This is a genomic window from Mycobacterium sp. 94-17, assembly GCF_035617725.1.
Classification (GTDB): Bacteria; Actinomycetota; Actinomycetes; order Mycobacteriales; family Mycobacteriaceae; genus Mycobacterium.
Map to the genome: position 1 here is coordinate 57672 of NZ_JAPIYN010000020.1, position 52616 is coordinate 110287.

The 52616-nt window shown below is 67.2% G+C and carries 58 protein-coding genes and 2 pseudogenes (1 of these 60 only partly in view); 31 read left to right on the forward strand and 29 right to left on the reverse strand.

All coding sequences use genetic code 11. The annotated features are described in order from the left end of the window. A protein-coding gene (locus tag OQ789_RS20485; protein ID WP_324687966.1) for a VOC family protein crosses the window boundary here: on the forward strand, window positions 1-746 show its 3' portion. 259 nt of this gene lie to the left of the window's left edge; 746 of the gene's 1005 nt are visible here — the last part of the coding sequence; its start codon lies beyond the left edge, outside the window; the stop codon is at window positions 744-746. A 22-nt stretch (window positions 747-768) separates the two neighbouring features. Beyond that, complete coding sequence (locus OQ789_RS20490; RefSeq protein ID WP_324688032.1) at window positions 769-1800, forward strand: amidohydrolase family protein; 1032 nt, start codon at window positions 769-771, stop codon at window positions 1798-1800. Between the two features lie 7 nt (window positions 1801-1807). Here OQ789_RS20490 and OQ789_RS20495 read toward each other — a convergent pair whose 3' ends face one another. Then, window positions 1808-2713, reverse strand: coding sequence for a haloalkane dehalogenase (locus OQ789_RS20495; RefSeq protein ID WP_324687967.1), 906 nt, complete (start codon window positions 2711-2713; stop codon window positions 1808-1810). Between the two features lie 111 nt (window positions 2714-2824). Between OQ789_RS20495 and OQ789_RS20500 the strand changes: the two genes are divergently transcribed. Then, window positions 2825-3550: a DUF2652 domain-containing protein gene (locus OQ789_RS20500; RefSeq protein ID WP_324687968.1), complete on the forward strand. Its 726-nt coding sequence runs from the start codon at window positions 2825-2827 to the stop codon at window positions 3548-3550. 33 nt (window positions 3551-3583) lie between these two features. On the opposite strand, the gene OQ789_RS20505 is transcribed toward OQ789_RS20500, so the two are convergent. Together OQ789_RS20505 and OQ789_RS20510 are read right to left on the reverse strand one after the other, a co-directional pair. Next, on the reverse strand, window positions 3584-4795 hold the full coding sequence (locus tag OQ789_RS20505) for a MalY/PatB family protein (protein WP_324687969.1): 1212 nt from the start codon (window positions 4793-4795) through the stop codon (window positions 3584-3586). Between the two features lie 23 nt (window positions 4796-4818). After that, complete coding sequence (locus tag OQ789_RS20510) at window positions 4819-5916, reverse strand: dihydrodipicolinate reductase (RefSeq protein WP_324687971.1); 1098 nt, start codon at window positions 5914-5916, stop codon at window positions 4819-4821. Between the two features lie 248 nt (window positions 5917-6164). Here OQ789_RS20510 and OQ789_RS20515 point away from each other — a divergent pair, with 248 nt between their 5' ends. Both OQ789_RS20515 and OQ789_RS20520 read left to right on the forward strand, forming a co-directional pair. Beyond that, window positions 6165-6473, forward strand: a complete 309-nt coding sequence (locus OQ789_RS20515; protein ID WP_420716161.1) for an LLM class flavin-dependent oxidoreductase — start codon at window positions 6165-6167, stop codon at window positions 6471-6473. 93 nt (window positions 6474-6566) lie between these two features. After that, the gene (locus tag OQ789_RS20520) at window positions 6567-7541 is read left to right on the forward strand and encodes an LLM class flavin-dependent oxidoreductase (RefSeq protein WP_324687972.1); all 975 of its coding nucleotides are present in this window, start codon (window positions 6567-6569) and stop codon (window positions 7539-7541) included. Between the two features lie 100 nt (window positions 7542-7641). Here the strand turns inward: OQ789_RS20520 and OQ789_RS20525 are convergent, their stop codons facing one another. Next, window positions 7642-8427 (reverse strand): spirocyclase AveC family protein, encoded by a 786-nt coding sequence (locus OQ789_RS20525; RefSeq protein WP_420716162.1) that lies wholly within the window; start codon window positions 8425-8427, stop codon window positions 7642-7644. Between the two features lie 207 nt (window positions 8428-8634). Between OQ789_RS20525 and OQ789_RS20530 the strand changes: the two genes are divergently transcribed. After that, complete coding sequence (locus tag OQ789_RS20530; RefSeq protein WP_324687973.1) at window positions 8635-9279, forward strand: helix-turn-helix domain-containing protein; 645 nt, start codon at window positions 8635-8637, stop codon at window positions 9277-9279. Between the two features lie 15 nt (window positions 9280-9294). After that, a complete protein-coding gene (locus OQ789_RS20535; protein WP_324687974.1) occupies window positions 9295-10497 on the forward strand; it encodes a cytochrome P450 in 1203 nt (400 codons plus the stop codon). A 125-nt stretch (window positions 10498-10622) separates the two neighbouring features. On the opposite strand, the gene OQ789_RS20540 is transcribed toward OQ789_RS20535, so the two are convergent. From OQ789_RS20540 to OQ789_RS20560, 5 genes are read right to left on the reverse strand one after another with little or no spacing between them, the layout of a single operon-like run. Continuing rightward, window positions 10623-11612 carry an alpha/beta hydrolase gene (locus tag OQ789_RS20540; protein ID WP_324687975.1) on the reverse strand — a complete coding sequence of 330 codons (990 nt, stop codon included), beginning with the start codon at window positions 11610-11612 and terminating at the stop codon, window positions 10623-10625. Window positions 11613-11647: 35 nt separating this feature from the next. Continuing rightward, on the reverse strand, window positions 11648-12154 hold the full coding sequence (locus OQ789_RS20545; protein WP_324687976.1) for a lipoprotein LpqH: 507 nt from the start codon (window positions 12152-12154) through the stop codon (window positions 11648-11650). 11 nt (window positions 12155-12165) lie between these two features. Continuing rightward, window positions 12166-12894 (reverse strand): hypothetical protein, encoded by a 729-nt coding sequence (locus OQ789_RS20550; protein ID WP_324688034.1) that lies wholly within the window; start codon window positions 12892-12894, stop codon window positions 12166-12168. Then, a complete protein-coding gene (locus tag OQ789_RS20555; protein WP_324687977.1) occupies window positions 12894-13772 on the reverse strand; it encodes a TIGR03619 family F420-dependent LLM class oxidoreductase in 879 nt (292 codons plus the stop codon). The genes OQ789_RS20550 and OQ789_RS20555 overlap by 1 nt, the downstream gene beginning before the upstream one ends. Then, window positions 13769-14551 (reverse strand): SDR family NAD(P)-dependent oxidoreductase, encoded by a 783-nt coding sequence (locus OQ789_RS20560; RefSeq protein ID WP_324687978.1) that lies wholly within the window; start codon window positions 14549-14551, stop codon window positions 13769-13771. The genes OQ789_RS20555 and OQ789_RS20560 overlap by 4 nt, the downstream gene beginning before the upstream one ends. Window positions 14552-14677: 126 nt before the next feature. Here OQ789_RS20560 and OQ789_RS20565 point away from each other — a divergent pair, with 126 nt between their 5' ends. Further along, window positions 14678-15574, forward strand: coding sequence for a hypothetical protein (locus OQ789_RS20565; protein WP_324687980.1), 897 nt, complete (start codon window positions 14678-14680; stop codon window positions 15572-15574). Window positions 15575-15577: 3 nt separating this feature from the next. Here the strand turns inward: OQ789_RS20565 and OQ789_RS20570 are convergent, their stop codons facing one another. Next, complete coding sequence (locus OQ789_RS20570) at window positions 15578-16432, reverse strand: sulfurtransferase (protein WP_324687981.1); 855 nt, start codon at window positions 16430-16432, stop codon at window positions 15578-15580. Between the two features lie 82 nt (window positions 16433-16514). Here OQ789_RS20570 and OQ789_RS20575 point away from each other — a divergent pair, with 82 nt between their 5' ends. After that, entirely contained in the window at window positions 16515-17606 is a 1092-nt protein-coding gene (locus OQ789_RS20575; RefSeq protein WP_324687982.1) for a hypothetical protein, read from the forward strand. 3 nt (window positions 17607-17609) lie between these two features. On the opposite strand, the gene OQ789_RS20580 is transcribed toward OQ789_RS20575, so the two are convergent. The 6 genes and pseudogenes from OQ789_RS20580 to OQ789_RS20605 all read right to left on the reverse strand — a co-directional run. Next, complete coding sequence (locus OQ789_RS20580; protein WP_324687983.1) at window positions 17610-18752, reverse strand: glycosyltransferase; 1143 nt, start codon at window positions 18750-18752, stop codon at window positions 17610-17612. Window positions 18753-18841: 89 nt separating this feature from the next. Next, on the reverse strand, window positions 18842-20365 hold the full coding sequence (locus tag OQ789_RS20585; RefSeq protein WP_324687984.1) for an FAD-dependent monooxygenase: 1524 nt from the start codon (window positions 20363-20365) through the stop codon (window positions 18842-18844). Beyond that, window positions 20358-20990 (reverse strand): TetR/AcrR family transcriptional regulator, encoded by a 633-nt coding sequence (locus tag OQ789_RS20590; RefSeq protein ID WP_324687986.1) that lies wholly within the window; start codon window positions 20988-20990, stop codon window positions 20358-20360. The genes OQ789_RS20585 and OQ789_RS20590 overlap by 8 nt, the downstream gene beginning before the upstream one ends. A 110-nt stretch (window positions 20991-21100) precedes the next feature. Continuing rightward, window positions 21101-22267, reverse strand: a complete 1167-nt coding sequence (locus tag OQ789_RS20595; RefSeq protein WP_324687987.1) for an AAA family ATPase — start codon at window positions 22265-22267, stop codon at window positions 21101-21103. 33 nt (window positions 22268-22300) lie between these two features. Beyond that, window positions 22301-23908: a Na+/H+ antiporter gene (locus OQ789_RS20600; protein WP_324687988.1), complete on the reverse strand. Its 1608-nt coding sequence runs from the start codon at window positions 23906-23908 to the stop codon at window positions 22301-22303. Between the two features lie 45 nt (window positions 23909-23953). Further along, window positions 23954-24203: pseudogene (locus OQ789_RS20605) on the reverse strand (alpha/beta hydrolase); the annotation flags it as partial. On the opposite strand from OQ789_RS20605, the gene OQ789_RS20610 reads away from it, so the two are divergent. Beyond that, a complete protein-coding gene (locus tag OQ789_RS20610) occupies window positions 24179-24343 on the forward strand; it encodes a hypothetical protein (RefSeq protein WP_324687989.1) in 165 nt (54 codons plus the stop codon). The pseudogene OQ789_RS20605 and the gene OQ789_RS20610 overlap by 25 nt on opposite strands. 89 nt (window positions 24344-24432) lie before the next feature. Continuing rightward, the gene (locus OQ789_RS20615) at window positions 24433-24867 is read left to right on the forward strand and encodes a protease inhibitor I42 family protein (protein WP_324687990.1); all 435 of its coding nucleotides are present in this window, start codon (window positions 24433-24435) and stop codon (window positions 24865-24867) included. An 8-nt stretch (window positions 24868-24875) separates the two neighbouring features. Here the strand turns inward: OQ789_RS20615 and OQ789_RS20620 are convergent, their stop codons facing one another. Continuing rightward, a complete protein-coding gene (locus OQ789_RS20620; protein ID WP_324687992.1) occupies window positions 24876-26168 on the reverse strand; it encodes an alpha/beta hydrolase in 1293 nt (430 codons plus the stop codon). A 265-nt stretch (window positions 26169-26433) separates the two neighbouring features. On the opposite strand from OQ789_RS20620, the gene OQ789_RS20625 reads away from it, so the two are divergent. Beyond that, window positions 26434-26790, forward strand: a complete 357-nt coding sequence (locus OQ789_RS20625; protein WP_324687993.1) for a type II toxin-antitoxin system HicB family antitoxin — start codon at window positions 26434-26436, stop codon at window positions 26788-26790. Between the two features lie 6 nt (window positions 26791-26796). Here the strand turns inward: OQ789_RS20625 and fdxA are convergent, their stop codons facing one another. Continuing rightward, complete coding sequence (gene fdxA, locus OQ789_RS20630) at window positions 26797-27123, reverse strand: ferredoxin (protein ID WP_324687994.1); 327 nt, start codon at window positions 27121-27123, stop codon at window positions 26797-26799. Window positions 27124-27335: 212 nt separating this feature from the next. On the opposite strand from fdxA, the gene OQ789_RS20635 reads away from it, so the two are divergent. Further along, window positions 27336-28283, forward strand: coding sequence for a LysR family transcriptional regulator (locus OQ789_RS20635; protein WP_324687995.1), 948 nt, complete (start codon window positions 27336-27338; stop codon window positions 28281-28283). Here the strand turns inward: OQ789_RS20635 and OQ789_RS20640 are convergent. The 3 genes from OQ789_RS20640 to OQ789_RS20650 all read right to left on the reverse strand — a co-directional run bounded on the left by OQ789_RS20640 (window position 28280) and on the right by OQ789_RS20650 (window position 31632). Then, the gene (locus OQ789_RS20640; protein ID WP_324687996.1) at window positions 28280-28996 is read right to left on the reverse strand and encodes a sirohydrochlorin chelatase; all 717 of its coding nucleotides are present in this window, start codon (window positions 28994-28996) and stop codon (window positions 28280-28282) included. The two genes, OQ789_RS20635 and OQ789_RS20640, sit on opposite strands and share 4 nt — an antisense overlap. A 7-nt stretch (window positions 28997-29003) precedes the next feature. Beyond that, the gene (locus OQ789_RS20645) at window positions 29004-30671 is read right to left on the reverse strand and encodes a nitrite/sulfite reductase (RefSeq protein ID WP_324687998.1); all 1668 of its coding nucleotides are present in this window, start codon (window positions 30669-30671) and stop codon (window positions 29004-29006) included. Window positions 30672-30939: 268 nt separating this feature from the next. Further along, window positions 30940-31632 (reverse strand): alpha/beta hydrolase, encoded by a 693-nt coding sequence (locus tag OQ789_RS20650; protein ID WP_324687999.1) that lies wholly within the window; start codon window positions 31630-31632, stop codon window positions 30940-30942. Between the two features lie 113 nt (window positions 31633-31745). On the opposite strand from OQ789_RS20650, the gene OQ789_RS20655 reads away from it, so the two are divergent. Beyond that, window positions 31746-32384, forward strand: coding sequence for a TIGR03085 family metal-binding protein (locus OQ789_RS20655; protein ID WP_324688001.1), 639 nt, complete (start codon window positions 31746-31748; stop codon window positions 32382-32384). A 175-nt stretch (window positions 32385-32559) separates the two neighbouring features. On the opposite strand, the gene OQ789_RS20660 is transcribed toward OQ789_RS20655, so the two are convergent. Continuing rightward, complete coding sequence (locus OQ789_RS20660; RefSeq protein ID WP_324688002.1) at window positions 32560-33144, reverse strand: TetR family transcriptional regulator; 585 nt, start codon at window positions 33142-33144, stop codon at window positions 32560-32562. A gap of 88 nt (window positions 33145-33232) precedes the next feature. On the opposite strand from OQ789_RS20660, the gene OQ789_RS20665 reads away from it, so the two are divergent. Then, window positions 33233-33634: a nitroreductase family deazaflavin-dependent oxidoreductase gene (locus OQ789_RS20665; protein ID WP_324688003.1), complete on the forward strand. Its 402-nt coding sequence runs from the start codon at window positions 33233-33235 to the stop codon at window positions 33632-33634. A gap of 9 nt (window positions 33635-33643) precedes the next feature. On the opposite strand, the gene OQ789_RS20670 is transcribed toward OQ789_RS20665, so the two are convergent. Further along, complete coding sequence (locus OQ789_RS20670) at window positions 33644-35026, reverse strand: FAD-binding oxidoreductase (protein ID WP_324688004.1); 1383 nt, start codon at window positions 35024-35026, stop codon at window positions 33644-33646. A gap of 242 nt (window positions 35027-35268) precedes the next feature. Here OQ789_RS20670 and OQ789_RS20675 point away from each other — a divergent pair, with 242 nt between their 5' ends. Beyond that, a complete protein-coding gene (locus OQ789_RS20675; RefSeq protein ID WP_324688005.1) occupies window positions 35269-36723 on the forward strand; it encodes a serine/threonine-protein kinase in 1455 nt (484 codons plus the stop codon). Between the two features lie 226 nt (window positions 36724-36949). Here the strand turns inward: OQ789_RS20675 and OQ789_RS20680 are convergent, their stop codons facing one another. Together OQ789_RS20680 and OQ789_RS20685 are read right to left on the reverse strand one after the other, a co-directional pair. Continuing rightward, on the reverse strand, window positions 36950-37483 hold the full coding sequence (locus tag OQ789_RS20680; protein WP_324688006.1) for an IS1096 element passenger TnpR family protein: 534 nt from the start codon (window positions 37481-37483) through the stop codon (window positions 36950-36952). A gap of 45 nt (window positions 37484-37528) precedes the next feature. After that, a complete protein-coding gene (locus OQ789_RS20685) occupies window positions 37529-37957 on the reverse strand; it encodes a DUF1707 domain-containing protein (RefSeq protein WP_324688007.1) in 429 nt (142 codons plus the stop codon). A gap of 63 nt (window positions 37958-38020) precedes the next feature. On the opposite strand from OQ789_RS20685, the gene OQ789_RS20690 reads away from it, so the two are divergent. After that, a complete protein-coding gene (locus OQ789_RS20690; RefSeq protein WP_324688009.1) occupies window positions 38021-38626 on the forward strand; it encodes a TetR/AcrR family transcriptional regulator in 606 nt (201 codons plus the stop codon). A gap of 54 nt (window positions 38627-38680) precedes the next feature. Further along, window positions 38681-40015 (forward strand): adenylate/guanylate cyclase domain-containing protein, encoded by a 1335-nt coding sequence (locus tag OQ789_RS20695; RefSeq protein ID WP_324688010.1) that lies wholly within the window; start codon window positions 38681-38683, stop codon window positions 40013-40015. A 7-nt stretch (window positions 40016-40022) separates the two neighbouring features. Here OQ789_RS20695 and OQ789_RS20700 read toward each other — a convergent pair whose 3' ends face one another. Further along, window positions 40023-41291, reverse strand: a complete 1269-nt coding sequence (locus tag OQ789_RS20700) for a cytochrome P450 (protein ID WP_324688011.1) — start codon at window positions 41289-41291, stop codon at window positions 40023-40025. A 160-nt stretch (window positions 41292-41451) separates the two neighbouring features. On the opposite strand from OQ789_RS20700, the gene OQ789_RS20705 reads away from it, so the two are divergent. From OQ789_RS20705 to OQ789_RS20730, 6 genes are all read left to right on the forward strand, one after another. Then, complete coding sequence (locus OQ789_RS20705; RefSeq protein WP_324688012.1) at window positions 41452-41904, forward strand: VOC family protein; 453 nt, start codon at window positions 41452-41454, stop codon at window positions 41902-41904. 74 nt (window positions 41905-41978) lie between these two features. Then, window positions 41979-42236, forward strand: a complete 258-nt coding sequence (locus tag OQ789_RS20710; RefSeq protein ID WP_324688013.1) for a hypothetical protein — start codon at window positions 41979-41981, stop codon at window positions 42234-42236. Between the two features lie 131 nt (window positions 42237-42367). Next, window positions 42368-42628: a type II toxin-antitoxin system Phd/YefM family antitoxin gene (locus OQ789_RS20715; RefSeq protein WP_324688014.1), complete on the forward strand. Its 261-nt coding sequence runs from the start codon at window positions 42368-42370 to the stop codon at window positions 42626-42628. Continuing rightward, window positions 42625-43032 (forward strand): type II toxin-antitoxin system VapC family toxin, encoded by a 408-nt coding sequence (locus tag OQ789_RS20720; RefSeq protein WP_324688016.1) that lies wholly within the window; start codon window positions 42625-42627, stop codon window positions 43030-43032. The genes OQ789_RS20715 and OQ789_RS20720 overlap by 4 nt, the downstream gene beginning before the upstream one ends. A gap of 435 nt (window positions 43033-43467) precedes the next feature. Then, window positions 43468-44160 (forward strand): hypothetical protein, encoded by a 693-nt coding sequence (locus tag OQ789_RS20725; RefSeq protein WP_324688017.1) that lies wholly within the window; start codon window positions 43468-43470, stop codon window positions 44158-44160. A 390-nt stretch (window positions 44161-44550) separates the two neighbouring features. After that, on the forward strand, window positions 44551-45219 hold the full coding sequence (locus tag OQ789_RS20730; protein WP_324688018.1) for a hypothetical protein: 669 nt from the start codon (window positions 44551-44553) through the stop codon (window positions 45217-45219). 249 nt (window positions 45220-45468) lie between these two features. Here the strand turns inward: OQ789_RS20730 and OQ789_RS20735 are convergent, their stop codons facing one another. Next, entirely contained in the window at window positions 45469-46119 is a 651-nt protein-coding gene (locus OQ789_RS20735) for a cutinase family protein (protein ID WP_324688035.1), read from the reverse strand. A gap of 237 nt (window positions 46120-46356) precedes the next feature. Between OQ789_RS20735 and OQ789_RS20740 the strand changes: the two genes are divergently transcribed. The 5 genes from OQ789_RS20740 to OQ789_RS20760 all read left to right on the forward strand — a co-directional run bounded on the left by OQ789_RS20740 (window position 46357) and on the right by OQ789_RS20760 (window position 50036). Then, entirely contained in the window at window positions 46357-47196 is an 840-nt protein-coding gene (locus OQ789_RS20740; RefSeq protein ID WP_324688019.1) for a GAF and ANTAR domain-containing protein, read from the forward strand. Between the two features lie 200 nt (window positions 47197-47396). Next, window positions 47397-48071: a C39 family peptidase gene (locus OQ789_RS20745; RefSeq protein WP_324688021.1), complete on the forward strand. Its 675-nt coding sequence runs from the start codon at window positions 47397-47399 to the stop codon at window positions 48069-48071. A 229-nt stretch (window positions 48072-48300) separates the two neighbouring features. Further along, window positions 48301-48813: a carboxymuconolactone decarboxylase family protein gene (locus tag OQ789_RS20750; RefSeq protein ID WP_324688023.1), complete on the forward strand. Its 513-nt coding sequence runs from the start codon at window positions 48301-48303 to the stop codon at window positions 48811-48813. Then, the gene (locus tag OQ789_RS20755; protein ID WP_324688025.1) at window positions 48810-49355 is read left to right on the forward strand and encodes a carboxymuconolactone decarboxylase family protein; all 546 of its coding nucleotides are present in this window, start codon (window positions 48810-48812) and stop codon (window positions 49353-49355) included. Before OQ789_RS20750 ends, OQ789_RS20755 begins: the two co-directional genes overlap by 4 nt. 144 nt (window positions 49356-49499) lie before the next feature. Continuing rightward, window positions 49500-50036 (forward strand): TetR/AcrR family transcriptional regulator, encoded by a 537-nt coding sequence (locus OQ789_RS20760; RefSeq protein ID WP_324688037.1) that lies wholly within the window; start codon window positions 49500-49502, stop codon window positions 50034-50036. Here OQ789_RS20760 and OQ789_RS20765 read toward each other — a convergent pair. Further along, complete coding sequence (locus OQ789_RS20765) at window positions 50016-51185, reverse strand: acyl-CoA dehydrogenase (RefSeq protein WP_324688026.1); 1170 nt, start codon at window positions 51183-51185, stop codon at window positions 50016-50018. The genes OQ789_RS20760 and OQ789_RS20765 overlap by 21 nt on opposite strands. A gap of 80 nt (window positions 51186-51265) precedes the next feature. Here OQ789_RS20765 and OQ789_RS20770 point away from each other — a divergent pair, with 80 nt between their 5' ends. After that, window positions 51266-51619, forward strand: coding sequence for a hypothetical protein (locus tag OQ789_RS20770; RefSeq protein WP_324688027.1), 354 nt, complete (start codon window positions 51266-51268; stop codon window positions 51617-51619). A gap of 16 nt (window positions 51620-51635) precedes the next feature. Next, window positions 51636-52415, forward strand: a complete 780-nt coding sequence (locus tag OQ789_RS20775; protein ID WP_324688028.1) for an Rv3717 family N-acetylmuramoyl-L-alanine amidase — start codon at window positions 51636-51638, stop codon at window positions 52413-52415. A gap of 77 nt (window positions 52416-52492) precedes the next feature. Here OQ789_RS20775 and OQ789_RS20780 read toward each other — a convergent pair. Further along, a pseudogene (locus tag OQ789_RS20780) lies at window positions 52493-52616 on the reverse strand (cutinase family protein); the annotation flags it as partial.

Sequence of the window (52616 nt, forward strand, 5' to 3'; positions counted from 1 at the left end):
AACACGGCGTGCCCGCCGTCGAGGGCACCGATGACGAGGCAGCGCTGCGCGGCGTCGAGCGACTGGTCCGGTTCCCCGGCCCCAACGGCCTCACCCAGGAGGTCTTCACCCGCGCGAGGCGCAGTATTTCGCCGTTGCACCTGGCGATGTGCAGCGGATTCGTCACTGGCGCAGCCGGTATGGGCCACGTCGCCGTCACCACCACACGCCCACATCAGGTGCGTGGCTACTTCAATACCGTGTTCGACGCCCGGCTGACCGACTTCATCGACGAGACGATCAGCGGCCTCAAGTTCAAGATCCGATTCTTGCGGGTCAACGAGCGTCATCACTCCGTGGCGATCGCCGCAGTCAACCGGATGCCGCTCAACCCGATCCGCACCCGCGTGCAGCACCTCAACATTCAGGTCGCCGAACTCGACGACATGACCAACGCCTACCTGCGGGTCAAGGCGCTCGGCTTCCGGATGGCGCTGGGCGTGGGACAGCACACCAATGACAAGGAATTGTCGTTCTACGCGATCACACCGTCGGGGTTCGAATGGGAAGTCGGATGGAATCCGATCGTGGTCGACGAAAAGACTTGGGAGCCAACTACTTATCAGGGAATCAGTATCTGGGGCCACACTCCAGAGGGGCAAACGATCATCGACAAACTCACCCAATTCAAGATCGGCGCCGCGTCGCTGCTGCATGACGAGGACGTCGTCCCCGCGCTCGCCGGCGTGGGCATCGCGGACAATTGACCCCTCGTTGCAAGGAGCAATGATGTTACGAATCGATACGCACCACCACGCCGTCCCGGCCGGCTACCGAACGCTGCTGCGCAAGGCGGGAATCGACGAGGCCGGTGGACGTGCCGTACCGGAATGGAGTGCGGAGGGGTCGCTGGAGGTCATGGCAGAGGTGGGTATCGGAACGGCCATCCTGTCAGTGTCGGCGCCCGGCACCACGTTCCTGCCGAACCCGGGCGATGCCACCGCGCTGGCCCGCGATCTCAACGACGAACTGGCCAGTATGGTTGCGGCTCAACCCGATCGGTTCGGCTTCTTTGCGACCGTACCCATGCCGCATGTCGGCGAGTCCGTCGACGAGGTCGTCAGGTCGCTGGACGAATTACACGCGGACGGGGTCGTGCTGTTGGCCAACCACGCGGGGACATACATCGGCCAGGACGGTCAGGACGACCTGTTCGCCGCCCTCGACGCGCGTTCGGCCGTGGTGTTCATCCATCCCGCCGAGCTACCCGGCCCCGCCGTGGACGGCGTCGTGCCGTTCGCGGCCGACTTCCTGCTCGACACCACTCGGGCGGCGTATCTGCTTGTCCGCAACGAGATTCGACGCAAGTACCCAAACATCCGGTTCATCCTCAGCCACGCGGGCGGATTCGTGCCCTACGCCTCGCACCGATTGGCGATGGCCATCGTCGGCGACACCGGCCGCAGCCCACTCGACATTCTGGACGACTTCGCGGGCTTCTACTTCGACACCGCGTTGTCCGCGAGCGCCGCGGCCCTGCCCAGCCTGCTCGCGTTCGCCAAGCCCGGACACGTCACCTTCGGCTCCGACTCCCCATTTGCTCCCCTCGCGGTCGCGAGGCTGTTCGCCGCCGGCCTAGAAACCTACCCCGGACTCGACGACGGCGCCCGGGCGGCGATCGATCGCACCAACGCGCTCTCGCTCTTCCCGCGGCTGGGGACAGCGCCCCCTTCCCTCTCAGGTTCGACAATCGATCAGATGCGTCACTCGGCGGGCAGGGCGGTCATGCGCGGCGTCGTACGACTGGTCAACACCCGCTGACGTGTGCTCAGAGCAACGCCTTCTGCCACGACTGGATGCGCTCGGCCAGTTCGGGCCCGCGGTCCTCTTGAATGAAGTGGCTGGCGTTGATGCGGGCGTGCGGCTGGCCCGCCGCGCCGGGAATGTGCTTGATCAGGGCGGTGTCCGCCGATCCGAGGATGGGATCGCGGGCGCCGAAGATGGTCAGGAACGGCTTTTCCCACCGGCCCAGGGCATCCCACGCCCTCCTGTTGGCCGGGACCGCCGGGTCGTCGGGTGAGGTGGGCACCAACCGGGGGAACGCGCGGGCGCCGGCTTGATACGTCTTGTCGGGGAACGGCGCGTCGTAGCCGGCCCGCACCCTCGACGGCACCCGGCGAACCGTGCCGGCGCTGACGATGCGGCCGGCGGGCAGCAGGGGGGAGTAGCGCGCGAAGGCACGCCAGGCGTAGAAGGCGGGCGGGGTGCGCCCCGTCCCGGTGGGCAAGAAACCGTTGCCCACCACCAGGCGCCCGACGCGATCGGGTTGCTCGGCGGCGACGCGCAGCCCGATCAGCGATCCCCAGTCCTGCACGAACAGCGTGACGTCGGTGAGGTTGAGATGTTCGAACCAGGAGATCACCCATTCCACGTGGCGCTGGTAGGTGTAGTCCTCGATCCGGCTGGGCTTGTCCGATCGGCCGAAGCCGATCAGGTCGGGCGCGAGCACCCGGTTCCCGGCGTCGGTCAGGGGCGCGATCATCGTCCGGTACAGATAACTCCAGGTGGGCTCGCCGTGCAGCAGCACGATCGGAGGCCCTTCTATGTCACCCTCGTCGAGGTAGTGCATGCGCAGCGGCCGCGTGTCGCTTGCGGTGACGTCGAGGTAGTGCCCTACGAACGGGTAGTCCTCCAGGTTTTCGAATCGGGAGTCCGGGGTTCGCAGCACATGCATATCAGCTCCTCCGGTGAACCGGCACCTCTGCTAGCCTCTCGCGCCGGCGCTCATTCGTCTAGTAGCAGATTCATTGAGCTAGGCCCCCGGGGCCATTAAAGTGGTGTATTCATGGCAATTCGGCGCGCGGTTCTACTCATAGCCGACATCGGCGGGTACACGCATTACATGCAGTGGAACCGGACGCACCTTGCCCACGCCCAGCTGACGGTCGCCGGCCTGTTGGAGTCGGTGATCAACGCGGGCAAGGGGTTGAAGCTGGCCAAACTCGAGGGTGATGCCGCGTTTTTCTGGGCGCCGGACGGCCACGCCAAAGTGGTGGTGTGCGAGCGCCTGTCACGGATGCGGGCGTCGTTCCTGGAGCGACGGGAGCGGATGAAAGCCGACATCGCCTGCGAGTGTGCGAGTTGCGAGCAGCTGGACAAGCTGTCGCTCAAGTTCGTCGTGCACGTGGGCGAGGTGGCGGATCAGAAGGTGAAGCGCCATGTCGAACTGGCCGGCTTCGACGTCATCTTGGTGCACCGGATGCTGAAAAACATGGTGCCGGTTGCCGAGTACGCGCTGATGACCGATCCCGTCGTGGATTGCCTCGACGAGCCGATGCGCCGGCTGTGCTTGCCGTTGACGCACGACTTCGACGGGATCGGGGAAACGTCGACGCACTACATCGACCTTGCGGCGATGCAGGTTCCGGTCGCGCCGCCGCGGCGCAGCTTGTTGCGCCGGCTGGGCGCGACGGCCAAGTTCGAGTTGGACACGGTGCCGTTCGTCGTCGGCATGAGAGAGCCCGCCCAAGGGTTCCGCAACCTGGGCCGCGGCGCCGAGATATCCGCGTAGCGAAACCGCCCGCCCCGTGAGCCGGTCTGCTAGCTAGCGGGCGTCGACCAGGGCCCGGCCCATACGCGACACCGCCTCGGTGAGGATGGTCCGCGACGTGGCGAAATTCAGGCGCACGTGCCCGTGCCCGCCCGTTCCGAACACATGGCCGGAGCTGAGCGCCACCCGCGCGTGATCGAGAAACCAGCGGGCCGGCCCGGACAGGTCGGCGACCACCGCAAGAGCGTCGGCGGCCTGTGCGTCTTCGTCGAAACCCAGTTCCCGGCAATCCAGCCACGCCAGGTAAGTGCCTTGGGGCCATTGGTATTTCACACCGGGAAGATGCTCGGCGACCAATTCGCCCAGCAGTGTCCGGTTCTCGTCCAGGCCCCGCAGGGTCGTGTCGAGCCAGTCGTCGCCGCTGCGGAACGCCTCGGCGTGGGCGATGACGCCGAGGTGACTGGGTCCGTGACCGACCTCTTCCGGCATCCGGTTCAGGTCGGCGGCCGCCTCCGGTCCGGCGATGGCCAGCGCCGCCTTCAGGCCCGACAGGTTCCAGGCCTTCGACGCCGAGGTCAGCGCGAAGGCGTTCTCGGCGCCAGGCACGGTGAGGAAAGGAGTGAACCGCGAACCCGGCAGAATGACGGGGGCGTGAATTTCGTCCGACACCACCCGCACGCCGAAACGCCGGGCCAGCTCGGCGACCCCGCGGAGTTCGTCGACGGTGTGGACTGCCCCGGTCGGGTTGTGCGGATTGCACAACAGATAGGCGACCTTCGCGTCCTTCCCCGCTTCCCGCCGGGCCCGAACGAAGGCATTCTCCAAGGAGCTCAAGTCAATTCGCCCCTCGGCAAGGGGTGCCTCGAGGACGCGGCGGCCGTCGTGCGAGACGAACGCGTAGAACGGCGCATAGACCGGAGGGTTGACGATGACGGCGTCCCCGCGATCGGTGAGCAGGCGCAACACCTCGACGACACCGAGCATGACGTCGGGAACCAGCGCGGTGCGGCTCACCTCCAGGTCATGCCACTGCCAGCGCCGCGCCGCGAATTGGCTGACCGCCTCGGCCAGCGCGGTTCCGCAGGGATAGCCGGTGTCGCCGTCGTCGATGGCCTTCCGCAGCGCCCGGGCCACCGTGGGCGCCAGGTTGACGTCCATCTCGGCGACCCACAGCGGCAGGACGTCGGCGGGGTGGGCGGCCCATTTCATGCTGGTCCGCAGCCGCAGCTGTTGCAGCGTCAGCTCCTCGAGCGGATTGACGGTCACGCCCGCAGAGTAACCGGCGCGGCCTATCCGCCGGCAAACGCGTTGCGCGGGATCGTCAGCGGAAGGTCCACCGAACTCAGCAATCCCGGCTGGGCGGCAACGACATACGGCACGGCGTTCACCACGCGCATGGCGGTGGCGACCATGGCACCCGCGCCGGAGGTCATCCCGCTGACACCGGCCTTGGCGGGATCTTTCAGCGTTGCCGCCAACGTGCAGTCGATGTCCGGATCGCCGGAAATCACGACGCGGTAGGACAGATCGCCGATCCCGGTGGGCCAGTCGGGGGCGACGTCGTGCGCGAGCCGGGTGACGTGCTCGATGACGATGGCTTCCCGGCCGTCGACCACGCCGATCGCCTGCATCCGCAGCGCGCCGCAGGTTCCTGCCTCGACGGTGCCCATCGCCACCTCCAGCGTGCGGTCGGTGACGGCACGGTCGAAACCCTCGCGGACCTCCTGGACGTCTGCCCCCAACGCGTCGGCGATCAACCGGGTCTGCCCCTGCCATTCGCCGGCGATCGCGCCGGGGTAGCCGATCCAGGGCTGGTAGTCGAGCGGACGGCCGAAGCCCAGCGCGTCGCTCATGATGTCGGGAACCCCGTAGTCGTCGTACAGGGCGATCTCGAAGGAGTGGATCTTGTCGATCGAGGAGGACTGGGTGGACAACACCAGCGGCAGATAGTCGGCGGCGAAGCCCGGTTCGATTCCCGACGCGTACAGCGACACCTGGCCCTGTTTGGCCGCCGCGACCAGCTGGTCGCGCCACTGCTCGGGCTCGTACGCGTGGGGGTTGACCAGTCGCGTGGTGCTGGTGGTCACGACGTTGATCCCGGCTTCGAGGAGCCTGACGTAATCCGGGATGGCCAGGGCATCGCGCTCGGGACCGCTGGCCGCATAGACGACGCAGTCGGGCTCGAGCGCGGTCAGCGCGTCGGCGTCGTTGGTCGCCGTCACCCCGATGGGCTCGCCGCCGGCCAGTTCGCCCGCGTCCCTGCCGACCTTGTCGGGCGAGTGCACCCACACGCCGGCCAGGTCCAGATCCGGGCGCCGCGAAATCGTGCGGATGGCGATCGAGCCGATGCCGCCGGTCGCCCACACCACCACGCGATGAGCCGTCATCTTGTCTCTCCTCACACGAAAGCCGCTGCGGGCGTTGCTATTACGTCGGAAGTTAACAGCCGAGCTTCCGCGCGGTCAAGGCTTTAAGAAAGCGAGCACTATCTTAACGAACAAATCTTAGGTTAGTCTGCTGCGGTGAGGACCACCAGGGGTAGTGCCCGCCTCCGCGCGACAGTTCGGGTCTGCGTTGTCGCTCAGAGGCGGGCATTTCGCCCTGTGCCCAGCCACAGCGCGCCCGAAGCCCGCTGATGTTCACGGTGCGGTTCGACATGCGCGCCCCACACTGGGGCGCGCCCGCCACCGACCTCTACGCCGCGGCCATCGACATGTGCGAGTGGGCCGAAACGCGGGGCGCCGCGCTGGTGGTGCTGTCCGAGCATCACGGCGCCGACGATGGTCATCTGCCCGTACCGATCACCCTGGCGTCGGCGATAGCGGCGAGGACGCGCACGGTGGCGATCCTGCTGGCCGCGGTGCCGCTCCCGTTCTGGGATCCGGTGCGGCTCGCCGAGGAGATCAGCGTGCTGGACCTGATCAGCAAGGGACGGGCCTGCTGAGCTCGCTGGATCTCCCGACCACGCTGCCGCTTTACGCCTTCGACTGAACGTGTAACGTGCAACCCGAAGACTAGGCACCTAGGAGCTCGCCCCGTGTACACCCTGCGCTTCGACATGCGCGATCCCGAATGGGCCGCGCCCCCAACCGATCTGTACGCCGCCGCACCCGAAATGTCCGCCTGGGCCGAGCAACACGGCGGGCTGGCCGCCGTCCTCTGCGAACACCACGGGTCGGAGGACGGCTACCTGCCATCACCCTTCTTACTGGCCTCGGCGGTGGCCGCGCGAACGCAGCGTCTGGCCCTGAGCCTGATCCTGATCCTTCCGTTCTATGAAGCGGTGCGCCTGGCCGAGGACATGGCGGTGCTCGACATCATCAGCAATGGACGCGCGTCCTACATCCTGGCGCTGGGCTATAGGCCCGAGGAGTTCGAGCACTTCGGCGTGCCGATCAAGAAGCGTGGCCGCCTCTGCGACGAAAAGATTGATCTGTTGCGGCGACTGCTCGCCGGTGAAACCGTCGAGCACGACGGACGGCGGATTACCGTCACACCCCGCCCGCTGACGCCCGGCGGGCCGGGCCTGATGTGGGGTGGCGGCACGGTCGCCGCGGCCCGCCGGGCCGGCAGGTATGGCCTGGGCATGCTGGGCAACGCTAACGCGCCGGGCATGCGGGAGGCCTACGAGGAGGCGTGCCGCGAACACGGCCATGCGCCCGGGCCGACGATGTTCCCCGACCGCAACACCCCCTCGGTGGTGTTCGTCGCCGACGACGTCGACCAGGCGTGGAAAGAGATCGGCGAGCACTTGCTGCACGACGTGCGCACCTACGCCGCGTGGAACCCCGGCGACGAGACGACGGCGGGCTTCAGCCACGTCAACACCATCGACGAGTTGCGTGAGACGGGCACGTCACACGTGATCATCTCTGTGCCCGAGGCGATTTCACGGGTGAAGGCCGGCCAGGTGCTCAACCTCTCGCCGCTGTGCGGCGGCCTGCCGCCGGAGATCGCGTGGACGTACCTCAAGCGGGTGGGCGAAGTCGTGCTGCCCGAGGCGCTCGGCTGACTTTCTATGCCTCGCCGAAGCGGTCGACCAGGTGCGAGTTGACACCGTCGGCAAATTCACTAATTTGCGCGCAACAACTCGACGTTGGGCGCAAACGCGATCACTTGGGTTGGTTGGGCACGCCGGGGTACAGCTGTTCCGTCGGGCCCGCGGTCACCCAGCCGCCCAGCTTCGTGATGAGATGCGGCGCGAAGACCGCGCCGTACACCAGGTTTCCCACGACGATGACGGCCACGATGGACAGCACCGACGACTGCACCCGGGTCTTCGACCGCTTGTCCGCCCACATGTCGATGACGTTTCGTCCTTCGGCGTCGGTGCGTCCGAGCAGATAGGTGAAGACCATCATCTGGATCCCCATGGCCAACGAGTCGTACAGCGGGTACTGGTGTTTGGTGCCCTCGAAGATGGCGAGGCCCGGGATCACGTAGCCGTAGTAGAAGTTGCCGAGCTGGGCACCGGTGTAGGCGTTGAAGAAGAGTGCCCAGCAGAACCCGACGACGAGCCCGACGACGAGCAGCGTAATTGGCCTGCGCCAGTTGAACTTTGCACTCAGCCAGCGGCCGAGGGCGGCCCCGGTCACGGCGGGAATCACGAAGTAGGAGACGTAGCCGATGGGCACCGCCAGCGGCAACCCGCCCCAGGTGACGTTCAGGGGCCACCAGGACGGCATGCGGGGCAGGGCGGGCGGAAACTGGGCGTACATCGCCCAGTCGTACGGCGATTCGATCCAGGAGAACGAGATCGCCGAGATGCCGAGCAGCAGCAGTGGGTGGATGCGGCGGCGACGGTAGCTCAGGTAGACGCCGATGACCAGGAACGCGATGCTGGCGACGTAGGAAAAGTACTGAGCGCCGGCCATGGCGGGCGTCATGTGGGTGTTCACTGGCGGCCCCCGGCGCCAGGCGCGCGCCTGGCCTCGGGGTCGAAGCGCAGGACCAGCCCGAAGATCAGGACGATCAGGCCGAACAGCGTGCCGAGCATGATGACAGCGCCCATGGTGTCACCCCTTCGATGATTTCACCTTTAAGGTAGTGGATACTATCCTACGGGGATAGCGTCCCCACAAACGTTTCGGCAGGAGTAGACGTCGGTGCCCCAGCGAGCAGCCAAGCAGCCGGCCACGGCCGCGCGCCGTCCGCGTGGAGAGCCGCGCAGGCTGCTGCTCGACGCCGCCCGGGCACTGTTCGCCGGCCAGGACTATCGCAGCACCACGACACGCGAAATCGCCCAGGCCGCCGGGGTCACCGAGCACCTGCTGTTCCGCAATTTCGGTTCCAAGGCCTCACTGTTCCGCGAGGCGCTTGTGCTGCCCTTCGTGAGCTTCGTCGACGAATTCGGCCGGACCTGGCAGTCGGTGGTGCCCGAGGAGACCGACGAACACGAGCTGGCCCGGCTGTTCGTCTCGCAGCTCTACGACGTGTTCGTCGAACACAAGGGTCTGCTGCTCACGCTGATGGCATCCGAGACCCTCAGCGACGAGGAACAAGCCGACGCCGGCATCGCTGAGATACGCCGGGCGATAACGGTGCTCGGCCAGATCAGTGTCGAGGGCATGAAGTTGCGGGGAGTGCAGTCGGACCATCCCGATCTGCCCGCGCACTCGACGGTGTCGATGATTGCAGGCATGGCCGCGCTGCGTTCGACCTACTTCGGGAACAAACAACCGGCGCGGGAGGTGATCGTGGAGGAACTCGTTCAAGCGCTCCTGCACGGTTTCTTGCACCGCAACGACTGAGTGAAGGACTCGCCCATGACAAGCCGCAGCGCGGTCGAGTTGTACTACGACCCTTTCGATGTCGAGATCGACTCGGACCCGTATCCCGTGTGGAAGCGGATGCGCGAAGAGGCGCCGCTGTACCACAACGAGAAGTACAACTTCTACGCGCTGAGCCGATACGACGACGTGGTGCGCGAACTGCCGAACTGGGAGACCTACCGCTCCGGCCGCGGCACCACCGCCGACATCCTGTTCGCGAACATCGAAGTGCCTCCGGGCATTCTGCTGTTCGAGGATCCGCCGCTGCACGATCTGCACCGCAAGCTGCTGTCCCGCGTGTTCACGCCCCGGCGGATGCTCGCCGTGGAGGAATTGGTGCGCGGGTTCTGTGTCCGCGAGCTCGACCCGCTGGTCGGCGGAAAAGGGTTCGACTTCATCGCGGACCTCGGCGCGATGATGCCGATGCGGACCATCGGATACCTGCTGGGCATTCCCGAGGCCGACCAGGAAAAGATTCGGGACCGCAGCGACGCCAACATCGCACTGTCCAAGGACAGCGACCCCGCCGCGGTCGACGCGAACGTGTTCGCGAATTCCATTGCCCTGTTTGCCGATTACATCGAATGGCGGGCCAGTCATCCCTCCGACGACCTGATGACCGAACTGCTGCGGGCCGAGATCGACGAGCCGGACGGCACGAGGCGTCCCCTGTCTCGAACGGAGGTGTTGTCCTACACCGCGATGATCGCCGGCGCCGGCAACGAGACCACGGCCCGCTTGATCGGCTTCATGGGACAACTGCTCTCGGATCATCCGGACCAGCGCCGCGAACTCGTCGCGAACCCGTCGCTGATCCCCGGCGCGATCGAGGAGACGCTGCGCTACGAGCCGCCGTCACCGGTGCAGGCCCGCTACGTCGCGCGCGATGCCGAGCACTATGGCCGCGTGGTCCTCGAGGGGTCGTTCATGCTGCTGCTGAACGCCTCGGCCAACCGGGACGAAAGCCACTTCCCGGATGCGGACCGCTACGACATCCACCGCCGCGGAGGCCATCTCAGCTTCGGGCAGGGCCTGCATTTCTGCCTGGGCTCCGCGTTGGCCCGGCTGGAGGCGCGGGTGGCTTTCGAAGAGGTCCTCAACCGCTGGCCCGACTGGGAAGTCGACTATACGAATGCCCAACGCGCGCATACCGCGAGCGTGCGCGGCTGGGCGCGATTGCCCGTGGTTACCGGCTGAAGCCGTCGCGCGGGAGCTCACCCTCCCGAGCGTCACGCCAGCGTGGCGCTCGGTACCGAGAGCCACGCTAGCGTGACGCTCGCGTGGGTGGCCGTCCACACTCGGCCACACCGGGCGCCCAGCCGCTAACCGCCGCTCTGGTCGACCAGCACCGCGCCGTCGGGCCGACTCCCCAGCGTCTGCAATGGAATATCGCCACCCTGGGCAGTGAGGCGCACGATCTGGGCCAGCTGCCCGGGGGCGTCGCACTGCAGATAATGGTCGGCGCCGGGCACCACCCAGTAGCGGTTTCGGCCCGGCTTGCTCTTCAGATACGTGTGCCAGACGTGATTGGCGACGCGCAGCGGCGCCACGTTGTCGTGGATGCCCCACGCCACCGACGTATTCACGTCGCTCGCGGAAAGCTTGTCCAGCCAACCGGTTTCGTCTGCAGCGCGCTCGTGCAGATACTGGATCGTGTCGGGCAACACGCGGATGCCGTCGTTGTGGGCGAAGCATTTGGCCAGCGCTGCGATCTCCGGGTCGTCCAGCGTGCGTCGCGGCATGAACGTGCTTGCCCCCATGCCGGCCGCCAGCATCTCCGGCGTCGCGGCCGCCGCGGTGGCCCTACCGGTCGTGGCGTCGAGCAGCGCGGTCTGGAATGCGGTGAGGTTGGCCAGCGGGAGAAAGATGTTGGCGTTGGTCAAGATCAGGTCTACGGGCGCGGCGGGCGGATCCTGTGCGGCCAGCATGCCGACCGCGATCATGCCGATGCTGCTGCCCCGGTCGTGGGTGAGCATGCGGTAGTCGGTGAGTCCCCACACCTGAGTGATCGCGTGGGCGAGCAGGCGCGCGTCGTCGTAGAGCGAGTACACATAGGGCTCGGGCGGTTTGTCGGAAAGCCCATAGCCGGGGAAGTCCAGCAGGTAGATGTCGAACTCCGCGCTCAGTTCGCCCGCCAGCGCGAAAAAGTCGATGCTGCTGGTCGGAAAGCCATGCACCAACACCAATGCGGGCGCGCCGGGGGTGCCGCACCGGCGACTGAACACCGCGACCTCGCGACCGTCGTTGGCGGGGGTCGTCGAGCGCCAACGAAGCTCGCTGCCGCCGTCCAGCCAGTGCGCAAAGATGTCCAAGCTGTCAGCATCGCAGAGGTGGTCGCGGCAGACAACTACGGGCACGTCACGTGAATCCCAAAAGTCACATCGCGCAAGCCACTCTGGCCGGGCGCCGTCGCCTGGCCCGTGCCGGTCACCGTGTAGCTCTTGCCGTCCTTGGTCGCCTGGGCCTGAGTTGGCGATTTTGTTCCCTGGTAAGGCAATTGGTAGCGGTCGTCGCCGAGCTTGAGCGAAAGGGCGAAGCCGTCGACGCTGGGCGGCTGCTCATCGGAGACGGCCAGGGACACCGATGCGGAATCGTCATGCACGTTGATCCGGGTGGTGAGGTCACCCGATTCAGGGGGAGACGCATTCGGCTGCGCCGCCGATCGGCTGCAGTCGACAGCGGCGATGATCGCGTGCCTGTTCCCGTCGATCATGACGGTCGTGCTCGCCAACGGCGGGGTCGAACTCGAGGGGGCGGCCGGGTGGCCTGCGTTGCTGGAACAGGCCGCCAGCGCGAGGGCGAACGCGACGGTGGCCGCGCGAACGACCCACTGCCGATTGTCCAGATCCGCCATATCTGTCCTCGCTACTTCCAGGCTTCCCAACTGATCATGCTGCGCAGCGGGCCGGCGAACACCGGCCGCACCGCCGTTGAACGCCAACGCTCTTCGATGATCGGGGCCAGCGCACCGATCGTGGTCAGCGGATCCTCGTCGAGATAGACGACGGTGATGTACTGGTGATCGGTCCGCCAGCCGCGGGGTAGGTGGCTCCAGCCGGCGCTGGACCCGAAGGTCCAGGCGCCGGCCGTGCCCGGCGTCGCCAGCAGGGCGGGGTAGTGCTCGGCATGCAGCCACCGCAGCCAGCCGTCCGGCCGGCCATCAACGGGTTCTTCGACGATCAGCACGACGCCGCGGTGCGGCCGAAACGGCGCCACCTCGGCCGAAATGAGCGCGTGCGGCGAGGATTGCCATTGCAGCAGGCGCACGCCGGCAACTTGCAGCGACGGCCGCACCGTCGGGAAGCGGCCGTTGTCGCGCAGCGCGCCGCCCAGGGTGACGAAGTCGTCGAAGGTCTTCTCGACGGGATCGCCGACGAGGTACTGCACGGCGTTGCCGATCTGACCCAGGGGGCCGTCGGCCGCCAGGCGGTGGCCCGGGTAGTCACCGTCGGCGATCCATCGCGACCCGTGCACGATGCCGGGCAGCTGATATTGCTCGGGCATGTGATCCAGCAGATGCCAGCGCAGATACGCGCCATCGTCATCGTCGGGCGCTGCGGCGGTGAGGCTGAAAATGCCCGCCTTGACGCGTATCACGCGGGAGCTCCGCTGGGCGGATGCAGTTCGGCCAGCGCCTGCAGGCTGTCCAGGTAGTGGCGCAGCGAGGTGTGGCGGAACGCGGCGTTGACGATGGTCGCGCCGTGGGTGATGGTCTGGCCCAACAGGTCTCGCGTTCGATCCGGCTCGGCGATGGGGTCGAGCAGCGCGGGTGCGGGCAATACGACGTCGAATCCGGGACGAAGGTCGAAGCGGCCCAGCCAGTCCCGCGCCTGCTGCAGGCTCACACTGAACGGGGCCCAACCGTCGGCCAGCGTCGCCGCGCGGCGCAGCGATCGCAGCGTGCGCCCGCCGATCCAGATCGGCATGTGTTCCTGGACCGCGCAGGGGTCGACGACCAGGCCGCCGTATGAATAAAACTCGCCGCGATAGGCCGGTTCTTCCAGCGACAACGAGGCGCGCAGCGCCCGCAGCGCGTCGTCCGCCCGCGGGCCGCGGTCGTCAAAGGGTGCGCCGATGAGATCGAATTCCTCCCGGAGGCTGCCGACGCCGACGCCGAGAATCAGCCTGCCGCCGCTGATCTGGTCCAAAGTGCCGTAGCGCTTGGCGATTTCGAGCGGATGGTGATAGGCGAGCACCAGCACGTTGGTGGCCAACCGGATTCGCTGGGTGCGGGCGGCCAGATAACCGAAGGTGGCTAAGGGATCCCAGTAGCGGGTGCCGCGGCGCGCACGCTCGGCCGCGGGCAGCGCGATGTGCTCGCTGCAGGTCAGATGGTGGTAGCCGAGCCGGTCCGCGGCCTCGGCCACCTCGGCCAGATCCTCGATGGTCGCGGTCTTCTCCCAATCACCGCTGCTCCCGGGGAGCATCGTCACCACGGGGGTGGCCACCGACAGTTTGGCGTGCCCGCTCATCCCTGCATGTACCCCCCGGCATCGACGGGAATCGATTGACCCGTGATGGTGCGGCTTTCGTCACTGGCCAAAAACAATGCCAGGTTCGCGATGTCCTCGGTCGAGGAGATATCCTGCAACGCAACGCGTTTGAGTCGCTTCCTGCGCATCGTCTCGGCGTCGACGCCCTGCTCGTCGGCGGTGCGCTGCACCCAGTCGCGCCACAGGTCGGTGTCGATGGCGCCGGGCACGATGCAGTTGCACCGAATTCCGTGCGGGCCGACCTCGAGCGCGACCGCCTTGGTGAACGCCCGCAGCGATGCTTTGGCGGTGACGTAGTGCGTCTTGCGCACCATGCCGGTGTAGCTGACCGTGGAGGAGAAATTCAGGATGACGCCGCGGCGGCGTTGCAGCATCGACCGGTTGAGAACCTCGCGGGTGCACAGCATCGCGGCGGTGACGTCGATGGCGAACGTGGCGTTCCAATTGTCCAGCGTCTGCTCCCAGACCCAGCGGTCCCGCCCGGGAGCGGCGGCGTTGTTGCACAGGATGTCGACGTGGCCGAATTCGTCGACCGCCCGCCCCACCATGGCCGCGACGTCGTTCTCGTCGGTCACGTCGGCGCGCATCGCGATGGCGCCGGGACCGGCGGCACGGGCGGCGGCGTGTACCAGTTCTTCTCGCCGTGCGGCCAGCAGCACCTGGGCACCCTCACGGACGAACAGCGAGCCCAGGACGGGTCCCAGTCCGGTGCTGGCGCCGGTGATGATCGCGACCTTGCCGTCGAGCCGGCCGGTCACAGCGGACTCACTCTGCGGACACGCATATTTCGCGCCCGCGCGCGGATTCGTTCGGTGACGGTCAGCCACCCGGGGTTGGTCATCATGTCAGGGCTCATCTTAGAGCCCTTCCGGTTAATCCTCGTGGTGGCGTTTACTGTGTCGGTGGGTGGCGGTGCGGAGCGCGGCGAACGGCGCACGCTGGTGTTGTCCGCCTTTCCGGCGGAAGCCGACGCGGTGCTGTCGCACGTCACGCTCGATCCGGATCCGGTGGTCGTCGCCGACCGCCGGCACTTTTACCTTGGCGCGGTAGGTGGCAAGAGGGTGATCGTGGCGATGACCGGCATCGGCCTGACGAACGCCGCCGACACCACCGAGACCGCCTTGGTCCGCTTCGGCGGTGGGTCGGCCATTGCGATTGGTGCGGTGGCCTTTTCGGGTGTCGCCGGCGGGGGTGGGCGCACCCGCATCGCGGACGTGGCGGTGCCGGCGCGGTGGACATCGGACGGCGGCACGACTTTTCGTGCGGTCGATCCCGGGATGCTGGCCGCGGCCGAGAAGCTGTCCGTCGCATTGGACGATGTCGCCGGGTCGACGAGGCTGCGGCACCGGCCCCGGGTGTTCGCCGGCGGAGACGGATGCAGCCGGGACGACAACAACGGCGTGGCATTCCCGTGCATCCCGTTCGGCGGCAGCGTGTTCGGTTGCCAGCCTCGCAACGCGCCCGACCGTTCGCTTCGGTATGCCGGCAACTTCTTTCGTGCGACGGGCCCGTGGCTGAGGAGCGCCCTGATCAGCAACATGCACGTCGTGTCGACGTCGGACCCGGCCTTCGACGCGACGGATATGGAGACCGCGGCCGCGCAGGCCGTTGCCGATGCGCATGGTGTCCCGTTCGTGGGCATCCGGGGTATCAGCGACGGTCCCGGCGATCCGCTTCACCTGCCGGGCTTTCCGTTCCAGTTCTTCTATTACAAGCGGATCGCGGCGCGCAATGCCGCCCGGGTCACCGCGGCCTTCCTAGAGCTCTGGACCGGCCCGTGATCACTACTCGGCGCCGCGTTCGACCGGGCGGTCGGGATCGGAACTCCACTCCGACCACGACCCCGGATACAGCGCGGCGTCCCTGCCCGTCGCGGCGAGCGCGGCGATCGCGACCGTGGCGGTGACGCCCGAGCCGCAGTAGGCGGCCAGCGCGTCGTGGCGGTCGATCGCGCGGTCAAATAACAGCTGAGCAAGCGCGTCGTCGTCGACGAAGGTGCCGTCGGCCGCAAGGACCGAGCCGCTGGGAAGATTCTTGGCGCCGGGAATGTGGCCAGCCAAGGGATCGAGGGGCTCGACGTCGCCGCGGTAGCGTTCCGGTGCGCGCGCATCGAGCAGGGTGACGGTGCCTCCCGCGACGCGCTCGGCCGTGAGCGTGCGCCGGCTTCCCGCATACAGATCATGGTGTGGCACAGCCACATTCCCGGGAGCCGGGTCGACCGGCCCCGTCTCGAGTGAGTGCCCGGCCGAGCGCCACGCGCCGAGGCCGCCGTCCAGGATGCGAACGTTGTCGAGCCCGGCGGCGGTCAGCACCCACCACCCCCGTGCGGAACCGGCGCGATTCCAGTCGTCGTACACCACGACCAGCGCGTCCTGCCGGATTCCCCAGCGACGCGCGGCGGCCTCCAGGTCGCGCCCCGAGGGCAGCGGATGACGGCCCTTGCCGGGGATCGTGTGGTCGCTGAGGTCATCGTCGAGCGAGACGTACACGGCGCCCGGAATGTGCCCGTCCAGGTATGCCGGTCGCCCATCGGGCGTGTCGATGCTCCACCGCACGTCCAGGATGCTCACCGGATCGCCGGCGTTCATGATGTCCGCCAACTCGGTGGCGCTGATCAATACCTGAGCGCGTGCTCCCACAAAATCCTCCTTGATTCGCAGCGAGCCTAACCGCCCGGTTGGAATACTGTGCCGACGGGCAGCAGAGCCAACGGGAGCCGCAGTGGGTGAAAAATACCGTGTCGCGCATGTCGGCACCGGTTTTACCGGGTCGCTCGCGCTGCAAAGAATCCTCCGGTCGCCGCATTTCGACCTGGTCGCGCACCTGGCGCATGACCGTGACAAGGTCGGCCGAGACTCCGGCGACCTGGTAGGGGAAAGCGCAGCAGGTGTGACGGCCGTCGGCAGCGTAGAGGATTTCGTCGCTGTCGACGCCGACTGCGTGACCTACTTCGCCACCGCATCCGGTCGTGACAGCGACGAAGTCGTGGACCAGCTCTGTGCGTTCCTGGCAAGCGGTAAGAATGTTGTCACGCCGTCGTTCTTCGCGCTGTTCCATCCGCCGTCGCTCGAGGACTCCGCACGTGAGCGGCTCGAAGATGCGTGCCGCCGGGGCAACAGTTCGTTGTTCGCCACCGGCATTGCGCCCGGCTTCACCAGCGACATCCTCGCCGTGCACGCGGCGAGCATGACCGATCGGCCGGCCAAAGTGATCATCCAAGAACGCATTCCCTGCGGCGCCTACCGCGTGCCAGGGTTCTTCGCGATGCTGGGGTTCGGGCGCACACCGGAACAGGATGCGCAGGTCTACCCAGCGGGGGCGATGATTGGCCACATCGCGCCGCCACTACGGCTCGTGGCCCAGGGGCTCGGGTGGACGGTGGACGGCGTCCGCGAGTATCGCGATGTCGCCCTTGCCGAACGTCACTACTGCTTTGATGCCGGGGAGATTCCGGCCGGAACGATAGCCAGCGTGCGAATGCGGTTCGAGGGCATCGTGAACGGCCAACCGCGCGTGCAATTCTCATCGATCTGGTCGATGCCCGATGAACCGGTGGAAGACTGGCAGCCTGCCATCGCACCGGCCGGCGCCACGCGTCGATTGACTCGGATCACGATCGAGGGTGAGCCTCCGGTACAGCTCGAATTCGCCCTCAACGGGGGGGACTTGCCCGGCTCGACAGCCACCGCTGTCCGCGTGCTCAACGCGATCCCTTCGGTGTGCGCGGCGAAGCCCGGCATCCTCAGCGCGCTCGACGTCGTCGTCGGTGCGAACGTCTTCGCGGGCTTCGATGCGGGCGGCACGAATTTCTGACCGTTAGGCGGTCTGCTCGGAGTCGCTCGGGTCGTCGACCGCCTGTGCCCCCAGCGTCGCCAGCATGCCGGTCGCGGCGCGGTGCCAGGTGAAGTCCTCGGCCCGGCGTCGCGCGGAAATGCGGCGCTCGCGCTCGGGCCGACTGACGATGGCGCGCACGGCTTTTGCGATGGCGGCCGGGTCGTTGTCGGCCGCCGCGCCGCTGTCCGGCGTGATGATCTCGGTCAGCGCCGAGGTGCGGGAGACCACGGCCGGCGTACCGCACGCCAGCGACTCCAGCGCGGCCAGCCCGAACGTTTCGTGCGGCCCGGGCGCCAGTGTCACGTCGGCCGACGCCAGGAGCGCGGCCACGGTGTTGCGATCGGAGATGAAACCGGTGAAGTCGATCGGCAGCCGCGCGGCCTGTCGCTGCAGTCTGGACCGCAACGGCCCCTCGCCCACGACGACCAGTCGCGCGTCGACACCGGCGTGGCACAGCGTGCCCAGCGTGTCGACGCTGCGGTCGACACGCTTTTCCACCGACAACCGGCCGCAGTGCACCAGCAGCGTCTGCGTCGGCGCGGCCCACTGACCGCGCACCAGAGGGGAGTGGCGGCCTGGATGAAACGTCTGCAGGTCCACGCCGAGCGGAACCGTGACGGTGTTGCCGGCGCCGATCCGGTCGAATTCCTCGCGCGCGAAACCGGTGGTGCACACGACGGTGTCATAGTTCGCGGCGGTGCGCAGGTTGGCCGCGTCGGCGAAGCGCCGCGCAACCCGTCGCGGAAGGATCTGTCCGACAAGGCGATCCAGGCGTTCATGGGAGATCATCACGTTCGTGGCTCCGTGGTCGCGGCCCCAGCGGCCCAACGATCGCAGGGTGAGGCGGTCCGACACCTCCAGCGCGTCGGGTCGCAGCGCGGCCAGGAGTTCCTTGACCGGGCCCGGCATCACCGCGCGATAACCGCCGGTGAGCGGAATCAGGCGGGCCGGCAAGGTGATTCGCACCACGCCGGTATACAGCTGGGCGCTCTCGGCGCGGCGGCCGGGGACGATCAGGTACACCTCGTGGCCGGCGGCACAATACTCCGCGCCCAGCCGGTCGATCGCGGTGCGAAGGCCGCCAGAGCGAGGGCCATAGAAATTGGCGACCTGTACAACGCGCATACCGTGAGGACACGCGGCGCGCGTGTGCACTCCACAATGCCGAACCGACGCGGGCCTGAACTCTCCGTGAACTTCGCTTCCGGCCGCCGCTATCGGGCCGCGATCGGCCCGCACCAGCGCTGCAGCGCCGCGCGCAGGCCCGCCTCCTGGGCCGGGCCGAAATCGTCGGCTGCCCAGGCCACATAGCCGTCGGGCCGGATCAGCAGCGCCGCGGCGGGCCGGTCGGCGATGGTGGCGCCGACGGTGGCGACACGATCGGCCCAGCCGCGCGCGCGCTCCGCGAAGCCTCCGTCGAGGTCGAGCAGCACCGGGCGGCCCTCGTGGAGGAGTTGGGCGATGCGTCGGCCGTCACCGAGCGTCAGGTCGGGAACCGGCCACCCGGCCAGCGGGTGGTCATCACCCATGTCGTAGCGAACGTCGTTGCCGGCCAGCAGCCTCGCCATGTGCGTCGCGACGCCGGGAACGGTGAACAGCTCGCCCATCAGCGTGCGCAGGGCCGCGACTTCCGGACCCGGCGAGATCAGCGCGCTCTGGGCCTGCGAATGCATCATGACGCGCTCGCCGACTGGGCGGCGCTCCGACTCATACGTATCGAGCAGTCCCGGCGCCGCGCAGCCGTTGACCTCGGCGGCGAGCTTCCAGCCGAGGTTCATGGTGTCCTGCATGCCCAGGTTCAGCCCGGGCCCGCCCATGGCGCTGTGCACGTGGGCGGCGTCGCCGAGCAGCAGGACCCGGCGGTCACGGTAGCGTTCCGCGAGGCGGGTGTTCTGCCCGTTGATCCGACGAAGGGCATGCGGCCCTTGGTCTTTCGGCTCCTCGAACGGAACCTCGACGCCGAGCACCCGCCGTGCGCTCTCGAGCAGTTCGGCCACGCTCATCGGGGTTTCCGCCACGGGCGGCGTGAATTCCAAGGTGCCGAACAGCGACCGGCCGGGTTCGAACTCGGCGTAGATCACCCCGCCGCGGTCGAACCGGTTGTGGCCGAACGTGATCGGGCCGAATTCGGGAATGTCGATGCCGCCGTCGGGGCGACGGAGTTCGTCGGGAACGTGCACGTGGCCGAGGCGGCCCACCATATCCAGGGTGTTGCCGGGGAAGTCGATGCCCGACGACTTGCGGACCAGACTTCGCCCGCCGTCGGCGCCGACCAGGTAACCGGCGTCGACGGTATAGTCGCGCTCCGGTGACGACACCTGCAGCTCAACGGATTCCGCGCCCTGTCGCAGGCCGGTCAGCGCATGCCCCCAGCGCAGATCAACCCCGAGGTCGCGGGCCCGTTTCTCCAGCAGCCGTACCAGCCGGGGTTGTTGGATGGGCAGCACGTACATCGGGTTGTCGGGCACTTTCGACAGGTCCAGGATCATGGCCGCAAAAATCCATCCCGGGGTGGGTTGCGGGGCCGCCTCGTCGCCGGTGAAGTCCTGATAAAGCCCGCGCATGTCGAGCATCCGAACCACCTGCCCGACAAGGCCGTTGGCCTTCGGCTCGGAGCTGGGGCCGGGCAGGGCGTCGAGGACCACCGGTGTGATGCCGGCGAGTGCCAGCTCGCATGCCAGCAGCAGCCCGTTGGGCCCCGCGCCGGCGATCACCACGCCGGCATGTTCGTCAGTCATGGCGCGGCTTCTTTCTGGGAGGTTCGGGTAGGCCGGCGCTGACGGCGGCGAGGCCCTCGCGGATCAGTGCGGTGATGGCCACCGGCGGATCAGCCCGCACGTAGGCGTCGGCGGCGGCATCGCCCACGGCGCGCACGACGGACATCACCAGGCGTGGGTACAGGTCGCGGTCGGCGTCGGTGCCCGTGCGTTGGGCGATGACGTGCAAAAACTCGTCAAACAGCGTGTGCGGCAGCGAGTTCCGCACCTGAGGGTGCAGGAGGAGTTTGCGGACCTCGACCAGTTCCTGACGGCTCGGCGCACGGTTCTCGTCGCCCTGGACGTCGCCGAAGTCTGCTTCCAGGGGTTCCAGCACAGCGTGGGTGAGTGCCGTCCACAGCGGTTCGTCTGCGGGGCGCCGGCGCAGCGTGGCAACGCTGCGCCGCAACCGTTCGGCCTGCCGGTAGGCGAGCGCCTCGTATTTGCCGCTGAAGTAGTTGTTGAAGGTGCGCAGCGAGACGCCCGCCATGTTCGCGACGTCCTCGCGTGTCACGTTGTCCAGTCCGCGCTCGAAGGCGAGGCGCAGTGCGGCATCGCTGAGCGCGCGCCGGGTGTCGGCCTTCTTGCGCTCACGGAGTCCGGTCACAGCGACCAACGTACTCAAAACCTGCCTAGTAGGCAATATTGCCTGGGGAGCAAGTTTGGGTCGCACGCGGCGCTGAGGTGATGAATGCCGCGGAACGCCTAGCGCGAGCCTCAATCCCACCGGGGCGTCGTCATCAAAGTCTGGCCGCTGATGCGGGTTTCGCCCCAGTCCTTGTACAGCTGGATTTCGATCGCGCTGTCGGAGCCTTCGCTCAGCGGAACCGTGTCCAGAAACTCCATGAGCGATCGGGAGTGAGTGACCACCACCACCTGCGTTTTCGCGGCGGTGGTGCGGATCAGCGATGCCAGCGGAGCCACCAGATCCGGATGCAGCGAGGTCTCGGGCTCGTTAAGCACCATGAGAGACGGTGGTTGTGGACTCAACAGCGCAGCGGCCCACAGCAGGAAACGCAGTGTGCCGTCGGATAATTCGGCCCCACGTAACGCGCGCAGCATGCCGCGCTGTCGCAGCTGCAGGTCGAATAGCCCGTCACTGATGGCCACCGATACCGAGGCACCGTCGAAGGCCTCGGCGACGGCGCGGTTCAGGTCGTCGAACCCTGCCTCCAGGATCGTCTGGATCGCGGCCGCCAGGTCGCTGCCGTCGTCGGAGAGCACCGGTGTGCGGGTGCCTACCTGCGGGTGCCGCGCCGGTGCCCCGGCGTCGACCCGGAAGCCGTCGTAGAACCGCCAGCCGCGCAGCCGTTCTCGCACGGCGGTGAGCTCGGGAAGTGCATGGGGGTGCGCGTATTCGGCCAGCATGCTGTGGTACGACGGCAGGGATCGGGACAACTCGTCGAAGCCGACGCCGGAGTCCGCGGTGGCCTCGGCGAACGCGCGTGACCGGCGTACCAGGGTCGAACTTGGCCGCAGCACGGGGCCGGCGAACACGACTTCCCGTTTGATCTCCGGATCGCGAGCGAACACCGATTTCCCGGCCGACTGCGGGATGCCGAGATCCACCAGGTAACCGAAATCGTCTGCGGTGAAGCCTAGTTCAAGTGACACCGGCCTGCTGTGCACGGTGCCCTCGGCCTTGCCGGTGCGTCGAGCGCCGGGCGGCTGTTCGGGGCCCGCCCATAGCGCCGATTGCAGCCCACCCTCGCGGGCAAGCGAGCCGATCACCTCGCCGCGGCCACAGTCGGCCAGCAGTCGCAGGGCCCGATACAGCGAGGACTTGCCGGCGCCGTTGGCGCCGGTGATCACCGACAGACGACCCAGGGGCAGGATCACCTCGCGCAGCGAGCGATACCCACGGATCGCGACGGTGTGCAGCATGGGGCCGACTGTACGGTCGGCCACCGACGGGCCCTACTCCTGCTCGTCGCCGTCGTCGATCGCGGCGGCGAGCAGTTGCACTTCCTCGAGATCCATCTCGTTCTGCAGTTCGCGCAGCACGATGTCGTCGATGAGGTTCTGGTTGCGCAGCGAGGTGATTTCGCTGCGTTTGTGTTCGAGCACGCCGAGCCGCACCTGGCGCACTTTCTCGCGGGTTTTGAGGATGCGGGTGTCCGCCGAACCGTTCTCGGTGGCCAGCACCAGCGCGGCCTTCTCGTCGTACTCCGTTTGCAGGCGGCGCCTCAATTCATCGCTGATGCCGACTTCGTCGGCGACCGCCGGCAGGGCGGCCAGGGCCGCCTGGCTCCCCCGGCAGCGGGCCAGCTGCAGTTCCTCGGCGTGGGTGGCGTCCTCGGGCATTTTCGCCCAGCGCACCACCGCCGGCAGCGTGCTGCCCTGGACCAGGACGGTCACCATGATCACCACGGTCACGATGAAGATCAGCAGGCTGCGGTCCGGGAACGGCGCACCGTTGAGCGTCGTCATCGGGATGGCCAGCGCCGCGGCGAGTGACACGGCCCCGCGGAATCCCGCCCAGACGGTGACGAAACGCTGGCGCCAGCTGACCCGGCGTTCGCGTTGGACCTGGCGGCGGTCGATGAGCCGGATCAGCACGGTGGTGATCTCGCCCCAGAAGATGCGCGACGCGATCACCACCGCGGTGACCACCAGGGCGACGAACAGCGCATGGCGAATGCCGCCGTCGACGCCGGCGATGCCGCGCAGCGCGCCCGGGATCTGCACGCCGACGAACACCCACAGCGAGCCGTTGAGCAGGAAGGTGGCGATGTCCCAGAACGCCGAAGACTGGAGCCGGGAACGGGCCCGGATCACCACCGGCCCGGCGTAGGCGAGCACCAGGGCAGCGACCACCACCGCGACCACCCCACTGCACTCCATCGACTGCGCGAGCAGGAAGGCCGCGAACGGCGTCACCAGGCTCAGCGCCCCTTCCTCCTGGGGCGCGTCGATTCGCTTGCGCAGCAACGTCACCGCGCCACCGACCAGCAGCCCCGCGGCGATCCCGCCGAGGTAGGAGCCGATGAACCGCGCGGTCACTTCGGGCGGGCTGATCGAGGCGCCGCCGATCGCGACGTGGACGCTCACGGCGAACAAGACCAGGGCGGTGCCGTCGTTGATCAGACTCTCGGCCTTGAGCACGGTCAGCGACCGGCGCGGCAGCTTCTTGGCCAGACCGGCCACCGCCGCGGCGTCGGTGGGGGACAGCACCGCACCCAGGACGCCCGCCGCGTGCGGGTTCATGCCGAGCGCCCGTGCCGTCCACGACACCGCCACCGCGGTGGCGATCACCAAGACCACGCTGAGGAACACGATGATGCGCGCGTTGGCCCGCATCTCGCGGAAGCTGGTGTTCAGGCCCTCCCAGTACAGGATCGCGGGCAGGAACAGCAGCAACACCACCTCGCCGTTGACCTGTATCTGGCCGAAGTGGGGCACCAGGCCCAGCAGCACGCCCAGCAGGATCAGCAGGACCGGCGGGCCCACCCGGTAGCGCCGGCCGACGACCGTCCCCAGGATCACGGTGGACACCAGGGCAACGATCAGAACGAGGCCAAACACCTGCCCATCCTGCCGGACCCGCCCGTCGTGCGCGGACCGCGGTGGTCAGCCCACGTGCTTGTCGAACCACTCGATCGGGATCTCGGGGTGCACACCGAAGAAGTTGTAGCCGTCGAAGCGGCGGTCGGTGCCCTCGATCCAGTGCAGCCGCTTCTCGGCGACGGGGATCGCGTCGTCGATGTCCTGCACAGTCCTGGGGCCGCGTCATGGTGTCGTCGTGCACCTGGGCGACCAGCGTGGGCACGGTGACGGCCGAGACGTGTTCGAGCGGTGACTGCTCGGACAGATGGAACCCGGCGCCGTTGCCCTGCCCGCTACACCCAGATCGAACCGAATTCGCCGTCCGAGCAGGCGCTGAAGATCCTCGCCAGCTGGAGCCTCGAGGCGGCTGCCGCGCCGGACTCCGGCCGAGCCGACACCACCGCGGTCGAGTAAGGGCGTGCGAGCATCCGGGTGTGGCGGCGCCTATCTTCGGTCTGGATCGAGACCTACTAGGCTCCGGGACGGAATCGAAGGGGGATCCGGTGAAGTTCAGGCTACTGGTGACAGTCGCCGCTTTGATGTTGTCGACGGTGGTGGGCTGTCATTTCGCGTCCAGGAACCCGCCGTCGACCAAAACGCTCCACGTCCCCATGAAAGATGTGCTGACGCAGAGCGAGATCACCCAGGACGCCACCCTCTCCGTCGGCAACACCTTGCTCGTGGAGTTGGGGTCGAACTACACCACTCCCTACCGGTGGACGCCGGACACCAAGGTGGGTGACGCGTCCGTCCTCAAGCAGCTCAGCCACGCGTTCGAGCAGCCGGCCTCCGACGCGTTGGGGGCGCCGGGCACCGAGGTGTGGACGTTCACCGCGCTCAGACCGGGCACGACCACCGTCAGCACGTCCTACACCAGCTTCGTGGACAAGGACGCCAAGCCGGCCTGCACCTACACGCTGACCGTGACGGTGCGATAGGCGCGGCGTCAGGACACCTCGGGGGCCGCGACGACGTCTTCCTGCAGCTGGGCCGCGTAGATCTCGGCGAGGAATTGCTCGACGGCCACCGCGCTGTGGGCGGCGCGGACCGAGCCGAAGATGTCGAAAGCGTGTTGGGTGAACGGCAATTCGGCGTACACCACCGGCTGGGTGCTGGTCTGCCGAAGGCGCTCGACGAAGGTGCGCGCCTGCTCGACGTAGGCCAGCGAGTCGTTGGTGCCGTGCAGGACGAAGAACGGGGGAGCGTCGGGGCGCACATGGTTGACCGGTGAGGCGGCCTCGAAGGTCTGCCGGTGCGTCGAGGGCTTTTGTTTGATGATCGACTTGATCAGCAGTCCCGGCATCATCGGATGCAGTGTCTTGTCGAACCGGGTGAAGTCGTAGATGCCGTAGAAGGGCACCGCCGCCTGCACCCGGGTGTCGGCGTCCTCGAAGCCGGGCTGAAACTGCGGGTCGTTCGGCGTCAGAGCGGCCAGCGAGGACAGGTGGCCGCCGGCCGAGCCGCCGGTGATGGCGACGAAGTCGGGGTCGCCGCCGTATTCGGCGATATGTTCTTTGACCCAGGCGAGGGCGCGCTTGACGTCGACGATGTGGTCCGGCCAGGTGTTGCGCGGGCTGTGCCGGTAGTTGATCGCCACGCAGACCCAGCCGAGCTCGGCGAGGTGGCTCATCAACGGATGGGCTTGTCCGCGTTTGTTTCCCGTCGTCCAGGCGCCGCCGGGGATCTGGAAGAGCACCGGCGCCTTGCCGGCCGGGTCAAGATCGGGACGGCGCCAGATGTCGAGGTGGTTGGCGCTGCCGTATTCGCCATAGCTGATGTCGGAGTCGTGGGCGTAGTCGCGGTAGATGCGCAGCATCCGCAGCAGCCCCGGGGTCTTGGCGGTGCCGGCGCCCGCCGGCCGGCGCCACAGGCTTGCCGAATCGGTGAGCCGATCGGTGCCCAGTTCGCCGTCCAGCGCTTCGGTCAGAGGGACGTTGGCCCGGTGGCCCGCGCGGCTGAGGTTCACCAGGCCCAGCGTCGAGAGGGTGGCGACCACCCACGCGATGATCCGCACGGGCGGGGTCAGGCGACGGCCGGTCAGCGCCAGCCCGCCGAGCTGGGTCAGCAGCGTTTGCAGCGGCAGTTCGGAGACGGCGAGCCCGAACATCCACGAGTACAGCGACGGGAATCCGCGGCGCGCGACCGGCCGGTAGGCGTTGAGGGTGGCCGCCGCGGTCACGACGGTGACCGCCAGGGAGGCTATTTGCCGGATGACGTGGATGATTCGAGCAGTCCGCATTGCCTCACCTTACGAAACCGGTCGATGGCTCGTTTGATAGCGCATGCGCTATCGCGTTTGGGGCGATCACATTGGTCCGGAGAGGAGGCGGGCTGCGGAGAGCGTCCCCGGCTCCCGGCCCCGTCCCCGGCTCCTGGCCCCCGCCCCCGGCGACCGTCCGCCGGCCCTGGCGACCGTCCGCCGACCCCGCCCCGCGGCCGTCCGCCCCTCTCCGCTGGGGATAGGTGACTCGCGAAAGCGCTAGCGTCCGTGCTACCAACCCGGCGTGAACCACTACACCTATCGCGTCGCGTGGTCGCCGTATCACGGCCAATACGTCGGCACCTGCCTCGAATTGCCGTTTATGCGGCGAGAAGCGGCTACCTCGCAAGAGGCCGTCGAGGCGGTCGAGACGGCCGTCGACAGGCACATCCAAATCTTGCTGAACGACGGCGAAACACCGCCGACGCCGATGGCCGACCGCCGCTACAGCGGCACGATCGTGATCAGGACGTCCCCGGAGTTGCACAGCCGCCTCGCGATCGAAGCAGCCGAACAGGGGGTCTCGATGAACCAGTGGGTGGTGTACAAGCTTTCGGGACGACACCCGAGCGAGACGTTCGGGCTGTCCGGATGGGACTAGTGACGGCTACGACGCCTCTGCCCGGCTCTCCAGCTCCTTGACCGGGGCGGGGTCGTTCTCGGTCAGCCCGACCTTCGACGCGCCGCCGGGCGAGCCGAGTTCGGTGAAGAAATCGGCGTTGATCTGTAGGTATTGGCTGTGCTCGGTGGGCAGGTCGTCTTCGTAGAAGATCGACTCGACCGGGCACACCGGCTCGCAGGCACCGCAGTCGACGCACTCGTCGGGGTGGATGTAGAGCATCCGGGCGCCCTCGTAGATGCAGTCGACGGGGCATTCCTCGATGCATGCCTTGTCTTTGATGTCGACACAGGGCTCGGCGATCACGTAGGCCACGAGTGTTGTCCTTCCTTCTGGCTAGCGGGGTCTGCCGGGTGCGGGTCGTCAAAATACGGTCTGGCTGGCCAATTTAGCGCGGCGGCGCCCGGGCCAGCTACCGGGTACCAAGTCCCATCGTCGCGGGCCGCGCGGGGCCTGGGTAGCGGCTGTGGCGTTGTGGTGTCACAAGCTATAGTTGTGTCACACGATTTGATTGTGAGCTGCCGCCCATGCCCCTCAGCCCCCGGCTGCCCGAACTCGCCTCGTTCGAGGCGTTTTTGGCGATCGCCGAGACCGGGAGCCTGGGCCGCGCCGCGCGCGAGCTGGGGCTGACCCAGCAGGCGATATCCCGCCGCCTCGCCACCATGGAGGCCCAGATCGGCGTTACCCTGGCGGTCCGGACCACGCGCGGCTCCCAACTGACGCCCGCGGGCCTGATCGTCGCGGAGTGGGCGACCCGCCTGCTCGAGGTGGCCGGAGAGGTCGACGCGGGCCTGGGCTCGTTGCGTAAGGAAGGCCGCGAACGCATCCGGGTGGCGGCCAGCCAGACGATCTCCGAGCAACTCATGCCGCACTGGCTGCTGTCCCTGCAGGCCGAGGCGGCGCGGCGAGGCGAGACCGCGCCCCAGGTGATCCTGACGGCGACCAACAGCGACCACGCCATCGCCTCGGTCCGCGATGGCAGTGCCGACCTCGGGTTCGTCGAAAACCCAGGCACACCAAAGGGTTTGGGTAGCTGTGTGGTGGGGGAGGACGAGCTGGTAATCGTGGTCCCGCCCAATCACAAGTGGGCGCGACGCGGCCGGGTGGTGACCGCCCGCGAACTCGCACAGACGCCGATGGTGGCCCGCGAACTGCATTCGGGCATCCGCGATTCGCTGACGGTGGCATTGCGCAAGGTGCTCGGCGAGGGCATGGAACAGGCGCCACCCGTGCTGGAGTTGACTTCCGCGGCGGCGATGCGGGCCGCGGTGCTCGCGGGTGCGGGCCCGGCGACCATGAGCCGGCTGGCCGTCGCCGACGACTTGGCGTTCGGCCGGCTGCACGCCGTGCACATCCCGAAGTTGGACCTGCGTCGCAAGTTTCGGGCCATCTGGATCGGCGGACGCACCCCGCCGGCCGGAGCCATCCGCGACTTGCTCAGCCACATCATCAGCACGGCGGCTGGGAAAAGCTAGGCCGCCGCGTGCTGGGCGAGCGCCTCGTCGTAGCGATCCAGCACGGTCTCGGCGACCAGCCGGTGCGCCCCCAGCGGTGCCGCCATCGGAATGCCGTTGTCGCGGGCGAAGTTTGATACCCCATCGGTGATGAGGCCCGGCGCCAAGAACCAAGGCGCGATCACGAGCCGCCGCGCGCCGCGGGCGCGTAGCCTGTCGGCGGCGTGGGCCACGGATGCCTCGGGCCGGGTGGCGAACGCGGTTGCGGCCCCGGCCCATTGGGTACCGGCGGCCAGCCGGCCGGCCACCTTGGCGGTGCGGGCATTGGCGGCGAGGTTCGACGAACCGATCGCGACCACCATCACCCCGAGTTCGCCGTCGAGCGGGGACACGCCGACCTCGACGAGCCGTTCGCGCAGCACCGACACCAGCCGGTCGTCTTCGCCGAGCACGTCAGCCTGCCTGATGCCGTGGGCGCCGGCCTCCGCGATCTGTTTGGGGATGTCGAGGCGCGCGTGATAGGCGCTGGCCAGCAGCAGCGGGGCGACCACGGCGCGACGGCTGTTCGGCAACCCGGCCAGCGCGTCGGCGAAAGTCGGGGTGTTCAGCTCGAGGAACGCCAGCCGCACGTCGAGGCCGGGCCGCATCAGCGCCAGCCGGTCGGCCACGGTCCGCGCGTTGGCGCCCGACCGGTGGTCGCGGCTGCCGTGTGCGGTGAGTACGAGTGTATTCATCTCGGCCTCAGCGCAACTCGTCCTCGTCGGCGCGCAGCGCCCAGGCGGCGAACGTCTCGTCGTCCTGGCGGCCGTCGAGGTATTTGCGCGTCACCCGGTCGATGTAGTCGCCCAGTTCGGCGCTGGTGACCTTGTGCTGGCGCAGTTTTCGGCCGAAGCCGCTCTGTTCGCCCAGACCGCCGCCGAGGTGCACCTGGAAACCTTCGACCGAATTGCCTTCGCCGTCGTCGATCCATTGGCCCTTGAACCCGATGTCGGCCACCTGGATTCGGGCGCACGAGTTCGGGCATCCGTTGAGATGCACGCTGATCGGCAGGGTGAGCCTGGAATCGACGTCGGCCAGGCGCTGCTCCAGCTCGGGCACCAAAGTCTGTGCCCGAACCCGGGTTTCGGCGAAGGACAGCTTGCAGTACTCGATTCCCGTGCAGGCCATCGTGTTCTTGCGCCACGACGACGGCCCCGACGGCAGGCCCAGCGCGTCCAGTCCCGCGACCAGTGCGTCGACCTTGTCGTCGGCGACGTCGAGGATGACGAGCTTCTGGAACGGGGTCCACCGCGCCCGGTCGGAGCCGGCCTTCTCCATCAGATCGGCCACCGCCGACAGGGTGCTGCCCGAAACCCGCCCCACGATCGGCGCGACGCCGACGGCGTTGAGGCCGTTCTTGATTCGCTGCACCCCCACGTGGTCGATGGTGTGCTTGACCGGCGCGGGCGCCGGTCCATCGATCAGGCGGCGGTTCAGGTACTCGGTCTCGAGAACCTCGCGGAATTTGTCCACACCCCAGTCCTTGACCAGGAATTTCAGCCGGGCCTTGGCGCGCAGCCGGCGGTAGCCGTAGTCGCGGAACAGCTGGGTGACGCCCTCCCAGACGTCGGCGACCTCGTCCAGCGGCACCCAGGCGCCCAGCCGCTGGGCCAGCATCGGGTTGGTCGACAGGCCGCCGCCCACCCACAGATCCAGGCCGGGGCCGTGCTCGGGGTGGTTCACGCCGACGAACGCGACGTCATGCGTCTCGTGCGAGACGTCTTGCAGGCCCGAGATCGCGGTCTTGTACTTGCGCGGCAGGTTGGCGTACTCGGGGTTGTTCAGCGAGCGCCGCACGATCTCGTCGATCGCGGGGGAGGGGTCGAGAATTTCGTCGAGCGAGTCGCCGGCCAGCGGCGAACCGTGGATGCCGCGGGGGCAGTCGCCGCAGGCCTCGGTGGTCTGCAGACCGACCGAATCGAGCCGCCGCCAGATCTCGGGGACGTCCTCGATGCGGACCCAGTGCAGTTGCAGGTTCTCCCGGTCGCTGATGTCGGCGGTGTCGCGGGCGAACTCGGTGGAGATCTGGCCCAGGGTGCGCATGGTGTGCGCGGTCATCGCCTTGCCGTCGGAGCGGACCCGCATCATGAAGTACTTGGCTTCGATCTTGTCGGTGTTCTCGTCGCCGGTCCAGCTGCCGTCGTAGCCCTGCTCACGCTGGGTGTACAGGCCCATCCAGCGGAACCGCCCACGCAGGTCGTCCTTGGCGATGCTGTCGAAGCCCTGTTTGGCATAGACGTTGATAATGCGGTCGCGTACGTTCAGCGGGGCGTCGTCGTTCTTGAACTGCTCGGCGTGGTTGAGCGGTTCGCGATCGCCCAGCGCCCACTGACCGTCGTTGCGGGTCTTGGCGGGACGTGCGGTGGTCATGTGGCGTTCTCATTCCTCGCTGGCGGCCGCAGATCGGGCCGTGATGCGGCCGCGGGGCGGGCTGGCGCGCCGCGGCGTCGCGATGATGTTTGGGGCTTGGGGGCGCCCGTAAGTTCGTCGTCGGACCCACGGGTCGCGAGTTCCATAGTGCCCCGGTTACGCGGGCGTCAGTAGAGGTCATGTGTTGTGAAGGCACAACCGGCGGTTGTGTGCGCTGCTTCACGCGCGGGCGGCCACAGCTGCGGGAACGCCTGTGATCTGCCGATGGTCACTGGGCCGCGCCGACCGTCCGAAGCGCTTCGGCGAGGATTTCGGTCACCAGGTGCGGCCGGGTGATCAGTGGCGCGTGGTCGACCCGATGGGTGTGGACGGTGGCGTTCATGCGCTCGGCCATGAACCGCTGGGTATCCGGGTTGATCATCCGGTCTTCCTCGGCGACGAGGTACCAGCTGGGTAGGTCGCGCCAGCCGGGTCTGGGGACGGGCTGTTGAATGCACGGTGCAGCGATGGGCCGCTGCACCGCGGCCAGCAGGGCGTGTTCCTCGGCGGCGGCGTGCTGCGCGAACGCATCGGGAAAAGCGTTGTTCGGCAACCAGATCCACCCTGCGTTGTCGGGCTTCAGTTCCGGCGCCCGGGGGTGCGGAGGATTGCGGTAGAACACGTCGGCGACAGTCTCGCCCTCGTCGGGAGCCAACGCGGCCACATAGACCAGGGCCTGGATGCGCTCGTGGCTGGTCGCGCCGATCACGCCGCCGGCGTACGCATGACCGGCCAGCACGACGGGTCCCTCGGTTCGTTCGATGGTCCTTCGGACAGCGTCGACGTCGTCGTCGAGCGTGGTGAGGGGGATCGGTGCGGCGACGGCTTGGACGCCCGCGTGGTGCAGCGCGGTGATGACGCGACTCCAGCTGGACCCGTCGGCCCAGGCGCCGTGGACCAGAACCACGGTGGGTGCACTCACGATTCGGCGCCGGAATCTGAAATGGGACGCATAACCCAGTATGGTGGCATGCTGTCGGCCCTGGGTCAATTTTCAGCCGGGAGTGATGAGATTCAGTCGTAGACTGCGGCGGGATGACCGATGTTTCACTCGACGCACGCGAGCGCCTTGCGCTCTGCGATCTCTTCGACGAACTCGGCTCTGCCGCGCCCACCCTGCTCGACGGGTGGACCGCGCACGATCTCGCCGCCCATCTCGTGTTGCGGGAACGCGATGTCGTTGCCGGTCCGTGCCTGGTGCTGCCCGGCCGCGTCCAACGCTTCGCGGAAGGGCGCCGGGCCAGACTGGCCCGGCGCAAGGACTTTTCGTGGTTGGTCGCACGCATCCGGTCCGGGCCGCCGGTCGGGTTCTTCCGCATCGCCTGGGTTCGCGACATGGCGAATCTGAACGAGTTCTTCGTGCATCATGAGGACGTCCGCAGGGCGAATGGGGGTGGGCCGCGGAACTTGTCCCCCGACATGGATGCGGCGTTGTGGCGCAACGTGCGTCGCGGCGGCCGGTTTCTGAGCCGCCGGCTGCGCGGATGTGGACTCGAGGTGGCGTGGGCCCACGAGCGGGTGACGATTCGGCCGGGTGCCCCGACCGTTCTGCTCGGTGGCCCGCCGGGGGAGCTGCTGCTGTATCTGTTCGGGCGGCAGGCCGCCGCGCGGGTCGACGTGAGCGCGCCGCCGGACGCCGTGGCGGCGCTGCATCGCACGCGCTTCGGCATGTAACGAATACCGTCGCGGGCATCTCGAGATGAGGCGCGAGGCAATAGACGTTTTGCCCGCCTCTGCGCGACAACTCGCGGCGCGACGGCGCGCTGTCGCTCTGAGGCGGGCGCTTCGCCTAACGCTCTCGGCGGCAACGACTTACGAGTCGACGATGCCCGGTCGCGACGCGCCCTGTCTAACCCTGCGCCGTGAGATGCGCAGTGACGATGGGCGTGACCCGCACAATGAGTTCGTCCACCGGAGCGGACGCGATCGGCTCGACCTGCAGGACATGGCGCAGGTAGGCGATGCCCAGGAGCTGGCCCATGGCCAAATCGATGCGCAGCTCCGCGTCCGGGCCCACGAGCAGCTTGGCCAACTGCGGATACAGCTGGCCCTGAATGAACTGACGCACCAAGGCCGCCGACTCATCGTGGGTGGCGGCACCCCGCAGGATCGCCAGCAGCGAAGCGCGCGAGTCCGGCTGCTCCCATGCCGCGAAGAAGACCCGTGTCAGGCGCGCGCCGATGTGCTCGCGATCGCCGCCGGCGATGCGCGCACTGATCTCGGCCGGGTCGAACGGCCATCCCATCGTGGACCGGAACAGCTCGGCCTTGCTGCCGAAATAGTGCCGGATCAACGCCGGGTCGACGCCGGCGCCTGCGGCGATGTCGCGGACCGACGTCTTGTCGTATCCCGAGTCGGCGAACAGCCGCCGAGCGGTGGCCACGATGTCGTTGCGGGTGTCGGGGTTACCCGGGCGTCGTCCAATGGGGGGCACAGTCCAGAAATTCTACAGTCGTTGACTTCCGGATATCCGAGCATTAGCCTGGGTACATAAAATTCCCCGAGTGAGGAGTTAAGCAGAAATGCCGGCACCGCGATGGCTAGCACAAGCCAACAAGATCGGCCTCAATCGGTTCACCAAGTTCATTGCCCCCTGGGCGCCGGGGTGGGGCATCGTCGTCCATCGTGGGCGCAAATCGGGGCGCACCTTCCGCACCCCGCTGTGGGTCTTCCGCCGCCCCGACGGATTTGTGATCGCACTGACGTACGGACCCGAAACGGATTGGGTGCGCAACGTTCTCGCGGCGGGGGGCTGCGAACTGCAGACCCGGCGACGGCGTTACCAGCTCGGCGCCCCGGTCGTGTTCCACGACGACGGCGCGACCGGCATGCCGGCATTCATCCGGTTCATGCTGCGCAGGGTGATCAAGGCGCCGGAGTTCCTGCGGCTCGACATTGTGAGCGAATTGGCAACGGCGCGTTAGGGTAACCGCTCAAGGCGCCGAGGCGAACACCACATCGGGGTTGAGGATGCCCGCCGGGTCGAAGCTCGCCTTGATGCGCCGCATCAGGTCGACCTTGACCGGGTCCTCGAGTTCGACGAAATACGGGGCCTTGGCGCGGCCGAGGCCGTGCTCGCCGGAGATCGCACCGCCCAATTCCATTGCCAACGCGAAGATGTCGGTCAGCAGCTGCTTCCGGATCGCCGCGTCCTGGCAGAAGATGGCCAGGTGCACATTGCCGTCCCCGGCGTGCCCGCAGCCCGCCGCGGCACCCCCGGCCGCCGCGGCCAGACCGCGCGCCCCGGAAAGGAACTTCGGCATGGCGCCGCGCGGCACCACGGTGTCGATCAGGTCGTCGGCGTTGAGTGCCTTGAGCGTCCAGAACGCCTTCTCGCGCGCCTCGATGAGCTTGCGCGCCGAGCCGCCCTCGAGCACGTAGGCGTCCACCGCGCCGAGCTCGGCGAGCAGTTCACCGGCCTTCTCGACGTCCTCGTCCAACCGGTCCGCGGTCCGATTCTCAAGCGCCACAACGAGATAGGCCTGACAGCTGTCGCGGACGGCATCGGGAACGCCCAACTCCAGGTGCTGGGTGTAGACCAACGCGGCCATCGTCACGTTGTCGACGTACTCCAGGATGTAGGGCGCCACGCCGCTGGCGAGGATCCTGGGCACCGCCGCCATCACCTGATCGAAGTCGGCGAACGGGGCGAGCACGGTCGCGCTGTGGTCGAGGCGCGGATGCAGCTTGACCGTCACCTCGGTGGCCAAGGCCAGCGTGCCTTCGGAGCCGACGATGAGCTGGGTCAGGTCGTAGCCGGTGGAGACCTTGGCGATCTTGCCGCCGGTGCGGATCAATTCGCCGGTGGGCAGCGCCGCCTGCAGCCCGAGCACGTTGTGTCGTGCGATGCCGTACTTGACCGCGCGCATGCCGCCGGCGTTGGTGCCGACGTTGCCGCCGACGCTCGACGACAGCTCGCCCGGGTGCACCATGTATCGCAGCCCGGTGCCGGCGGTGGCCGCGTCGAGTTCGGTGAGCGTCACCCCGGGCTGGACGACGGCGACCTGATTGGTGACGTCGACCTCCAGCACGGCGTTCATGCGCTCGAAGGTGATGAGCAGCCCGTCGGCGCGGGGGATCGCCGCGCCCGACAGGCCGGTGCCGGAGCCGCGGGCCGTCACCGGCACCCGGTGTTGAGTCGCCACCTCGAGCAGGTGCGCGACCTCTTCCGGGGTCGCCGGCCTGGCCAGGTATGCCGGTTTTTCTGGCGGCTTGGTGAGCACCTCGTCGTGCGCGTAGTCCTCGGGGATGGCGTCGCCGGTCAGCAGGTGGTGCTCGCCGACGATTTCCGCGAACCGCGCCGCCATGTCGGTCATCGAAGGCCTCACCTTCTTGCGTGCCGGACAGCTCACTGTATCGACGCTGCCGCTAGGGTGGGGGGCTGGCGCACTTTCGCGCAGGCCGGCGCCATTGGGCGATGCGAGTGGGAGTCGGCACACATTAGCGGCCTTCGGCGGCGTCTCGGAGTAGCGACACGCGTGAGGCTTCCCACGTTATGTCGATGCCCGATTCGGGAACCCGCCTCGGTTGGACTGCGTTTGAGAAAGGATTCGCTCAATTGACCTCCTCGTCCCGCGGTTCGCGGCTCGGTACCCGGTTCGGGCCGTACGAGCTGCGATCACTGATCGGCGCCGGGGGTATGGGCGAGGTCTACCGGGCCTACGACACGGTTAAGGACCGGATGGTCGCGCTCAAGCTGTTACGTGGCGAGACGGCCGCGGACCCCGGCTTCCAGCAACGTCTTTGGCGCGAATGCCGCAAGGTGACGCGACTGCAGGAGCCCCATGTCCTGCCGCTGCACGACTTCGGCGAGATCGACGGGGTGCCCTTCATCGACATGCATCTTGTGGACGATGGGGGCAGCCTCAAGGATCTGCTGCGCGAGCAGGGTGGGCTGGAACCGTCGCGCGCGGCGTCGATCACCGCGCAGGTGGCGCGCGCCCTGGACGCCGCCCACGCCGCCGGGCTGGTGCACCTCGACGTCAAACCCGAGAACATCCTGCTCACCCACGACCATTTCACCTACCTGGCCGACTTCGGCGTCGCCGAAGCCGCCGGCGATGACAAACTGTCGCGAACCTACATGGCGCCCGAGCGATTCACCACCGGACGCATCGGGCCGCAGACCGACATCTACTCGCTGACGTGCGTGCTCTACGAGTGCCTTACCGGTGCGGCGCCGTTCGAGAGTGAGGACGCGGGGGAGCTGAAGCGCGGGCACCTGCTGGCGCCGGCGCCGCGGCCCAGCATCATGCGCCGCGGCGTCGGGCGGGAGTACGACGACATCATCACCCGCGGCATGGCCAAACAGGGTGCGGCGCGATTCGGGTCCGCGGGTGAACTCGCCCGCGCCGCCAGCGAGGCGGTATTCGCGGCGTACGAACCGGTTTCCGTCGGCGCCGGCCGCAGTGCCCCTCCGCCCCCGACGCGCCCGCTGCCGACCGCCCCGCTCGCGGAACTCGAGGATGTCGAGCCCCGGCGTACGTGGCGTTGGCCGGCGGTCGGCCGCACGCCGCTGGTGGTGACCGCGGTGGCGGTGGCGATGCTGGTCGCCGGGTTGGTGCTGTCGGTGAATCTGGTTGGCGGCACTCATCACAACGCGTCGCCGCCGTCGCGGACGTTACAGGCGGCGGCACCCCCGGCCTCGATGAGCCCGCCGCCACCGCTGACGCCGACACTGTCGCGTCCGGTGAAAGGCGCCGACGGGTTGGGGTTCGTGGGCGAGACGGCGCGGTGCGACCCGGGCAATCCGCCTGCCGCGGTGGTGCGCACCGCGAAGTCGCTGGCGGTGGTGTGCCAAAACCTCAGCGGCACTTACTATTACCGCGGCGAGCGGATTCGCGACGGCGCTCACATCGAGCTGTCCAATGCCGAGCGGGCTGAGGACGGCTTCGACGTCACCAACCCGGTCGACGGCGTGGTCTACGAGGTGCGTCCCTACCGGCTGCGGATCATCAGCTACGGGCACGTCGATTCGTCGGAGCCGGTGCTGCAGTTCGCCACCGCGTCGTAAACTCTACGGGCGCAGGGGTTTTGGGCGCTAGGGCGGAGTAGTGCTGGAGGCCGTTCCAGTTCACATAGGCCTCACAGGTCACATGAGTAATGGGATTCCGACCATTATGCAACTCCTGAACGTGCTAGCGCATGTGATAGCGCGTTCGAAAGTCACTCATTCGTCGGGCGCCGCGTGCGTGGCTGACTGATGAATGGATAGCGGGCGATAGCCCGAAGTCCGCGGCCTAGAGCAAGTGTGCGGATCCCCAATTCGGCCGCAGGGGCGGCAAATCGCCCAGTCCGGGATCGGGCGGCGCCTCGCCTTCGCCGTCATCGTCGGCCCACCGGCGGCCATACTGGTCGGGAATGTCACCCCACCCCCAATACGGAAGCGGTAATTTCGGCACGATGCCCAATTCGTCTGCCGGGTCGATCTTTTCCGGTTCCACCGTGCACAAATGTGTCCAGCCGTCGCCGAGATCGAACTCGTAGACGAACTGCTCACCGAGGGACAGCGCCGAGAGTTTTGTTGTGCCGCCATCGAGGATGTCCATGTCGAAGTCGTCGGACTCGGGTTGGCCGATCACCCGGCCGTCGCCAAGCTCGAACTCGCAGAGATGCGACCGGTCCCAGCGGGCGAAGGCGGTGTCGATCCCCTCAGCGAGCTGACTGAACCGGTGAGTCCGGCTCGCGGCGAAGACCCGGCCCGGCCGCGGCCAATAGTTCTCGCCGCGACCGCTGATGAGATCGACTCTGATCGACAACCATGTCCGCGCCATGACTAGCCATAGTGCCGCCGAACTCCGTTGGTACGCAAGGGGACATCAACGACTTTGCCTGACGCGTGGTATCGACACTGCGTGGCTGACGAGCCCGATGCCCGCGCCGAGGATGGGCCAGATCGGCCAGAAGTAAGTGGCGTCGGTGGTCAACGCTACGGCCGCCCAGACGGTGAGCACGATGACGACCATGGCGAGGTACGCGGCCAGGTGCGCGCGCACCCCGCGACGCGCCGCGGCGACGCGGGCCGCACGCCGGCGGGGATCGTGACGCCGGATGCGGTCCAGAGGCAGGCCGGCCAGCAGGTCGCGCAGTTCCTGGGCGGTGTGGGTCTGGAACACCGTTTGCAGCCGTCGGTCGTACTCGTCGATCTGCAGGTAGCCCTGCGCGAGCGCCCGGCCGAGCAGGTCGGCCGTCTTCTCCCGGTCACGGTCGCCGGCGAGCGTGGATGAGGTGTCGAGCAGATTCGCCATGTCGTCTCCCGGATCGCCGATGTGAATAGCTTTAACATAGACGGGAATGTTAATCTCGTCAACATGGCGGTCCGGCGGGCGCCCGCAAAGCGGCAGAGCTATCACCACGGCGATCTCAAGCGCGCGCTGACCAGCGCCGCGCTGTCACTGGTCGCGGAGAAGGGGCCGAAAGGATTCACCCTCACCGAGGCAGCGCGTCGCGCCGGGGTCAGCGCCGCGGCCCCGTACCGGCACTTCGCCGATAAGGCCGAGCTGCTGGCCGCCGTCGCCGAACAGGGATTTCGCGAGCTGCACGCCGACCTGGCCGCGGCCGCCGATCGGGTGGCGGATCCCCGGGAGCGGGTGATGGAGCTCGGCCGCGCCTATGTGCGGTGGGCCGTCGCCCATCCCGATCACTACCAGGTGATGTTCGGCGCGGAGACGCTGAAGACCGAGAAGCCGGGCGTGGCGGAGGCCGGCGGGCAGGCGTTCGGTGACCTGCTGGACGCGATCGTCCAGTGCCAGGAGGCGGGGATGGTCGCGGGTCGGGATCCGCGCGAGATCGCCGGGCCGTTGTGGTCGCTGGTGCACGGCATCGCATCGCTGGCCATCGGCGGTCACCTCCGGGCCGTCGGCATCGCCCAGGATCCGGATGAACTCGTGACGGGCGTTGTGGCACAATCGCTTTGAGCGATCGCTGCGGTTGCAGCGCACGGAGCCGGGGCGAGGTGGCATGCTTCTACCATGGCGGCCGTCCCCCAAACGGTCTATGCGCGAGATGGCGATGTCCACCTCGCTTATCAACTGGGCTCTGACAACGGAACCGACCTGCTCTTCGTCCCGTCCGCCACGTTCCCGATTGACTTGCTGTGGGACGAGCCGACCGTCGCCGGCCACCTGCGCCACCTGGCGTCGTTCAGCCGCCTGATCATGACCGACCTGCTCGGGATGGGAAGTTCGGATGCCGTACCGATCCACAACCTCCCGGCGATGCAGGCGTGGACGGACGGACTTGTCGCGGTGCTCGATGCCGTCGGCAGCGAATGCGCGTCGGTCTTCGGGATGTCGGAGTCGGCGCTTCCGGTGATGCTGCTGGCGGCAACCCATCCACAACGCGTCCGCTCGCTGGTGCTCTTCAGCCCCTATGCGCGGTTTCTCCGCGCCGACGACTATCCACAGGGGATGCCCGAACCGGCGTTCTCCCGCTATGTCGATTCCTTCGGTGACACCGTCGGCACCGGTGGTGTCGCGGATCTCCTGGCCCCCAGTTGGACCGGCGATGCCGGCAAGCAGCGCTGGTTTACCCGCGGCGAGCGCCTGGCCGGCGGACCCGGATACTTCAAGGCCATCTTTAATCTGTTCCTGCGCACCGATATTCGGCCCGTACTCGGCAGCATCCAGGCGCCGACACTTGTGCTACATCGCCGCGATGACCGCCACGTGACGGGCGGGCACCCCCGCTACGTCGCCGAACGGATTCCACACGCCCGGTTGCTGGAGCTCGACGGCAGCGACAACGTCTGGTTCGCCGGCGACTGCGACCAGGTGCTCGACGAGATCGAATCGTTCGTCGCCGGTTCGCGTAAGGCCACGCCGACCAGCCGGGTGCTCTCGACCGTGTTGTTCACCGACATCGTCGGATCGACCGAACGCGCCGAGGCGCTCGGTGACGAGGCGTGGACCGCCGCCCTCGACGCGCACAACCAGGTCGTGGAGAAGCACGTGGCCGGGGCGCGGGGCGACGTCATCAAGTTCACCGGTGACGGCGCGCTCGCGACGTTCGACGGGCCGGCGCGGGCGATCAACTGCGCGTGCGCAATTCGCGATGCGGTGCGAGACTTCGGGCTCAACATCCGCGCGGGGCTGCATGCCGGCGAGGTGGAGATGATTGGCCACGACGTGCATGGCATCGCGGTCCATATCGCCGCGCGCATCATGGCGCTCGCCGGGCCGGGCGAAGTGCTGGTGTCGGGCGTGATTCCGCCACTGGTCCTCGGGTCGCGGATCTCCTTCGACGACCGCGGGAGTCACGCGCTCAGGGGTGTGCGGGGCCGCTGGCCGGTCTTTGCCGTGCGTTGAGGGTGGGTCACCACGGTGGTGACGTGTCCCGGCCGGTTCCCGGAGTGAACGTGACCGGGAGATTGCCGAGCCCGGTCATGCTCGGGTTGCCGAGGTATTGGTGGACGTTGTCGACGTCGACCTGGTAGTCGGGGATGCGGTCCAGGACGGCCTTGACCATCACCGCCGACATCAGCCGCGCCAGGTGCGATCCGATACATCGGTGCGGTCCCAGCCCGAAGGCGACGTGGCGGTTGGGGGCGCGGTCGAGGATGATCTCGTCGGGCCGGTCGAATTCGTGTTCGTCGTGGTTGGCCGAGAGCCAGCTGATGACGACGCGGTCGTTTTTTCGTAAGCATTGACCGCCGAGGACGACGTCGTGAGTGACTGTGCGACTGAGGGTTTGGTTGACCGAGAAGTAGCGCAGGAATTCGTCGGTGGCGGTGCGGTAGAGCTCGGGGTGGTCGATGAGTTGCTGTCGGATGTCGGGGTGGGTGCCCAGGTGCTTGAGCGTGAGCGCGGTCTGTGAAGTGGTGGTGTCGACGCCGCCGCCGATGAGGTTCCACAGGATGTTGAGCAGCTGCTCGTCGGTGAGGCGGTGGCCGTCGAATTCGAATTGCAGGAGGAAGCTGGTGAGGTCGTCGCGCGCGTCGGCTTTCCGTGCGGCCGCGAACTCGAGAACTTCTTGCATCATGGCGGGCACTTTGGCGATGGCGTCGGCGTACTCGTCGCTGTCTTGCGGGACGGCCATGACGGAGTGAAAGAGGTTGGCGTACAGGTGCCAGTTGTCGTAGGGCAGGCCCATCAGCTTCATGGTGAGGATGGCCGGGACCGGGCTGGCGTAGTCGAGGACGAGGTCCATCTGTCCGTCGGCGATTTTTTGGTCGAGGAACCAGTGGGCGGACTGCTCCATGAACGGCTTGAGTTTCTCGACGGCGCCGGGGGAGAAGAACGGGGCCAGCGCGTGGCGTAGGGCTTGGTGGTAGGGGCCGTCGACCTCGCCGATGCCCAGGGCCGGCTGGCCGTCGGGGCGCGGGACGCCCATCTCGCCCTGGTAGTTCACGCCGTCTGGCGCGTCGGGTTCGTATTTGTGGGCGAACGTGTCGCCGTCTCGGGCCGTGTGGCTGACGGCGTCATAGCTGCTGAGGAACCAGAACCCGCCGTAGTTCTCGTTCCACGCGACCGGACATCGTTGCCGCAGTTCGGCATTGACGGCCAGCTCGTTGAGGTTGAACGCGTCGGAGTGGTGGTCGAAATCGACGATGGCGTCGCGGTGGACCTTCGGGCGGGTGACCATCGAAAAGCTCTCCAACGGACGGGGACCTGCTGGTGTGGCGGGGGTAGCCGCCTATTACGTTATCTTTACATTATTACGCGTTTGGGCTGCGTGGTGAAGCGTCATCGAAGGTTGTCAGGAATCGGGTTCGTCAGGGGTCTGACGTGCGGCGGAGGTTGTGTTGAGTAGTCATCGAACGGTTTTCAATCACGTTGGGTTATGCGTCACCGACCGCGCGCGGTCGCGCCGGTTCTACGAGGGCCTGCTGGGGTTTGAGTTCTGGTGGGAACTCGACCCGCCGGATGGCGCGACGTCCCAGCTGGTGGGGTTGCCCGAGCCGCTCGGCGTGCACGCGACGTATCTGGTGCGGGACGGGTTCGTGCTCGAGCTGATGAACTACTCGAAGCGTCAGGTGCACGCCGGCTCGGAGCGGGTGATGGATCAGGTCGGGCTGACGCACATCTCGCTTTCGGTGTCCGACCTTCCGGGCGTGCTGGCTCAGGTGGTGGAGTTCGGGGGAGCGGTGGTCGATTCGACCGTGTCGGCCGGCGCGGCGATGATTCGGGATCCGGATGGGCAGTTGCTGGAGTTGCTTTCGGACGGGTGGTTGAAGGTGTTGCCGCCGCGGCCTTAAGGCTCACCCGCTTTGTCGCTACCGGCGAGTGGTGACACGACCATGTTGTCGGTGCCGGATGAGATCGTCTCGTCATGAAGACCATCGCGGTGAAATTGCTTGTTGCCCCGGTGTTCGCCGGTGCAGTGACGAGCCTCCTGGCAGCGGCCCCCGCGCACGCCGATCCGCCGTGCGCGCGGTTCAACACCTGCCAGTACATGCCAAACCCTTACAACGACGGGCCACTGATGCCCACTTGGAATGTCCCCGGCACCTACGGCGGCTGGACCAATCTTCCGGTGATGTGTAACCCGGCTACGTATCGGTGCGATCAATACATACCGACACCGTGAGAGCGTGGCCCGGGTGGCGGGTGTCCAGGCCTCCGAGCGACCCCCGGCTCGAAAGTCACTCTGTCGCAACGTCTCTCTGCCTCGCACAAGGTGGGACCATACGATGGCTACGATAGTGCTACGATCGTAGCATGTCTGAGGTGGCGTCTCGTGAGCTGCGCAACGATACGGCGGGGGTGTTGCGGCGCGTTCGGGAAGGTGAGGACGTCACCATCACCGTCAATGGCCGGCCCGTTGCGGTTCTCACCGCAGTTGCTCCACAGCGCAGGCGTTGGCTGAGCAAGGCAGAGTTGCTTTCGCGCCTGCGCCGCGCTCAAGCCGATCCCGGGTTGCGCCGGGATCTCGCGAAACTCGCAGGTGACACCACCGAGGATCTCGGGCCGATTCAATGATTGCGACGTCCGCGGCCGCCGTGCTCGACACCTCGGTGTTCATCGCGTCGGAAACCGGACGTTACCTCGACGAGGCACGGATTCCCGACGAGGTCGCCACCACTGTCGTCACCCTCGCCGAGCTTCACGCCGGAGTGCTGGCCGCGACGACATCTGACATCCGGGCGCAGCGTCTCGCGACACTGGAATCCATTGCGGATATGGAAACGCTGTCAGTTGATGATGATGCGGCTCGAATGTGGGCGAGGTTGCGGATCTATTTAGCCGAAGCTGGACGGCGGATGCTGGCTAATGACTTATGGATCGCGGCTATCGCAGCATCGAGAGGATTGGCAATCGTGACTCAGGACGACGACTTCGCCGCCCTCGATGGCGCCCGGAATGTGACGATTATTCGAGTTTGACGATAGACGCGAGAGCGGCTATAGAGCGGCGCACGCAACGAGCTTGACGAGCAGTAAGAATCCATTTCGGTTGCCACACAACGGCGTACCGGTCGATCGTGGATCACGATGCGCCTGGGCATCGGCAGGGCCGTGACGAGTGTCGACTCACGTGTGCGCAGACCCCTTTTTGGCGGTCGGCGCGGGCGCGGGCAGCATGAGCCCGACGCTGGCTCACTCGATCCGTTAGCTAACCACTCGCAAGCGATCTCGGTGACCTGGCTTACAGTGCACTCGCAGGAACTGAGATGGAGGCGCGGTGTCGGGGACTCAGACGCTTATGGACTGGATGAACGATGCGGAATACGAGTGGCGGAAGCGGACAGACCCAACCGATGCGCCGATGCTTTGGTTCTAGCGGCTCAACTTGTCAGACCGTCCGAGGACAATACGTCGATGCGCAAGAAAGCCAGTGTCCCTACCGTTCACATCGTCGACGGGCGGCCATGGCAGGATGCGTTGATCTGCGTACTGGAACGATGCTCGCCCTATCGTCCATGGCGCACGAGCGGTGGCATTCAGCCAGGAGACGTCGTGATCGGTGTTCTCGACACAGACCCGCAATCGGTGCTGGCCGCGGTTGCCATCGTCGGGCCAGACGGCGACGTTGGGAACGCCTTCGCCAACATCAACCCCGCATCCCTTACCGGGTTGCTCGAGCTCGGCACGCTGAACATGCTGGCTGACTTTGTGGTTAACCCCAGAAGCGACAACGTCTACCACAGCAAGTCGTTGGATGCCGTCGTTGCTTTGATCGGTGGCTACAACCCGTCGACGACGGACGCACTTTTAGGCCATACCTCGCTCGCCGCCGGACGCATTCTGCTGAAATCAGAGGGAAAGTGTACGGCGTGTGAGCGTCGGCTTGACTTGACGGGAGAAGATGCCCGCGACCGCTTGCACATTCATGCCATCGACCCACCCACGATCTCGCGTAATCCGTTGCGCCTCGTGGATCCGATCACCGAACCAGAAGCCCGAGAGGGTCGTGTCGCTTACTCCGCCGATCAGATCAAGGTTAGACCGCGCTATCCGATGTCATTGCCCCGGATTGGCCTGGGGTGCTGTGCGATTCATGTCGCGACATGATGCGTCTTGCTGGATTCACCAGTTTCCTGGATTTTCGTCTGAGTCTTCATCCGCGCTGTCCGTCTTGCTCGGCGCGGCGTGCGCTGTCAACGATTTACGGGATGCTGTCTTCGGGGGCGCTTGAGCCGTGGATGGAGGCAATGGGCTGCTGCGTAGAACCTTGGGAATGGGTTTGCGCGGAGTGCGGCCACCGGTGGTAGCAGTTTGAAGGTCGGCCGCTAGTTGGCGTCATTGATTTCGCCTCTGTGATGCCCGGTAACGGGCAAACAACACGACGCGTCGCTGGTGTGTCATAGTCTCGGCCAGACCAGCAAAACGCGCGGAATGTCGCGGAATGTGGAGCCGTCGCGCGGTCTCTGGTCGGCCTATGGGTCACAGAAGGGGGAGAGCATGAAGGACGATGGTGCCGATGGCGAGCGCAAAACGCTCCGCGAGTACAACGGTGTCCTGGATAAGGCCATCCAACAAGCATCCAAACTTGCGGGCGTTGCCGTCGATAAATTGCGCGCGCAATACCCAGACGCCACAGATGAAGTGCTGGTGAGAAAGCTCGAGGCCTTGTTTTCGACGACGGTAACCACCACGGGTGCCGCAACAGGCGGCGTCGCCGCGGTCCCAGGGGCCGGCACCGCCGCCGCGCTTGCTAGCGGAGTCGGCGACGGCACCTTCTTTCTCACGGCGAGCGCCACGCATGTCTTGGCCGTGGCGAGTGTCTACGGGATCCGCCTTGAACACTATGAGCGACAACGTGCGCTGCTCTTAATGGTTCTCGCGGGCGGGGGTATGGCTGGCGGCGTTTCCAAAGCCGCCGGACGAACCGGCTCACATCTTGGCGTCCGCGGCGTACAGGCGGTACCGATGGAGACGATCAACCCAATCAATCGCGTTCTTGGTCGACACTTCATTACCAAATATGGAACGAAGCGCGGAATCATCGTTCTCGGCCGCGCAGCGCCGTTCGGCCTGGGAGCCGTCATCGGTGGCGGCGGCAACTTTCTGATGGCGAGGACAGTCATCAAATCAACGCGGACGGCGTTTGATAACGCTCTTGCGTACTAGGAACCAGTTTTCGCTGATTTCGACTGTGGGAGAACGTCTTCCGGGGTGACCCACGCAGGGTCAGCTCCGCGCACCGCGCGCGTTGGCCGGGAAGCCCTCCGGCAGTTTGCATACAGATTGTCGGGCGGGTCAGCTTCGCTGGTGTCGGCTGGCGACCGCCACTGCGAGGGCGGCACGAAGCCCAGCGTCCAACGCCGGCGATTCGGCGATGCTCGCAACCGGCCACACGACGAAACCCAATCGCGCGGCCTACAGGTGACTCGCGGCGAAATCCGCGCCTTGGCCAACCATGCCGTTCGCCGGATACAGAGTGTGAGCGATGCCGGGCGGCCCCGGAGGCGCGCCGTCGCAGATGCTGTCGTCGGGAGCGCACAACTGAATCGTCTTGGCTGCGTAGAGGGGACCGATCGTGATGGGTGGCGCGCCTGAATCGCGCAAGAACTCGTTTGACGGTGTTCCGAACAGCACTACCGCCGCGACATGGCGGGCCACCTCCGGCGGCAGCGGCTGAGGCACGGAGGAGGCGAACTCTGCGGGGACTTCCTTCGGCACGACAGCCGAAGTGACGAAGCCGGACACGACGGCGCCCTGGGAATAGCCACCGAGCACCATTCTGGTGTTCGGACAGCTGGTCGCCGTGGATTCGAGATGAGCGCCGGCGTCCCTGATCCCGTCGACGACGGTTGCCGCGAAGGCGACGCCGCCATTGAAGTCGCCGCTGGCGGCGTAGTTCACCGGATAAACCCCGACCGACTTGCCGCCGATTCGCGACCCCAGCGCGTCGACAAAAGCCTGCCCAACCCCGCCGACTCCAGGTGGCTCGCCGGTACCACGGGCGAACACCACCTCCACGTCAGGACACGGGACGGCGGACACGATGGGGACGGGTGCGCTGACCATGCACGCCCAGGCTGTTGCGACGGCGGTTCCCAGCAAACCGGTGAATCTTAATGCGCTCACCGTCGGCGAATGCCCGCTGGTAGGTCGGCCGAAACAGACGTCGGCGGCGTCGCCGGCGTCGGCCCCCCGGCTGGAAGACGAACTCATCGCAATCGTGACCCTCGAACGCAACCACGCAGTGCTTTGAATGCCTGCTCAGCGGGCGTGACCGACAACAATTCGTGTCACACTGTGCGGATGGTTCCCCAGGATCGGCGCACCGACGACTCCCTCCCGGCAGCCGCGTCGGCGCAGGACAGCGAGCAGGTCGCCGACTTGGTCATCCAAGCCGCCGCCGACAACAGGATCACGCCGACGATGCTGGGCCAGATGCTGGTCAGCGCCAGCCGCAGCATCGCCGACGAGGACGATCTGCTGACGCTGCTGCAGCACGTCTGCGAGATCGCACACGACGCCGTCGACGGCGCCGACAGCACGGGGGTGACCATCGACCTGGGCGGCAGGCTCTATACCGCGGTGCACACTGACCAGCGCACTCTGCGTGTCGATACCGAGCAATACGACGTCGGCCGAGGACCGTGTCTGGACGCCTCCAGGACCCGCGCCATCGTGCTTGTCGACTCCGACGCCGCCGCCGCGACGTGGCCGAGGTTCGCCGCTGCGGCCCGCGACGAAGGAATTCTCAGCTTCCTCGCCGCGCCCCTATTCACCGCCGAACAAGCGCTGGGATCGCTCAATCTCTACGGACGTTCGCGGTCGGCATTCGACAACTTCGATGCCGAGATTCTCGCAATGCTCACCACGGCAGTGTCCCGCGCGATCGGTGACTTTTCCCGCTTCCGGTCCGCCCGGGACGTGGCCGCCTCCATCCAGCGCGCGCTGCAAACTCGCGCTCCCATCGAACAGGCCAAAGGCATGCTGATGGCAATCCACCAGATCGACGCCGACCAGGCCTTCGATTTGCTGCGCCGGAAAAGCCAGGAGACGAACATCCCGCTGCGTGCCGTCGCCGCCGATCTCGTCCAGCAACTCAGCACGACTTCCGCGCCGGAAGCCGATGAGCCGCAGGCGGTCTGAGCTCGCTGGCCGCCGGGCCACAGCACATGCGCCACGGGGCTTTGGATCTTGCATCTAACAGCTTGATCTCATCGCGATAACCACCCGCGCGTCGCCGCGGCATTATCCCGAAGTCTCTGTTGAATACCTGCTCAGGGCCACATCTGAGCCTCTTCTCGTCACATCTACACGCCGCCGCGGCGGCTCGAGAACGGGCACGCATGACGAGCACCTTGAGGGCAAAGGCCGCCACCGCCGCACGAACGGTTGGCCGGGTCATTCTGTTGTCCGCCACCGCCGCGGTCGTGCCGGTGATATTGGCCGCTGGGGTCCACGCCAACCCGGGCGCTCCCGTCCCCGACGCCGACCATGAGTTGGGAATGTATGGCGACCCCGTCGCCGCGGCGCCTTATTGGCGCGAGCAACACGCTTCGGACTGCGGGGAAATGGCGGTGGCCGATGTGGTCGGACAGCTGACGGGACGCCAGCCAACCGAGCACCAGATCACGGCGCTGGCCGAAAACACACCGAGCACAACCGGTCACGGGCCGATCTGGAAGCCCACGGGCACCACCGATATCACCGACCTTCCGGTACTGCTGTGGCACTACTGGATCAGAGCTGAGAACATCCAGACCCACGCCGACGCCTTGGCGCGCAAGCTCGGGCAAGGCCACAAGGTCATCGTCATACTCAACGCCGAAACAATCTGGAACCGGCCCGGGCAGCGGAACTCTGCAAATCACTTCGTGGTTGTCACCGGCATCGACAGCAAGGCCGGTGTGGTGCACCTCAACGACAGCGGGATCAATACCGGCCGCGACGAGCAGGTTCGCATCGCCACCTTCGAAAAGGCGTGGGCCCCGAACTACAACTCGGCAATCGTCACGAAGTGACGGTCGGCGACACGATAGCGAAATAGCCTGCGATAAAAGGAAATCGAAAGTTTACGGTGATCTCGCTGCCCTTCCGGCTGGACAAAGCCGGCTGAGTTCTGCCGCGTGGCCTAGGCGGGTGAGCGAGCGATAGCGCATGCGCTAGCGGAATTCGTAACGCTGTATCCCTCCCAACAGAGGCGTTCACTACAGTCGAGGAATCCTTCGTGGACGAGAAAGGGAGTCGGCGATGACGCGCATGCCCCTGGCCAACGCAGATGAGCAACCGGAACAGATCCGGCAACTCCTCAACCGACCCGACACGCTCAACGTGCTGCGACTGCTCGCCAACGCCCCCAACGTGTTTGACGGCTGGGCACAGATGGCCGGCCGGCTCTTCGACAGCCCCACCTTCACCCCGCGGATGCGCGAGGTGATCATCTTGCGGGTGGCCCATCTTCAGGACTCGCCCTACGAACTCGCCCAGCACAAGGTCTTCGGCCGCGCCGCGGGGCTGTCCGACCGGCAGATCGACGCCCTGCTCGGCACAGGGGATCTGGACGGATTCAGTGGCGATGAACGCGTCGTCGTCGACACCGTCACCGAGCTGTGCACCACCCGCCGGCTCAGCGATGACGCCTTCGCCACCGCCCAAGCCCTGCTCGGTGACGAGGCGCTCACCGAGCTGCTGATGATCGTCGGCTGCTACTACGGCCTGGCGCTGGTGCTCAACGCCGTCGACCTGGAGATCGACGCACCATGACGCGCGTCCCCTATCGCCGCCCCGAGGACATGACCGAACTCGCCCGCGAATTGACCGCGCGGCGGGGCAATCTGAACGTGTACCGCGCACTGGCCAACGCCGAGCAGGTGTTCACCGGCTGGATGGTGGCCGGTGACGCGGCCCTCACCAGCCCGGTGCTGCCGAGGAGGCTTCGCGAACTGATCGTCCTGCGCACCGCGTACCTGATGGACTGCGCCTACGAGCTGGGCCAGCACCGGGATGTCGCACAAACGGTGGGCGTCGACGCCGATACCGTCGACGCCGTCGTCTCCGAATCAGATTGGCACACGGGGAGATTCGATGCCACCGAGCTGGCGATGCTGCGGCTGACGACGGAGCTGGTGAGCACGCGCCGCGTCGCGGCCGAGCTTTTCACACAGGTGCACACGGCCCTCGGTTCGGAGGCCACCGTCGAGGCGCTGCTGGTGATCAGCCGATATGCGGGACTGGCGCTGATGCTCAACGCGCTGGACGTCGACCTCGATGACGCCGCCCGGCTCCCGGTGCCGCCCACGCGGTGAATTCGGCACCCGCCGGACCCCGCGCTGCCGCGAACTCGAGATCGTCTCATCTCGCCTCCGGCGTGCAATGACTCCCGTAATCTTCCAGTTGTGGTTGTGGGAAAGCACCCGTCGGCCCGCCTCTCCGCCGAGGACTGGCTGAAGGTGGGCTACACCGTGCTTGCCGAGGAGGGGGTGCGCGCCCTCAAAGTCGAACGCCTCTGCCAGCAGGCCGGCGTCACCCGCGGCAGCTTCTATTGGCATTTCGAGGACATCGAGAAATATCGGGCCGCGCTGGTCGAATCGTGGAACAAATTCCTGGAACGCGATCGCCAGGCGCTGTCCGAACTCGACGCGCTGCCGCCCCGGGAACGCCTGTCGGCACTGACGCGCACGCTGGTCAGCCCCCAGTACTGGATGCTGGAACGCGCGATGCGTGAATGGGCTCGCCTGGACCCGGTAGCCGCCGACAGCATCCGCGCGACCGACCGGCTACTGCTGCGCACGGTGATAAAGGCTTACCGCGACTACGGTTTCAGCGCCGAGGACGCCAGGCTGCGGGCCGAATTGACCTTCGCCGCGGGCATCGGGCTGCTGCACCTCACCAGGTCGGCCGAAGAGGCCCAATCAGTGGCCCAACGCGAACGGTTCCTGGCCCTGATGCTGGGGGAGACGGCCGGCTCAGACCATGGCGATGGGTGAAATCTTCGCCCCAATCGCCAACGCCCCGGCCAACTCTCGGCTGACGTCGTAGTCGAACACCACGTGCCCCGCGGCGATGTCCACATCGCGCTTGGCGCGCTGCATGGGGCTGGACAGGAAATGGGCACTGGCACCGGACGCCTCGAGGAGATCGGCGATCACCGCCCGGCTTTCGTGCACGGTGCGCGCGGCAGCCAGCCGTGCGTCGGCCCGCACAGATCGGCTCACCCGTTCGCCGCCGACCACGATCGCCTCGATGTCGTCGGCGGTCTTTGCCACCAGCGCCCGCAGAGCGCTCAACCGCACCCTGGCCTCGCCCAGCCTGATCTGCGCGGCGGGCTGATCCTTTTGCGCCACCCCGCTATAGGCCAGGACGCGCCCGCTGAGCCGTTCGGCGAAGAGTTCGGCGACCCGTTCCGCGGTCCCGAGCACGGGCATCGACGCCGTCAGCGCCAACGCGGGAACCAACGGCCACCGATACGTCGCGGCCCCGTGCGCCCGCGCGCCCGGCGCCGTCCCGCCATAGATGTCGGCGACGGCGACCAGTCGGTGCTCGGGGACGAAGGCGTCGGTGACGACGACATCGTGCGAGCCGGTGCCGCGCATGCCGGCCGTGTGCCAGGTGTCCACGACCTCCACCTGGCCGGCGGGCAGCACGGCCAACGCGGGATCGATACGGTCGGGTCGCTCGATCAGCGCGCCGACGATCACCCAGTCGGCATCCAGCGCGCCCGTCGCCCAGGACCATCTGCCGGTCAGGCGCACCCCGCCGTCGGCCGGTACACCGCGGCCGGTGGGGGCCAGGGGCGCCGGCGCCAGCACGGGCCCGGACGCGAAAACCTCCTCCTGCAGCCGCGGATCGAACAGCGACAGCATCCAGTTGTGCAGCGTGTAGAAACCGAGCGTCCAGGCGCTCGATGCGCAGCCGTGCGCCATGCGCCGAATCGGTTGCAGCAGTTCGGGAAACGAGGCCTGCAGGCCGCCGAATCGGGCGGGCAGGAGCAACCGGAACAGGTCGGTCTCGGTGAAATCGCTGATCGTCGCCGCGGGCAGGCGCCGCAGGTGTTCGGCATCCTCGGCGCGATCGGCCAGCCGGGCCACGAATTCGTCGGTCACACCGTGCAGAGGACGGCTTTCCACCACGGACATGCCGTCGACCCTAACATACTTTTTAGTACAGAGCCTGATGGGCCGCCGTTGATGTCAGACCCCCGACGTACGTTCACGCCATGAGTCGTCGTCGTTCCACGGCCAGCTCGGGTGGCGGGCTGGGCGGGGTGCTGGGCCTGCTGCTGCTCATCGGCGTCGTCATCAAGTTCATCTGGTGGATCCTCGGCGCAGTGGCACTCGCCGGGCTGTTCTTCCTCGCGCGGGCATTGCTGCGGTGGTACGAGAGGCGCTCGGCCGAGTCCGCGGGCCGCCGGCGGGCTATCGCCGCGCGCGCCGACCAGCAGCACCGCTGGGTGCTGCGGGGCGACGACCGCGGCATCTACGGGCCCGAAGGCGCCGAACTCATGCACTACCTCTTTCCGGCGCGGCATCACCTACCGCGCCGTCATCAGCGGCCGGACCGCGCGTGCTGATTGCTACCATCGCGCGGTGAGTGATCGCCCGGGTGGGCTGCGATCCGTCGTGCGCCGCGACGTCCTGAAAATCGCCGGCGTGCTGCCGACGGTCGTCGCCGCCGGCGCGGTGCTGCCGCTCCCGCGCGCGACCGCCGGTGTGGCCGGGATGTCGGTCTTCCTCGATCCGGGCCACAACGCCGTGAGCGACGCGTCGATCGATCGTCAGGTTCCCAACGGCCGCGGTGGCACCAAGGCGTGCCAGACTTCCGGAGCGGTCGCCGACGACGGCTATCCCGAGCACACGTTCACGTGGGTGGTGGTGGGGTTGATCAACGACTCGCTGAACCAGCAGGGTGTGCGAACTCAGCTTTCGCGCGACAGCGACAGCGGTGTGGGCCCCTGCATCGACCAACGCGCGGCGGCGGCCAACGCCATGCACCCGGACGCGATCGTGAGCATCCACGCCGACGGGGGACCCCCGTCCGGGAGTGGATTCCACGTCAACTACTCCAGCCCGCCGCTGGGCGAGGTCCAAGCCGGGCCGGCCGTGCAGCTGGCGCGCGCGATGCGGGATGCGTTGGTCCAGTCCGGTTTGGCACCGGCGAACTACATCGGATCGGACGGCCTGTACGGCCGCGACGACCTCGCCGGGCTGAACCTGGCCCAGTACCCCGCCGTCCTGGTCGAGCTGGGCAACATGAAAAACGCCGGCGACTTGGCGCGAATGGAAAGTCCGGACGGCCGCGCGAAGTACGCCGCCGCGGTAACCCAGGGGATAGTCGCTTTTTTGAACTCCAAAGCCCCGGGCGGCTAGCGGCACGCAGCTCACCGATCGACGTGCTCGGGCTGGTGGTCAGCTAACTCAGGATTCCCGCCTAACCGAGCGGTTGCTCAGCTGCCGAATCCGCCCGCCGGAGCCGGGGCCGGCCCGCCGACACCCAGGTGGCTGGAGGCGAAGGCGACGCCCTTGTCGATCATGGCGCCGTCGTCGGCGTAGGTGTCGTGGGCGGCGAAG

Excerpts from the sequence above, each read along its gene's own strand:
- OQ789_RS20490 (WP_324688032.1), top strand. The coding sequence starts at position 769 with ATGTTACGAATCGATACGCACCACCACGCCGTCCCGGCCGGCTACCGA.
- OQ789_RS20495 (WP_324687967.1), bottom strand. The coding sequence starts at position 2,713 with ATGCATGTGCTGCGAACCCCGGACTCCCGATTCGAAAACCTGGAGGAC.
- OQ789_RS20500 (WP_324687968.1), top strand. The coding sequence starts at position 2,825 with ATGGCAATTCGGCGCGCGGTTCTACTCATAGCCGACATCGGCGGGTAC.
- OQ789_RS20510 (WP_324687971.1), bottom strand. The coding sequence starts at position 5,916 with ATGACGGCTCATCGCGTGGTGGTGTGGGCGACCGGCGGCATCGGCTCG.
- OQ789_RS20515 (WP_420716161.1), top strand. The coding sequence starts at position 6,165 with ATGTTCACGGTGCGGTTCGACATGCGCGCCCCACACTGGGGCGCGCCC.
- OQ789_RS20535 (WP_324687974.1), top strand. The coding sequence starts at position 9,295 with ATGACAAGCCGCAGCGCGGTCGAGTTGTACTACGACCCTTTCGATGTC.
- OQ789_RS20545 (WP_324687976.1), bottom strand. The coding sequence starts at position 12,154 with ATGGCGGATCTGGACAATCGGCAGTGGGTCGTTCGCGCGGCCACCGTC.
- OQ789_RS20555 (WP_324687977.1), bottom strand. The coding sequence starts at position 13,772 with ATGAGCGGGCACGCCAAACTGTCGGTGGCCACCCCCGTGGTGACGATG.
- OQ789_RS20580 (WP_324687983.1), bottom strand. The coding sequence starts at position 18,752 with ATGCGCGTTGTACAGGTCGCCAATTTCTATGGCCCTCGCTCTGGCGGC.
- OQ789_RS20585 (WP_324687984.1), bottom strand. The coding sequence starts at position 20,365 with ATGACTGACGAACATGCCGGCGTGGTGATCGCCGGCGCGGGGCCCAAC.
- OQ789_RS20595 (WP_324687987.1), bottom strand. The coding sequence starts at position 22,267 with ATGCTGCACACCGTCGCGATCCGTGGGTATCGCTCGCTGCGCGAGGTG.
- OQ789_RS20620 (WP_324687992.1), bottom strand. The coding sequence starts at position 26,168 with ATGCGGACTGCTCGAATCATCCACGTCATCCGGCAAATAGCCTCCCTG.
- OQ789_RS20635 (WP_324687995.1), top strand. The coding sequence starts at position 27,336 with ATGCCCCTCAGCCCCCGGCTGCCCGAACTCGCCTCGTTCGAGGCGTTT.
- OQ789_RS20640 (WP_324687996.1), bottom strand. The coding sequence starts at position 28,996 with ATGAATACACTCGTACTCACCGCACACGGCAGCCGCGACCACCGGTCG.
- OQ789_RS20645 (WP_324687998.1), bottom strand. The coding sequence starts at position 30,671 with ATGACCACCGCACGTCCCGCCAAGACCCGCAACGACGGTCAGTGGGCG.
- OQ789_RS20655 (WP_324688001.1), top strand. The coding sequence starts at position 31,746 with ATGACCGATGTTTCACTCGACGCACGCGAGCGCCTTGCGCTCTGCGAT.
- OQ789_RS20665 (WP_324688003.1), top strand. The coding sequence starts at position 33,233 with ATGCCGGCACCGCGATGGCTAGCACAAGCCAACAAGATCGGCCTCAAT.
- OQ789_RS20670 (WP_324688004.1), bottom strand. The coding sequence starts at position 35,026 with ATGACCGACATGGCGGCGCGGTTCGCGGAAATCGTCGGCGAGCACCAC.
- OQ789_RS20680 (WP_324688006.1), bottom strand. The coding sequence starts at position 37,483 with ATGGCGCGGACATGGTTGTCGATCAGAGTCGATCTCATCAGCGGTCGC.
- OQ789_RS20685 (WP_324688007.1), bottom strand. The coding sequence starts at position 37,957 with ATGGCGAATCTGCTCGACACCTCATCCACGCTCGCCGGCGACCGTGAC.
- OQ789_RS20690 (WP_324688009.1), top strand. The coding sequence starts at position 38,021 with ATGGCGGTCCGGCGGGCGCCCGCAAAGCGGCAGAGCTATCACCACGGC.
- OQ789_RS20695 (WP_324688010.1), top strand. The coding sequence starts at position 38,681 with ATGGCGGCCGTCCCCCAAACGGTCTATGCGCGAGATGGCGATGTCCAC.
- OQ789_RS20700 (WP_324688011.1), bottom strand. The coding sequence starts at position 41,291 with ATGGTCACCCGCCCGAAGGTCCACCGCGACGCCATCGTCGATTTCGAC.
- OQ789_RS20710 (WP_324688013.1), top strand. The coding sequence starts at position 41,979 with ATGAAGACCATCGCGGTGAAATTGCTTGTTGCCCCGGTGTTCGCCGGT.
- OQ789_RS20715 (WP_324688014.1), top strand. The coding sequence starts at position 42,368 with ATGTCTGAGGTGGCGTCTCGTGAGCTGCGCAACGATACGGCGGGGGTG.
- OQ789_RS20720 (WP_324688016.1), top strand. The coding sequence starts at position 42,625 with ATGATTGCGACGTCCGCGGCCGCCGTGCTCGACACCTCGGTGTTCATC.
- OQ789_RS20725 (WP_324688017.1), top strand. The coding sequence starts at position 43,468 with ATGCGCAAGAAAGCCAGTGTCCCTACCGTTCACATCGTCGACGGGCGG.
- OQ789_RS20730 (WP_324688018.1), top strand. The coding sequence starts at position 44,551 with ATGAAGGACGATGGTGCCGATGGCGAGCGCAAAACGCTCCGCGAGTAC.
- OQ789_RS20735 (WP_324688035.1), bottom strand. The coding sequence starts at position 46,119 with ATGGTCAGCGCACCCGTCCCCATCGTGTCCGCCGTCCCGTGTCCTGAC.
- OQ789_RS20740 (WP_324688019.1), top strand. The coding sequence starts at position 46,357 with ATGGTTCCCCAGGATCGGCGCACCGACGACTCCCTCCCGGCAGCCGCG.
- OQ789_RS20745 (WP_324688021.1), top strand. The coding sequence starts at position 47,397 with ATGACGAGCACCTTGAGGGCAAAGGCCGCCACCGCCGCACGAACGGTT.
- OQ789_RS20750 (WP_324688023.1), top strand. The coding sequence starts at position 48,301 with ATGACGCGCATGCCCCTGGCCAACGCAGATGAGCAACCGGAACAGATC.
- OQ789_RS20755 (WP_324688025.1), top strand. The coding sequence starts at position 48,810 with ATGACGCGCGTCCCCTATCGCCGCCCCGAGGACATGACCGAACTCGCC.
- OQ789_RS20765 (WP_324688026.1), bottom strand. The coding sequence starts at position 51,185 with ATGTCCGTGGTGGAAAGCCGTCCTCTGCACGGTGTGACCGACGAATTC.
- OQ789_RS20770 (WP_324688027.1), top strand. The coding sequence starts at position 51,266 with ATGAGTCGTCGTCGTTCCACGGCCAGCTCGGGTGGCGGGCTGGGCGGG.